Below are 56,455 nucleotides of genomic sequence, written 5' to 3' on the forward strand. Positions count from 1 at the left end.
TGGACCCCCCCCCCCCCCCCCCACAACCCCCCCCCCCCCCCCCCCCCCCCCCCCCCCCCCCCCCCCCCCCCCCCCCCCCCCCCCCCCCACCCTCCCCCCCCCCCCCCCCCCCCCCCCCCCCCCCCCCCCCCCCCGCTCGCCCGCGCGGGGCGTGTTCGATCCTGGGCGGCCCGTGCCCGGCGCTCGGCCTTGCCGGAGCCCCCTGCCGTGGCCCCCTACGGCACGACCGTCACCGGCCAGCGGCCCGCCTTCACCAGGCGGACCGCGACCGAGCCGATGATCCGGTGGCCGGCCTGCTCCGAGGCGCCCACCACCACCGCGTCCGCCTTCAGCTCGTCCGCCGCCTTCACCAGCCCGTTGTAGGGGTCGCCGCGGAAGGTGTGGAACTCCCAGCGCACCTCGAACGCCCCCTTGAGCCGCTCGGCCGCCTCCCGGATCTGCGCGACCAGGTCCTCGGCGATCTCGTCGGTGGTCTCCGCCACCGGCGCCCCGAGCGCAGCCCCGGCCGCGAGCACCGGCTGCACGTACACCACCGCCAGCAGCGCGTGCTGGCGCCGGGCCAGACCCGCCGCGTACGCGGCGGCGCGCATCGAGGAGTCGGAGCCGTCCACGCCGACCAGGATGACCTTCGGCCCGTCCGTGCCCCGTTCGAACCGGTGCGCAGACGAGTGCTGCTCGTGATGCTGTTCCGTCACGGTCGAGAGGCTATCGGAATCGACCGTTCCTGGTGAACGGCGGTTCACGAGGGGCCGCTCGACGGGCGAGGCACGGCGGCCCTTCCTAGAGTCGGAACCATGACCGCCACCGCGGAGCCCGCCGCACGGAGGGCCGCCACGGCGCCGACACGCCCGCCCGCAGGCGGACGCCTCGGCTGGGTCCCGCAAGCCTTCGCGACCCTGTTCGCCGCCCTGGGCCTGCTGTGCGCCCTGCTCGCGATCATCACCCCGCTGCGCCGGCCGCTGCGCCCGCTCGTCCGCATCCTCGACCTGCTCGTGGTCCCCGTCAGCGACAGCCTCGCCTACGCCGTCTTCCTGTTCCTGCTGGCCGGCGCCACCGCCGCCCGCAAGAAGGTCGCCTGGTGGCTGGTCGTCGTCTGTCTCGGCCTGCTCGTCCTCACCGACGCGCTCGGCACCGCCGTCGGCCTGTACGCCGAGTCCCTGCCGTCCCTCGTGCTGTGCGCGCTCCTGCTGCTCCTGCTCGTCCTCGCGCGCGGGGAGTTCTACGCCGCCTCCCGCCGCGGCGCCGTATGGCGGGCCCTCGCCGTGCTGCTGGCCGGGCTGGCCGTGGCGATCCTGCTCGGCTGGGGCCTGCTGCTGCTCCTCCCGGGCACGCTCCCGGCGGGCCAGCACCTGGCCTGGGCCGCCGCCCGGGTATGCGGCGGGCTGGTCCCGGGCAGCGCCTTCGACGGCCGCCCACCGCGCCAGGTGACCTTCGTGCTCGGCCTGCTCGGCGCCCTCGCCCTGCTGAACGCCGCCGCCACGCTGTTCCGCTCCCAGCGCCTGGAAGCCGCCCTGCACGGCGACGAGGAGGCCCGCGTCCGCGCCCTGCTGGCGGCGTACGGCGACCGGGACTCCCTCGGCTACTTCGCCACCCGGCGCGACAAGGCCGTCGTCTTCTCGCCCAGCGGCAAGGCGGCCGTCACCTACCGCGTCGAGGCCGGGGTGTGCCTGGCCTCCGGGGACCCCGTCGGTGACCCGGAGGCCTGGCCGCGCGCCATCCACGCCTGGCTGGACATGGCCCGCCGGCACGCCTGGGCGCCCGCCGTGATGGGCGCCTCCGAGGCCGGCGCCCGCGCCTGTGCTCGCGCCGGCCTCGGCGCCCTCCAGCTCGGCGACGAGGCGATCCTGCACGTCCCGGGCTTCGATCTGGCCGGCCGGGACATGCGCGTCACCCGGCAGGCCGTGCACCGGGTCCGCCGTACCGGAGCCGTCTGCCGCATCCGCCGGCACGCGCACCTCACCGAACGCGAGATGGAGGAGATCGTCCGCAAGGCCGACGCCTGGCGGGACACCGAGACCGAACGCGGCTTCTCCATGGCCCTGGACCGGCTCGGCGACCCCGCCGACGGCGACTGCCTGCTCGTCGAGGCCCTCGGCGAGGGCGGCCGGCTGCTCGCGCTGCTCTCCTTCGTGCCCTGGGGCCGCGACGGCGTCTCCCTGGACCTGATGCGCCGTGACCGGGCCGCCCCCAACGGGGTCATGGAGTTCATGGTCGCGGAACTGTGCGCCGCCGCGCCGAAACTGGGCGTGCGCCGTGTCTCCCTGAACTTCGCCGTCTTCCGCTCCGTCTTCGAGGAGGGCGCCCGCATCGGCGCCGGACCGGTCCTGCGGCTGTGGCGCCGGCTGCTGCTGTTCTTCTCCCGCTGGTGGCAGCTGGAGGCCCTGTACCGCTCCAACGCCAAGTACCGCCCCGAGTGGTACCCGCGGTTCATCTGCTACGGCGACACCGCCTCCCTCGCCCGTATCGGCCTGGCCTCCGCCATCGCCGAAGGCTTCGTCTCCGTCCCTTCGCTGCGCAAACTCTGGGGAAAAGGGCACCCGAACACCGGACGGCGGCCCGCCATCACGGCGGGCCCGCCGTCCGTGCCGGTGTCCGGCCTCGCCGGAGGGGACGAGGCCGGGCCCGCCGCCCGGGACGCGGACCTACCCGACCAGGTCCGTGCCCGGTACCGCACCCTCGACCGGCTGCGCGCCACCGGCACCGACCCCTATCCCGTGGGCGTCCCCGCCCCGACCCACGCCCTCGCCGACGTCACCCCCGGCGCGGACGTCACCGTGGCCGGACGCGTCATGCTGGTCCGCGACTTCGGCGGCATCGTCTTCGCCGTGCTGCGCGACTGGTCCGGCGACCACCAGATCGCCCTCACCCGCGACGGCTCCGGCCCGGCACTCGACCGCTTCACCCGCGACACCGACATCGGCGACCACATCACGGTCACCGGCCACGCCCGGCCGAGCGACCGGGGCGAACCCACCGTCTTCGTCACCTCCTGGCAGCTCACCGGCAAGTGCCTGCACCCCCTGCCCGACAAGCGGCGCGGCCTCACCGACCCCGAGGCCAGGGTCCGCCGCCGCCACCTGGACCTGATCACCAGCCCCGACGCCCGCGCCGTCCTGCGCACCCGCTCCGCCGCCGTCCAGGCCCTGCGCCAGGGACTGCTGGACCGCGGCTACCTGGAGGTCGAGACCCCGATGCTCCAGCAGGTCCACGGCGGCGCCAACGCCCGCCCCTTCACCACCCACATCAACGCCTACGACCTCGACCTGTACCTGCGCATCGCCCCCGAGCTGTACCTGAAGCGGCTGTGCGTCGGCGGCCTGGAGAAGGTCTTCGAACTGGGCCGCACCTTCCGCAACGAGGGCGTCTCCCACAAGCACAACCCCGAGTTCACCATGCTGGAGGCCTACCAGGCCCACGCCGACTACGACGTCATGCTGCATCTCGCCCGCGAACTGATCCAGGGAGCCGCGACCGCCGCCTTCGGCTCCCCGGTGGCCCGCAGGGACGGCGAGGAGCACGACATCTCCGGGACCTGGCCCGTCAAGACCGTGTACGGGGCGCTCTCCGAGACGCTCGGGGAGGAGATCGGCCCCGGCACCGAACTGCTGCGGCTGCACCGGCTGTGCGACCGCACGGGGGTGCCGTACACCGCCGACGACGGGCCCGGTGACGTCGTGCTGGAGATGTACGAGCGGCTGGTCGAGCACCGGACCGGACCGCCCACCTTCTACAAGGACTTCCCGACCGACGTCTCCCCGCTGACCCGGCAGCACCGCACCGACCCGCGGCTCGCCGAACGCTGGGACCTCGTCGCCTTCGGCACCGAACTCGGCACCGCCTACTCCGAGCTGACCGACCCCGTCGAGCAGCGTCGCCGGCTCACCGAGCAGTCGCTGCTGGCCGCCGGCGGCGACCCGGAGGCCATGGAACTGGACGAGGACTTCCTTCAGGCCCTCGCCTACGCCATGCCCCCGACCGGCGGCCTCGGCCTCGGCGTCGACCGGCTCGTCATGTTCCTCACCGGCCTGACGATCCGTGAGACGCTGCCCTTCCCGCTCGTGCGCCGCCGCTGAAACGTCTCCGCCCACTCGGCTGTCCGGGTGCATTCCCGCCGCCCCACCGGTGCCGTTGTGGTGCGCCGGAGCCCGGCCGGGCGACTGATGGGTCATGAAGAAGGATCAGTTGTTCACGCGGCGCCGGATGCTCCTCGCCGGCGTCGCCGCCCTGGGAGCCGCGGGCACCGCCGGAGTCGTCCTGGCGGAAGGCGGCGAGGAGACCGCCCGGACCGCCGTGGCCCCGGTCGCCGGCCCACAGGCCCGCCAGGCCCTCAAGCCCTCCGCCTTCCGGCTCCAGCCGCTCACCGGAGACGGACCGCCGCGCGCCGCGCCCCGCAGACTGAAGGTGCGCAGGGAACCCATCCTGCGGGTCTCCGGAAGCGGCCGGCACATGGTGCTGACCTTCGACGACGGCCCGAACCCGGAGTACACCCCGCACATCCTGGACACCCTCGCCAAGTACGGCGTACGGGCGATGTTCTTCGTGTGCGGCGAGTGTGTCGTGGAGAACAAGGAACTGCTGGCCCGGATGGCCGACGAGGGCCATGTCGTCGGCAACCACACCTGGACGCACCCGCTGCTGACCGAGCTGAACCGCCGTGAGATCCGCTCCGAGATGGAGAGCACCAGCGACGTCATCGAGGACGCCTACGGCGAGCGTCCGCAGTGGTTCCGCGCTCCCTACGGCGCCTGGAACCGCGCCGCCTTCCAACTGGGCGCGGAGATGGGCATGGAGCCGATGGCCTGGACCGTGGACACCACCGACTGGATGGAGCCCGGCGTCGGCACCATCATCGACCAGGTGGAGAGCGGCGCCGCCCCCGGTGTCGTGGTGCTCTCCCACGACGCCGGGGGTGACCGCTCCCAGACCGTCCGAGCGATCCGCGAGTGGCTGCCCTATCTGATCGACTCCGGATACCGCCTCACCGTGCCGCGCCGGCGCGTGTGACGTCTCCCGGTCGTACCGGGCCTCTTCCGCCCGCCTGCCCGCGGTGGTTCAGACGACCGCGGCCAGGCGGGCGAAGACGACGACGTTCCCCTCGTAGCCGTTCTGCTTCGAGAAACCGCCGCCGCAGGTGATGACCCGGAGTTCCGGTGTCCCCTTCGAGCCGTACACCCGGTCGCCCGGGAAATTGTTCTTCTCGAAGACCTCGACCCCGTAGATCTCGAACACGGCGGTCTTTCCGTCCTGGCGCAGGACCTCGACCTGGTTTCCCTTCTTCAGCGCCCCGAGACCGTAGAACACGGCGGGGCCCTGTTTGTTGTCGACATGGCCGACGACGACCGCGGTGCCCTTCTCCCCCGGGGACACGGAGCCGGTGAACCAGCCGGCCAGGCCCGGGTTCTCCGGCGGCGGCGCGGCGACCCAGCCGTCCGCGTCCAGCCCGACCTGCACGACGGGCGCGTCCACCCGGATCGCCGGGATGCGGACCCGCTGCACCGGGGAGAACGGCAGGGAGGCGGGCGCCGGCGCGAACGTGCCCAGCGTGGCGCGGCTGTCCGGGGCCGCCGCGGTGGCGGGCTGCGGCGGGCCGACGTCGAATTCCCCCGAACCGTTGCGAATGAGCGCCAGGCCGGTCAGCAGAACAAGCGCTATCACGCCCCACGGGGCGCGCTTCCTCCGCCGCTCCTCCTCTTCGGCAAGCTGGGCCAGCTTGGACGCAGACATTCGTCACCCCTCTCGACGCGGGCCTCGGCACGTCCCTCGCGCATGGGAAAACGCTAAGTCCCGCGCGTGCGGCGGGCGACGGGTCGAACGGCGAACGGGTGGCCTCGCACCCGGCCGGTGCGCCATCCGAGTTGCCGTTTCCAGGAATTTTCTGACGGTCCGTGACCTGCGGCAATATCCGATTGTGTGGTTGTCCGTCGGCGTGTCGGCTCACCAGGACGGACCATTCTCGACATGCGGGCGTGTTCTGCGCGTCTGAGGGTCTACCCGGGAGGTGTTTTCTCGCCGATCCACCGGGGACGGGACCCGGGGTGCCTCCCGCGGAGGATCACATGCGCAACCAACGCGCCCTGGCAGCGGCGTGCACCGCGGTCGCCGTGCTCGGGCTCGCCGCCCCTGACGCCGTCGCGGACGGCATGGGCAACGGGGGCGGACCGAGCACCACCGACAACAACGCCACGGTCATCGTGCCCGGTACCGGCAACATCGGCACCTTCAGTGGGAACGGCGTCTTCCCCGGGAACGGCGTCTTCCCCGGGAACGGGAACTTCAACGGGAACGGGAACTTCAACGGGAACGGCCATTTCAACGGCAACGGCAACGGCAACGGCAACGGCAACGGGAACTTCAACGGCAACGGGAACGGCCGCGGGAACGGGAACTTCAACGGCAACAACAATGGCAACGGCCGTGGAGGCGAAGGAAACGGTCGTGGCGGCGAGGGCCACGGCAATGGCCGTGGCGGTGAAGGCAACGGCCGAGGGGGCGAGGGCTTCGGCAACGGACGCGGAGACGACTTCGGCCGCGGGAACGGATTCGGCGGAGACGGCTTCGGGGACCGTGGCGACGACTTCGCCAACTCCCGCGACATCTTCGTCACGCCCGACATCGTCTCGGCCGGGGGCCGCCTCACCATCATCGTGAACGGCTGCCGGGGCGGCACGGCCAGTTCCGACGCCTTCGGCACCATCGAGCTGGAACAGTTCCGCGACGACACCGCGCGGGGTGTCGCCACCGTCGACCGCGACGCCCGCCGCGGCCGGTACGACGTCACCGTCCGCTGCGACGGCCGCACCCTGACCCGCCGTGGGGCCTTCAGCGTCATCGGCGGCGTCAACGGCGGCTTCGGCGGAAGCAGGATCAGCGGCGCGACGCCCACCGACACGGCGATCGGCAGCGGCCTGGTGGGCGCGGCCGTGCTCGGCGGTGGTGCCCTCTGGCTGCGCCGCCGGCACGAGAAGCGCGTCTGAGCCCCCGGTGCGCCCCCGAGGCCACCGATTCCCTCCCCGCCCCACCCCCGAGTACACGCACGTCGACAGGCCTTCGCCCCGGTTCCTCGCGGAAGCGGGGGCGAAGGCCTGCCGTGGCCGCCGTGCCGGCCGACCGGAAGACGCCGCTTCCGGCGGCCGGGGTTATCCGGTGATGCCCGGGAACAGGCTCTGGAACGGCTCCGCGGTCACCGCGATGCCCCGGCTGTAGGGCGCGTCGAAGTCCCAGATGAGGAACAGCATGAAGGCGATGGTCGCGGAGAACAGCCCGGCCAGGACCAGTTCGCGTCCGGTGCGCCGGATCTGCAACGCGAACACCATGCCGATGGTGATCAGCGCGCCGGTGAACAGCCCCCACCACACGACCGGCGGCATGGTGGCCCCGGTGGACTCGGCGCGCGCGTTGCGCGCCTGGTCGGCGGTGGCCAGCTGGTCCAGCAGCGGCTGGTAGGCCTGCGCCTCGAAGTCGTTCCTCGGCCGGTAGTCGGTGACGTCCTCCCGGACCTTGTGCAGCAGTTCGGTGCCGCGGTCGGTGACCCGCTCGTCGTCCGCCATCGTCCGCCACTCGGTGTGGACGACGTAACCGACGTAGGCGTCCACGTCCGCGCGGATGCCGTCCCGGACGTCCGGCGGGTAGACCCGGACCCGCTCCGAGATCTCGTGCAGCGCCTGGGCCTCGGTCTGCACGTGGTCCTGGGCGGTGTTGCGCGCCTCCCAGACGCCCGCGATGGCCAGGCCGAGGACGATGGCGTAGATGACGCCGATCCACATCGTCATGTACTCGATGACGTCCGGGGTCTCGTTGGGATCCTCGTCCTCGGCGGCCGCCCGGTGCCGTAGCAGCGTGATGACGACCACCACGGCACAGGCCCCCAGCATCGCGAGGATGAGAACAAGCCAATCCGACAACTGATGCCTCCAGGCAGTGAGGGAGCCGACGCGTCAGCGCGGGCGCAGCGCCGCGACGGCGACGATCGCGGGCACGGTGATGAGCAGGACGTAGGTGACGGGGGAGGTGCGGCCGCGCGGGGTGTGGCTGATGGCGTGGGGGTGGTACGCCGGGTAGCTCACCGGGCTCACGGAGGGCCGCGGGGTGGGCTTGGGCGCCGGCTTCGGTGGGGGTTTCGGCGCGGGCGCCGGTGGCGTGGGGGTGGGCGTCGGCCGGGGTGCCGGGGGAGCCGGGGGTGCCGGAGCGGGCCGGGCGGGCGGCCGTGGCGTGGGGGTCGGCCTCGGCGGCGGTGGCGGCGTCGGCCTGGGAGGCGGTGTCGGCTTCGGCGGAGGCGTCGGCTTGGGCGGAGGCGTTGGTTTCGGCGGCGGTGTCGGAGTGGGGGTGGGCGTCGGCGTGGGCGGGCACGGTGGCGGGGGCGGCTTCGGACAGGGCGGGTCGGGCCAGTGGTGGCCGCCGGCGTGGGCCACCGCCACCGTGCCGTCCGGGCCCGTGGAGGCGTACGCGCAGGCGTCGGCCGACGCGCTGCCGACCGGACAGCCCACCAGGGTCCACGTCAACGTCAACAAGGCCAACACCCGTGTGGTGGGCGCGCGTCGGGTCACTTCGGGTCCAGGCACGACCGAGATCATGAGGCGCGGAAGGTCGCCGTACCCCCTGGTCGGCCGAGATTGCTCCGAAAGAGGGAGATGGTGTGATCGGAGGTTTGACGGGCGGAAGAACCCGCTGTCGCACCGTGCGTCCCCGTGTGCACGCCTGTCCGGCCCCCGCCGCCGCACAGGATCCGGAAAGAAATTCCGGCCGCCGTTGAACACCGGGGCCCCTCCGGTGCGTACCCATGGCCGTGCGGCGGCACAGCAGGCGCTGCAATATCCAGGCGACATATGGGAGTTGACGATGAAGACCTCCTGGCGGACCGCCTCACTGGTGGCGACAGCCGCTTCGGTGCTGGCGCTGACGACGGCGTGCGGTCAGGACAATGCCCCCACTCCCGCGTCGGCGGCCCAGAACGTGGGGGCCACGGCCGCGGCCGGCGACTACGGCAACCCGGGCAGCGGCACCGCGACGGGCGCGGGCAACGGATACGGCGCCGACGGCAACCAGAGTTCCAACTCCCCGGCCCCGGTGACCCCCGCGGGCAAGCTCACCGTGGCCAGCAACCCCGAGCTGGGCAATGTGCTGACCGACGGCTCCGGCCTCACCCTCTACCGGTTCGACAAGGACACCGCCAACCCGCCCAAGTCCAACTGCGCCGGCGACTGCGCCACCACCTGGCCTCCGGTCCCCGCCGACGACGCCACCGCCGGCGCCGGCATCGACAAGGCGCTGCTCGGCGAGGTCACCCGTGCCGACGGCTCCAAGCAGCTCACCATCGGCGGCTGGCCCGCCTACCGTTACGCCAAGGACGTCAACGCCGGTGACGTCAACGGCCAGGGCGTGGGCGGCAAGTGGTTCGCGCTCGCCCCCACCGGAAAGAAGGCCAAGCTGTCCGACCTGCCCGGCCTGTCGGTCCGCAAGGACGCCAAGCTGGGGGACATCGTCGTCGACAAGAACGGCATGACGGTCTACCGCTTCATGAAGGACGAGGCCTGGCCGAAGTCCGTCTCCAACTGCACCGGTGCCTGCCTGGAGAAGTGGCCGGCGGTCGGCCCGGTCAACGCCGACGACACCGACGGCGTCAAGAAGAAGGGCCTGATGCCCTTCACCCGCCCCGACGGGGTGAAGCAGATGACCGTCAACTGCTGGCCGATCTACACCTTCTCCGGGGACAAGGCCCCGGGCGACACCAACGGTCAGGGCGTGGGCGGCACATGGTACGCCGTCTCGCCCGACGGAAAGCCGGTCGGCGCGCCGGGCAACTGATCACCTCCCCAGGGTCGATCGCCCCGCCCGCCCCGGCGCGCGGCCGAAGATCCGCCCCCTCCGCACCGCACGGAGGGGGCGGATCGTTGTGTGCGGAGAGCGCGCGAGGTGCCCGTGCAGCCGTCACACAGTGGGGCCATACGGGCACTTGCCACAGGCAGTGACCGGGAACGGACGGTCAATTTCCGGTTCAGGTCGCTCCTTTGGCGGGCGATCAGTAGCCTCAGCTCGAACACCGGATCGCCTGCAACCGTCCACGCCTTGGAGAGATACATGGAGCGTCCCGCCTGGGCCCCACGGAGCATCGACATCTCGGTGCCCAGCGTCTCGCGGATCTACGACTACTACCTGGGCGGTTCGCACAACTTCGAGGTCGACCGGGAAGCGGCCCGCAAGGCCATGGAGTTCATGCCGGGCCTGCCGAAGATCATGCAGGCCAACCGGGCGTTCATGCGCCGGGCCGTGCGGTTCGCGGCCGGGGAGGGCATCACCCAGTTCCTCGACATCGGCTCCGGCATCCCCACCTTCGGCAATGTGCACGAGGTGGCGCAGGCGGCCGTACCGGGCGCCCGCGTGGTCTACGTCGACCACGACCCGGTGGCCGTCGCCCACAGCCAGGCGGTCCTCGCGGGCAACGACGACGCCGACGTGGTCGCGGCGGACCTGCGCAAGCCCCGGGAGATCCTCTCCAGCCCCCAACTGGACCGCCTGATCGACCTGAATCGGCCAGTGGCCCTCCTCCTCGTTGCCATACTGCACTTCGTGGAAGACGCGGACGACCCGTACGGTGCGGTGGCCGAGCTGCGCGAGGCGCTCGCGCCCGGCAGCCTGCTGATCCTCACCCATGCCTCCTACGAGGGAATCCCGCTGCCCGCCGAGCGGGCCGAGGGCGCGGTGGACGTGTACAAGGACATTCGCAACCCGCTGATCATGCGCTCGCGCGAGGAGATCGCGCGGTTCTTCGAGGGGTACGACATGGTGGAACCCGGACTGGTGCCGATGCCGCGCTGGCGCCCGGACGCGGTGCCGGAGGACGATGATCCGTATGCCTTCTCCGGATTCGCCGGCGTGGGGCGTACGGCGTGAGCGCGGAGCCGGACGGGCCGGAGGACAGACTGCGCCGGCTGACGACGATCTGGAGCAGAGCGCTCTTCCCGGTGACCTCCACGTCGCTGACCCGAGCCGAGTTCGAGGAAGAACTCCTGCCGCTCGCACGCCGGTTGAGCGAACTGCTGCGCGCCCGCAGCTTCGACGCGGACGCGGCGAAGGCCGTCGGCGCCGCCCTGGTCGGGGCGCACTGCACCGACCCCGAGGCACTGGCCCGCACCCTCGACTGCGTCGACGCCTACCTGGTCCTGTACTGCGGCGAGGACGGCCCCCAGGACGAACTGCGCATCCGCTCCTCCCGGTTGCAGCACGCCATGGCCGCCGGCTACGCCCAGGCGCTGCGTGAGCGCACCCTCGCCGAGCAGGAGGCGATCGCCCAGGCCGCGTTGCAGGCCCAGGGCGTGGTGGCCCAGGCGCTGCACGCGAGCGAGGCCCGCTTCCGCGCGGTCTTCGAGGGCGCGGCCATAGGAATCGGCATCGCCGACCTCGACGGCAACGTCCTCCAGGTCAACAAGGCGCTGCTGCGCATGTTCGGGCTCTCCGAGCAGACCCTGCGCGGCCGGCGCGTCCAGGACTGGGTCCATCCCGAGGACGCCCCGCAGACGTGGCGGCTCTACGACGAACTCGTAAGCGGCGAGCGCGAGCACTACCACGTGGAGAAGGCCTTCAACCGCCCCGACGGGACGGTCCTGTGGACCAACCTGACGGTGTCCCTGCTGCGCGACGCCGACGGCGACCCGCAGTACCAGCTCGCCCTCATGGAGGACACCACCGAGCGCCGGCTGCTCAACCTCCGGCTGCGCTACGAGGCCACGCACGACGCCCTCACCGGCCTGCCCAACCGTTCCCTGTTCTTCGAACGGCTGGAGAAGGCCCTGGGCGCGGGCGAGGGCCAGCGCTTCGGCCTGTGCTACCTGGACCTGGACGGCTTCAAGACCATCAACGACAGCCTCGGCCACGCGGCCGGCGACCGGCTGCTGGTGGAGGTCGCCGACCGGCTCCAGTCCTGCGCGACCGCGCCCGGCGAGATGGTCGCCCGGCTCGGCGGCGACGAGTTCGTGGCCCTGACCACCGGCCCCGGCACCGAACGGAAGGTGGACGAGCTCGCCGAGCGCATCATGAACGCGCTGGTCACCCCGATCAGCATCGACGGCCGCGACCTCATGGTGCGCGGCAGCCTCGGCATCGTGGAGGGCCCGGCCGGGGAGCGCACCGCGGCCGAGGTGCTGCGCAGCGCCGACATCACCATGTACCGGGCCAAGTCGGCGGGCGGCAACCGCTCCGAACTCGCCGACCCCGAGGCCGACGCCCGCGCCATCACCCGGCACGGCCTGACCACGGCCCTGCCGACCGCGCTGGAGCGCGGCGAGTTCTTCATCGAGTACCAGCCCCTGGTCCACCTCGGCGACGGCAGCGTGCGCGGCGCCGAGGCCCTGGTGCGCTGGCTGCACCCGCAGCACGGCGTCCTCGGCCCCGACCGCTTCATCCCGCTCGCCGAGCACACCGGCCTGATCGTGCCGCTCGGCCGCTGGGTCCTGGAGGAGTCGATCCGCCAGGCCCGCGCCTGGCGGGAACGCCACGGCGAGCAGAAGGCCGCCGGCCCGCTGCGGATCAACGTCAACCTGTCCCCGTGCCAGCTCAGCCACCCCGGCCTGGTGCAGGACACGGTCGACATCCTCGAACGGTCGGGCGTCACCCCGGACGCCCTGTGCCTGGAGGTCACCGAGTCCGCGCTCATCGGTGCCGACGACGACCTGCTCAAGCCGCTGCGCCGGCTCGCGGAGATGGGCGTCGACATCGCCCTGGACGACTTCGGCACCGGCTACTCCAACCTCGCCAACCTGCGCCGCCTGCCGGTGAGCATCCTCAAGCTGGACCGCTCCTTCACCCGGGGCATGCAGCAGTTCCCCGCCGACCCCGTCGACCTGAAGATCGTGGAGGGCATCGTCTCCCTCGCCCACAGCCTCGACCTGGCGGTCACGGTGGAGGGCGTGGAGACCGGCGCCCAGGCCGAGCAGTTGCGGATACTGGGCTGCGACACGGCCCAGGGCTGGTACTACGCCCGCCCGGGCCCGCCCGAGAGACTCCACGACCTGGCCCTGGTGGACGCGACGGGCTGACCGGCCGGAGCCGTGCCGTCCGCCGCGTCGGCGTCCCCCTCCCGGGCGGTCGCGGCCACGGCGGCGGCCGCCCGGACGAGTGCCGCCGTGGCCGTGGAGCGGGACTGCTGCGGCCAGGCGACCGCCAGCAGTGAGGGCGGCGCGTCCGGGACGACCCGGTAGACGACGCCCGGACGCGGATAGCGGTCGGCGACGGACGCCGGCAGCAGGGCGACCAGCTCGCCCAGGGCGACGCGGGTGAGCAACTGGGCGAGGTCGCGGCCCTCGTGGCGCATCTCCTCCAGGAACCGGTGCACGTCCCCGGGGCGCAGCCCGAGGTCGGCGAGCACGACGTGGTCGCGGGCGGCGAGCGGGTGGGCCGCGCCGAGCACCGCGACCCGCGGCTCGGCGATCAGGGTCTCGCTGTCCAGGCCGGTGCGGTCGAAGGGTTCGTGGATCAGCGCGGCGTCGGCCTCCCCGCGCCGCAGCAGCCGTGGCTGTTCCAGCCACCCGCACAGCCGGACCGTCACCGGCACGGCGGCGGGGTCGGTGGCGAAGCGCTCCAGGACCGGCTCCAGCAGTCCCGCGTCGCCGTCGGCCTTGACCGCCAGGACCAGCTTCCGGTCCGGGCCTGCCGCGCGCCGGGCCCGCCGCCCGGCCGCCTCCAGGGCGTCCAGCGCGAACCGCGCCTCGGCGAGGAGCACCTCGCCCGCCCGGGTCAGGGCGACGCTGTGCGTGGTCCGTTCGAAGAGGGTGACCCCGAGATCCGTCTCCAGCCGGCGGATGGCCCGGGACAGGGGCGGGGCGGAGATGCCCAGCCGTTCGGCCGCGCGGGCGAAGTTGAGTTCCTCGGCGACGGCGACGAAGTAGCGCAGCGGGCGGGACTCCACGGCTTCGCCCTCCCTTCGGTACTGCCCTGAGGCTCGGTATTGCCCTGAGGGTAACAAGCGCGAGCGAAGCGGTCCTTCAGTTACCGGCCCCCGGACGGCAGGCTCGATCACGCCCCCCTCCCCCTCCCTTCAGGAGCTTTCCATGATCCTTGTCACCACCCCGACAGGCCAGATCGGCAGCCAGGTCCTCGACTCCCTCCTCGACGCCGGGGACGAGGCGGGAGAGGTCCGCGTGATCGTGCGCGATCCCGCGCGCCTGTCCCCGCGCGTGCGGGACCGCGTCGAGGCCGTCACCGGCTCGCACGCCGACCCCGACGTCACCGCGAAGGCGTGCGCGGGCGTCGACCGGGTGTTCTGGCTGGTGCCGCCGACGCCCACCGCCGACAGCGTCGAGGGCCACTTCCGCGCCTTCACCCGGCCGCTGGTCGACGCGATCCGCACCCAGGGCGTCGAGCGGGTCGTCGCCGTGTCCACCCTGGGCCGCGGTGTCGCCCGGAACGCCGGGCAGATCTCGGCCTCGCTGGCCATGGACGACGTGGTCCGGGCCACCGGGGTCCACCACCGGGCACTGTGCCCGCCCTACCTCATGGAGAACCTGCTCCACCAGGCCGCGGCGATCCGCGACGGCGGAGTGATCGCCATGGCGACGTACGGCGACCGGGTGCTGCGCACCTGCACCACCCGTGACGTCGGTGCCACAGCGGCACGGCTGCTGCTCGACGGGTCCTGGACCGGCCAGGACGACGTCCCGATGGTCGGTCCCGACGCGCTGACGCCCGAGGACATGGCGCGCGTCGTCTCCGAGGTGCTGGACCGGCCGGTGCGCTTCCGGCGGCTGAGCGGGGCGGAGTACCGGGCCTCGCTGCTGCGGCACGGCGCGAGCGAGGACTGGGCGCGGGCCGTGACCGACCTCGCGACCGCCACCGCCGAGCAGGGCTTCTACGGCAGCGCGGCGCCCACCACCCCCGAAACGGCGCCCACGTCCTTCCGCCGGTGGTGCGAGGAGGTCCTCAAACCGACCGTCCTGACCGCCTGACCGCCCACCGCCTGTCGTTCCGGCGGGGTCGCCTGCGGTGCCGCCGCGCTGCCTGGTCTTTCCGGCGGGGTTGCCTGTGGCTCTGCCGGGGTTGCCTGCGGTTCCGCCACGCTGCCTGCGGTGCCGCCGTGCTGCCTGGCGTACCGCCGTGGTTGCCTGCGGCTGCCATGTCGCCTGGCGTTCCGCCGGGGTCGCCTGCGGCTCCGCCGCGCTGCCTGTCGTCCCCCCGTGGTTGCCTGCGGTTCTGCCGCGCCGCCTGCCTGGGTTGTCTGCGGCTCCGCCGCACCGCCTGTCGTTCCCGCCGGGGTTGCCTGCGATGCCGCCGTGCTGCCTGGCGTACCGCCGGGGTTGCCTGCGCTCTGCCGGGGTTGCCTGCGGTTCCGCCACGCTGCCTGCGGTTCCGCCGCGCTGCCAGTCGTGCCGCCGGGGTTGCCTGGGGCTCTGTCGGCCGCCGGCAATCCCCTGCCGTGCCGCCGGCGTCGGCTGCCGCTCCGCCGCGTCGGCTACCGCTCGAGCAGCATCCGCTGCAACTCCCGGGCCGCCCGTGGCGGAGCCACATCGCTGCGGTGGGCGAGTGCGATGGTGCGGTGCAGGCCGGGGCGGGCCAGCGGGGTGACCCGCAGCCCCCGGCCCGCCCGAGTGGCCACCATCCGGGGTACGACGGCCAGGCCGAGCCCCGCCCGGACGAACCCCAGCACCGCGTCCATCTCGCCGCCCTCCACGGCGAAGTCCGGCTCGAACCCGGCGGAGCGGCACGCGGCGACGGTCAGTTCCCGCAGGTCGTACCCGTGCCGGAACATGACCAGCCGTTCCCCCTCCAGGTCGGCGATCTCCACGACCCGCCGGCCCCGGCCGGGTTCCGGAGCCTCCGGTGAGGACACCACCACCAGATCCTCGCGCAGCAGCTCCACGGTCGTCAGCGCGGGCGCCGGCGTCGGCAGCGGCAGCACGACCAGCGCGAGGTCGAGCGCGCCGCGCGCCAGCTCCCGCACCAGGTCGTGGGAGCCGCCCTCCTCGATCAGCAGCTGAATGCCCGGATACCGGTCGTGGAAGGCCCGCAGCACATCCGGCAACAGTCCCGTGCACAGGCTCGGCGTCGCCCCCAGCCGTACCCGCCCCCGCCGCAGCTGCACCAGTTCCTGCACCTCGTGCCTCGCCGTGTCGGCATCGGCCAGGATGCGCCGGGCCAGCGGCAGCAGCGCCTCGCCGGCGTCGGTGAGCGTGATGTTGCCCCGGGCGCGAAGGAAGAGATCCGCGCCCAGTTCCCGCTCCAGCGCCTTGATCTGCTGGGACAGCGACGGCTGGGCGACATGGACCAGCTCGGCGGCCCGGGTGAAGTGCCGGGTCTCGGCGACGGCCACGAAGTACTGGAGCTGCTGGAACTGCACCCCACCAGAATAGCCCCAGCCTATGGAATCGAGCTGGACCATGTCTTGGACCGATCGGGTGTCTCGCCCTTAGCGTCTGTGCCATGGCTCTGGCAACGCGGACGGACCGACGGCCGTCCATGGCGCGCACGATGTGGGACTCCACCGTCGGCAAGAAGACGGTGATGGCCGTCAGCGGCGTGATCATGCTGCTGTACCTGGTCGCGCACCTGATCGGCAATCTGAAGATCTACTTCGGCGCGGGCGAGTTCAACCACTACGCCCACTGGCTGCGCACCGTCGGCGAGCCCTTCATGCACTACGAGTGGACGCTCTGGCTCGTCCGGATCGTTCTCGTCGTCGCCGTGGTCGCCCACGCCACGTCCGCCTACCAGCTCAGCCGCCGCGACATCAGGGCACGGCCCAGCAAGTACGTGCACAAGAAGCCGCGGGCCAGCTACGCGACCCGCACCATGCGCTGGGGCGGCGTCATCCTCGGCCTCTTCATCGTCTGGCACATCCTCGACCTGACCACCGGCACCGTGCACTCCGGCGGCTTCCAGGAGGGCCACCCGTACCAGAACGTCGTGGACACCTTCTCCACCTGGTACGGCAACGTCATCTACATCGTCGCGATGCTCGCGCTCGGACTGCACATCCGGCACGGCTTCTGGAGCGCCGCCCAGACCCTCGGCGTCGGCAGCCGCAGGCGCGACCGCGCCCTGAAGACCATCGTCGACGTCCTCGCGCTGCTGCTCACGGCCGGCTTCATCGCCATACCCGTGGGCGTCATGACCGGAGTGGTGAGCTGACATGACTACCTACGCCGACTACGCGACCGGCGCGCCGGTCACCGACGCCAAGGCCCCCGCCGGGCCCATCCACGAACGCTGGGACAAGCGCCGCTTCGAGGCGAAGCTGGTCAACCCGGCCAACCGCCGCAAGCACACGATCATCGTCGTCGGCACCGGCCTGGCCGGCGGCTCCGCCGGGGCCACGCTCGCCGAACAGGGCTACCACGTCGTCCAGTTCTGCTACCAGGACTCCCCGCGCCGTGCCCACTCCATCGCCGCGCAGGGCGGGATCAACGCGGCGAAGAACTACCGCAACGACGGCGACTCCATCCACCGGCTGTTCTACGACACCGTCAAGGGCGGCGACTTCCGGGCCCGCGAGTCCAACGTCCACCGCCTGGCACAGATCTCCGTCGAGATCATCGACCAGTGCGTGGCCCAGGGCGTGCCGTTCGCCCGCGAGTACGGCGGACTGCTCGACACCCGCTCCTTCGGCGGCGTCCAGGTCTCGCGCACCTTCTACGCCCGCGGCCAGACCGGCCAGCAGCTGCTGCTGGGCGCCTACCAGGCGCTGTCCCGGCAGATCGCCGCCGGGAACGTGGAGATGCATCCGCGCACCGAGATGCTCGACCTGATCGTGGTCGACGGGCGGGCGCGCGGGATCGTGGCGCGCGATCTCGTCACCGGGAAGATCGACACGTACTTCGCGGACGCCGTGGTCCTCGCGAGCGGCGGCTACGGCAACGTCTTCTACCTGTCGACGAACGCCATGAACTCCAACGCGACCGCCGTCTGGCGGGCGCACCGGCGCGGCGCCTACTTCGCCAACCCCTGCTTCACCCAGATCCACCCGACCTGCATCCCCCGCACCGGCGACCACCAGTCCAAGCTGACGTTGATGAGCGAGTCGCTGCGCAACGACGGCCGCATCTGGGTGCCCAAGGCCCAGGGCGACACCCGCCCGCCGAACGAGATCCCCGAGGACGAGCGCGACTACTACCTGGAGCGCATCTACCCGTCCTTCGGCAACCTCGTGCCCCGGGACATCGCCTCCCGCGCCGCGAAGAACGTCTGCGACGAGGGCAGGGGAGTGGGCCCCGGCGGACAGGGCGTCTACCTGGACTTCGCCGACGCCATCCGGCGCATGGGCCGCAAGGCCGTCGAGGCCAGGTACGGCAACCTCTTCGACATGTACCAGCGGATCACCGACGAGGATCCGTACGAGGTGCCGATGCGGATCTACCCGGCCGTGCACTACACGATGGGCGGCCTGTGGGTCGACTACGACCTCCAGACCACGATCCCCGGCCTGTTCGCGATCGGGGAGGCCAACTTCTCCGACCACGGCGCCAACCGGCTCGGCGCCTCCGCGCTGATGCAGGGCCTGGCCGACGGCTACTTCGTGCTGCCGGCCACCATCAACGACTACCTGGCCCGCAACCCGCACCAGGAACCGGTCACCGACGGACACCCGGTCGTCCAGGAGGTGCTGGCCGAGACCGAGGACCGGATCAACCTGCTGCTGGCCGTGGACGGCGACCGCACCCCGGACTCCTTCCACCGCGAACTAGGCGAGCTGATGTGGGAGTTCTGCGGCATGGCCCGCACGGACGCGGGGCTGCGCAAGGCCCTGGAGCGCATCCCGCAGATCCGCGAGGAGTTCTGGCGCCGCATCAAGGTCCCCGGAACCGGCGAGGAGTTCAACCAGTCGCTGGAGAAGGCCAACCGGGTCGTCGACTACCTGGAGCTGGCCGAGCTGATGTGCCTCGACGCGCTGCACCGCACCGAGTCCTGCGGCGGCCACTTCCGCGAGGAGTCCCAGACCCCGGACGGCGAGGCCGCCCGCAAGGACGACGTGTTCTCGTACGCCGCCGCGTGGGAGTTCACCGGCACCGGCGAGGCGCCCGTCCTGCACAAGGAAGACCTGGTCTTCGAGTACGTCCATCCCACCCAGCGGAGCTACGCATGAAGCTCACCCTGCGCGTCTGGCGGCAGAAGAACGCCGACGCCGAAGGAGCGATGTCCACCTACGAGGTGGACGACATCTCGCCCGACATGTCCTTCCTGGAGATGCTGGACGTCCTCAACGAACAGCTCATCCTCTCCGGGGAGGAGCCGGTCGCCTTCGACCACGACTGCCGCGAGGGCATCTGCGGCGCGTGCTCGCTCGTCATCAACGGCGACGCGCACGGGCCGGAGCGGACCACCACCTGCCAGCTGCACATGCGGTCCTTCCGGGACGGCGACACGATCGACATCGAGCCGTGGCGGGCGGCGGCCTTCCCCGTGATCAAGGACCTGGTGGTGGACCGGTCGGCGTTCGACCGGATCATCCAGGCCGGCGGCTACATCACCGCGCCGACCGGGTCCGCACCGGAGGCCCACGCCACGCCGGTGCCGAAGGCCGACGCCGACTTCGCGTTCGAGCACGCGGAGTGCATCGGGTGCGGGGCGTGTGTGGCCGCGTGTCCCAACGGGGCGGCCATGCTGTTCACCTCCGCCAAGGTCAACCATCTGAACGTACTGCCCCAGGGCGCGCCCGAGCGGGAGACGCGGGTGCTGGACATGGTGGCCCAGATGGACGCGGAGGGGTTCGGCGGGTGCACGCTGACCGGCGAGTGCGCGACCGCCTGCCCCAAGGGGATTCCGCTGGTGTCCATCACCAGCATGAACAAGGAGTGGCTGAGGGCCACCCGGAAGTCGGGCAAGAGGTAGCGCCGTAGAACGTTCGCCGACCGGTGGACGGGCGGGGCCGGGAGTGGTGCTCATCCCCGGCCCCGTCTGGCTTCGACCCCGGCGTTCATCACCCCCACATCCGCTCTCCCGGCACCGGTCACGCGCACGCCAACCGGCATCGGAAGAACAGGAGCGGCGGGCCGTACGCACCAGGTCCGCCACCTCTGTCGCCGACCCGGCCCGTGCCCAGGAGAGAGCCATGACCGGCGTTTCCACGCTCGACCGTCCCCCGCAGCCCGCGGCACCCACCCGCTACACCGTCACCCTCGCCCGCGACGAGGCCGACGTGCGTGCCGCCCAGCGGCTGCGGCACGACGTCTTCGCCGGGGAGATGGGGGCCCTGCTGACCACCGCGGAGCCCGGGCACGACGTCGACCCCTTCGACGCCTACTGCGACCACCTGCTCGTGCGCGAGGAGGTGACCGGGCAGGTCGTCGGCACCTACCGGCTGCTGCCGCCGGAGCGGGCCGCGGTCGCCGGCCGGCTCTACTCCGAGGGCGAGTTCGACCTGACCGCGCTGGACGCGATCCGGCCCGGCCTGGTCGAGGTCGGCCGCTCCTGCGTCCACCCCGACCACCGCGACGGCGCCGTCATCGGCCTGATCTGGGCCGGCATAGCCCGCTACATGACCGACCGGGGCCACGAGTGGCTGGCGGGCTGCTGCTCGGTGCCCCTCGCCGACGGTGGTGCCCTCGCCGCCGGCACCTGGGAGCGGGTCCGGGACAGGCACCTGGCACCCGAGGAGTTCCGGGTCCGGCCGCTGCTGCCGTGGACTCCCGGCACCGCGGCCCCCGCCGCCCGCACCGAACTCCCCGCCCTGCTGCGCGGCTACCTCCGGCTCGGCGCCTGGGTGTGCGGGGAGCCCGCGCACGACCCCGACTTCGGGGTCGCCGACCTGTACGTCCTGCTGTCGATGCGCCGGGTCGACCCGCGCTATCTGCGGCACTTCCTCTCCCTCGTCCCGGCCTGATGAGCGTCTGGCTGCCCACCGCGCCCTGCACACCGGGCGCCTGCCTGGAGCCGGTCCGGGCCGCCGCGGCCGTACCCCGTGCCGTGCTGCGGCTGACCGCGGTCGCGGCCCTGCTGCTGGCCGGGATCGCGCTGTCCCCGCTCGGCGGGAGAATCCCCGCCGAGTGGGTCGGACGGTGGTGCCGGATGATCGTGCGGGCCATCGGGGTCCGGGTCCGGATCACCGGCTCCGCCCCGCCGGCCGGCGGGCTGTTGCTGGTCGCCAACCACGTCTCGTGGCTGGACATCCCGCTGCTCACCGCCGTACGCCCGGCCCGGATGCTCGCCAAGAGCGAGGTCCGGCAGTGGCCCCTGGCGGGTGCGCTGGCCGCGCGCGGCGGGGCCCTGTTCATCGAGCGGGACCGGCTGCGTGCCCTGCCCGGCACGGTCGCCGAGATCGCCGGCGCCCTGCGCGCGGGCGCGGCCGTGACCGCCTTCCCCGAGGGCAGCACCTGGTGCGGGCGCGCCCACGGCCGGTTCCGCCGGGCCGTCTTCCAGGCCGCGCTCGACGCGGGGGTGCCCGTCCAGCCGGTCGGCCTGCGCTACCGGCGGCAGGACGGCGGACCCGGCACCGCGGCGGCCTTCGTCGGCGCGGACACCCTGCTGGCCTCCCTGTGGCGCGTCGCCCGGGCCCGGGGCCTGGTCGCCGAGGTGGAGGTCCGGCCGGTGATCCCGCCGGGCGCCCACCCCGACCGCCGCGCCCTCGCGCACGCGGCCCAGCCGGCCGCACCCGAGCCCGCCTGGAGCCACGCGGCGCTGGTCGCGAGCGCCCTAGAGGGGCCGCACGACCAGCTCGGCCAGCCGCAGACAGGCGTGCACGGTGGCCGGGCGGAGGTCCTTCAGCTCCCAGCGCGATGACTGGAGGGCGGTGTCGAACGGGACCTGCACCACCTGATCGGGCTGGACGTTCAGCTGCCAGGGGAAGTCGTCGGGCAGGTCACGGCGGTAGGAGCCGTCGGTCCGCGTGGCCACGACGATCGCTTCACGCGCCAGCCGATGGCGTCCGGCCTCCCGGATCCGGCCGAGGGTGCGCACCGCGGCGTCGCGGCACCAGTCGGCGGTGCCGCAGCACACGATCAGCCGGTGCGTGTGGTCGAGGATCGCGTCCAGGGGCTGCTCCAGGCGCACCGGCGCCCAGTCGGTCAGCACGAAGGGGTAGTACGGCGCCGTGTGGGCCAGCACCTGCGTGTACTCCTGCGCGTGCGCGGAGTTGGGCCCGAAGTGCCCCGCGCGGTGCGCGATCACTTCCAGGCCCGAGGCGAGGCGGGTGGTGTGGGCGCGGATGCGCTCGTACGACGGGCCGGGCGGCAGGCCTGCCAGATCCCGCGGCACGGCCCGGTTCCGGTCGCGCGGGAGGAAGAAGGCGAGTGCCCCCTCGGTGGCGGCCCCGTCGACGGCGAGGACGGGCTCGGCCCGTACGGCGGCCAGCAGCGAGCCCAGCGCGATCGTCGCGGTGGCCCGGCCGCTGTAGTGGTGCGCACTGATCAGCGTGAGCCGCCTGCTGTGCGGCAGCGGCACGCGCAGCCGGGCCAGGCGTTCCTGGGTCTGTGCGCGGGCCGCCCCGAAGCGGGGCAGGGGCAGCTGCCGCCCGGCCTGCTGTGCCTCCTCGGTCAGGGCCGGCGGGGTGAGCGGCACGGGCGCCGGCGCCCGGCCGCTCGCCGCCGGGACCGGCGACGGCGCGGCGTCGCCGAACCGCCGGGTCATGGCGATGTACTTGGCCAGCGCGTCGGCGACCTCTCCGGCGGTGGGCCGCCGGCCCGGGTCGTCGTCCAGGCAGCGCAGCACCAGGCGCCGCAGCTTCTCCCAGCCGTCGCCCTGCCACAGATGCATGCCCTCCGGCAGGTTCGGCACCTCCACGCCCGCCTTGCTGCTGATGAGCTGGAGCATGGTGCCCAGCGCGCGCATGCTGTCCGCGACGGACGGCGCGGGACCGGACCCCAGGTACCGGCCGTCCACGGCGTAGTCCGACAGGTCGCCGAGCACGATGGTGCGGCGCAGCACGTACACGCTGTCCATGCCGAAGTCCGCGGGCACCAGACCCGCGGCGTGGCACAGGGCGAGCGCGTTCGCCAGGTGCCAGGAAACCAGCAGGCCGCGCACCAGGTCGAACGGCGCGGTGCCGTGCCGCAGGGAGCGGGCGAACACCTCCGACAGCCGGGGCGGCTGCCCGTCCGGGGTGTCCCGGTCGCGGACCGGGGCCATCGCCAGCCACGGCGGGGAGTCGTCCGGTCCCGTGGCCAGCAGCGCGGGCGCGTACTGGCCTTGCAGCCGGCCCAGCACCTCCGCCTCCACGGTGATCAACTGGGCGTTGGCGGCGGGCAGATCGGGCCGGGGCGTGCGCAGCACCGCCTCCGTGCCGTGCGCGTCCACCCCCCGGTACAGCACGGTACGGCGGCCCCGGCGCCGGTCCCGCAGCCGGTACGGGCCGAGCCGCTCCGGGTCGGCGTCGGTCAGCGGCTCCCAGCCGTCGGCGGGCGCGGCGGGACTCTCCGGTTCCGAGCGGGGCAGGCCGGGCACCCGGTCGAAGGACACCCCGAACCGGGCGAGCAGCCGGCGTTCGACGCTGGTGAACGGCTGGTGCGTACCGGGCAGCTGGGCGGAGCCGTCCGGATGGGCCAGCCAGGCCGGGAAGTCCGGCGAGTTGCCCGCGAGTTCCTCCAGATGCCGGCCGATACGACGGCTGGTGCGCAGGAGTTCGGCCTGCGGGACCGAGTCCAGCAGCACTGCCTTGGACTCCTCGGCGAAGTCGAACACCCGGTGCTTGGCGGGCAGCGGGCCGGGCACCGGCGCCGGATGCGGCCGGACCAGGCCGCCCAGGAACACCTCCGCCAGGTGCGAGGTCGTGGCCGGCCACGGCACCGCCGACTGCACCAGCCGCATCACCGGCACCGACAGCGGCGACACCGCCGCCAGGTGCGCCGCCAGCCGGTACGCCTCCGGGGTCGCCGCGTCCCGGAAGTGCTGCGCGCTGGCCAGGTCCCGGGCGGCGGCCACGCTGCCGTACGGGTCGGGGCCGGCCAGCAGCGGCAGCTCCACGGTGGTGCCGGGCGAGGCCAGCAGCCGGGCCCAGTCCCGCAGCGACTCCGGGGTCGGTTCCAGGACCGGCACCGGCACCCCCCGGAACGCGGACAGCTCCGGCGGCAGCAGCGGATCGTCGACCTCCCAGGCCGCGTTGGCGCCGCCGATCCGCCGGGTGGTGACCTGCCAGCGTTCCGCGGCGATGCCGGACGCCTCCCACATGTCCGGCGGCAGCGTCTGGAGCACCGCGACCGGGCCCCGGGAGCCCCACTCCGCCAGCAGCCGGTGCAGGGCCTCGGACCGCCAGGCGGCGCCCATGCCGTCGCTGACGACGAGGACGAGGGTGCGGCCCGAGGGGTCGTTGACCGTGCTCAGCGGCAGTGTGCCGGCGTCCGGCCGGAACGGCCGGGTGCGCAGGCGGGGTTCGCGGGCGGCGCGGGTGTCGAGGCCGAGGACCCGGGTGGTGGCGAAGGCACCCAGCCGCTCCAGCAGCGCGCGCAGTTCGGCGCCGAGCCGGTGCCACAGCAGCATCGACAGACCGTCGTCCACGAGCAGCGCCAGATTCAGCCAGCGCTCCCGCACCGGCCGCTCCACCACGTCGGGCAGGCCCGTCTCGGCGAGCTGCGCGGCGGTGCGCTCCTCGTCGATCTCCGTGCGGTGGCGGCTGTCCAGGCGGCGGCGCAACGGCCTCAGGGCCCGGCCCAGTTCGAGTTCGTCGGCGAGGGCCTTGTCCTCGGGCACCCGCACCGGCAGCGCCCGCCTGGGCTCGGGGGCGGCCGGGGCGAGCCGCACCTCCGGCACCGGGGTCTGCCGTGCCGCCGCGTACAGGGAGGGCGCGGTGAGGTCGGGCAGGTCCGGGTCGTCGGGCTCCGGCGCCGGATGCCGCGGTTCCGTCGGGCCGGGCCCGGGGGCGGGGCCGGGCGCCGGGCGGGCGGGCGCCGGCGACGGCTCGCGCAGCAGCGGCGCGCCGGCGTCCGCGGGCAGCCGACGGGCGAGCCACAGCACGTCCAGGACCTGGTCCGCGTCCAGCTCGTGCCCGCAGGCCGCCAGCACCCGCAGCACCTCGGCCAGCCGCGCGCCCCCGCCCGGCACGGTCACATCGCCCCGGTGAGCTGGTGCAGCACGGCGTCCAGCAGGCCGTCCGCGTCCAGGTCGACGCCCCCGGTGCGCAGGAACACCGCGTTCAGCAGCTGGTCGGTGGCCAGCTCGCCCAGGGCGCGGCGGCGCAGGAAGGCGTCGATCAGGTCGTCGGCCTCCCGCAGCGCCTCCTCGCCCAGGTGGGCGGCGACGATGTCGCGCAGCCGCTCCTCGTCCGGCACCGGCAGTTCCAGCCGCAGGCAGCGGCGCAGGAAAGCGGGCGGGAAGTCCCGCTCCCCGTTGCTGGTGATGATCACGACGGGGAACTCGGCGCACTGCACGAGCCCCTGGTGCACCCGGACGGTGCCCCGGTGGTCGGAGGTCTGCACCTCCACGTCGGCCGTGCCCTCCGGCAGCCGGACCAGCTCCTTGATCTCGAAATAGCCCTCCTCGAACACGGTGAGCAGGTCGTTGGGCAGATCGACGTCGCCCTTGTCCATCTCGTCGATGAGCAGGCAGCGCGGGGCGCCCGACGCCACCAGTGCCGTACCGAGCGGGCCGAGCCGGATGAACTGGCCGATGGACGGCTCGCCCTCGCCGCGGTCCCGGCTGAGCGTGGTCTCCCGCAGCCGGCCGATGGCGTCGTACACGTACAGCGCGTCCGGCACGGTGGAGCGGCTGGTGACCGACCAGCGCAGCAGGTCGCCCAGGCACAGTTCGTGCGCGACGGCCCGGGCGAGGGACGACTTGCCGGTGCCGGCGGGCCCGGTCACCAGCAGCGGGCGGCGCAGGTGCAGGGCCGCGTTGACGATGTCGGCATGCCGCGGGTCGATCACGTACGGCAGTTCGGGGCGCGTCGCGCGGGTGGGGGTGAAGCGCCGCCAGGGCGGGGCGGAGGGGAGGCTGACGGCCCGGGGCACGCCGTCGCCTCGGAACAGGCGCCAGTCGGCGTCGGCGGCGGATGTCATGGGCCCTCCTGGGGTTCGGACAGGTGCAGACGAGGGACGGTACGGTCGGCGTCGGCCCAGGCCAGGACCGGCCGGCCGGGGAACTCGGGTGCGTTGTTCAGGGCGTTGGCCCGGTAGCTGTGGACGCCGTCGGGCAGCTCCCGGGTGGCGACCCGCGCCATGTGCCGGACGCTGTGCGAGGAGCCGTCCTCGCGCCGGTCCCACATCACCACGGGTATGCCCAGCGCCAGGCAGGTCTGCACGATGCGGTCCCGGGGCGGTCCGGGGGGTACGTCCACGGAGACGCGCACGGTGTCGAGTTGGTTGACGAGCCGCGAGTAGAGCGTGTCCCGGTCGGCGGGTTCCGAGACGACGAGCGCCTTGCCCTCGTCCAGCCGGCTCCACCGGCTGCGCCACCGGGAGACGAAACGCCCGTTGCGGCGCAGCAGTTCGGGGCAGTGCACGACCAGCGGGAACTCCACCCCGAGCACACCGGGCACCAGCTCGGCCGGATCCCGGGCCGCCCACTCGTCGACGGGCAGGTTGAGGCCGCCGCGATCCACGAGCACCTCCACCAGGGGCGGGCGCTCGTCCTCGGCCGAGGGCGTCAGCGAGTCCAGCACCCGCAGCACCTCGCGCGCCGCCTCCGAGGCCGTGTACGACTGCACGCTCTCGGCGGACACCTGCCGGGGCCCCGTTCCCTCGTCGCACCAGATCCGCAGCCGGTGCCGGCCGCGCCCGGCCTTGGTCACCTGCACCAGGACCCGCACCCGGATGGCACGTCCGCGCGCCGTACGCGCCCACTCCTGCGCGTCGAAACGGCGTTCGCCCAGCGCCGACCGCTCGATGCCCAGGCGCCGGGCCACCCCGTCCGCCCACAGCCGCAGCCGCGCCCGCTGGGTGTCCGGGCACAGCGCGGCGACGTACTCCGTCACCCGCAGCAGCGCCGGCACCCGGCGCTCCTCGCCGGTCGCGTGGCCGTCACCCGGCAGGCCCTCCAGATGATCGAGGAGCGCGTCCACGGTGTCGCCGCCCGGCCGGGCCGCGAGGTGCGGCAACGCGGCCCGGACCGCCTCCGGGAACCGTGCCAGCACGGCTGGGGCGATGGCGCGCAGAAGTCCGCGCAGCTCCGTGTACTCGGCCGCGGACAGCAGCCGGGGCGTGCGGGACAGGGCGCCCACGGCCAGAATCCGGTCGGCGGCGCGCGGGCTGTCCCGGCGCAGGATTCCGGTCAGCGCCGCCAGGGCGCGCGGATGCGTCAGCACGAAACCGGCGACCTCCTCGGGGGAGGGCGGGACGACGTCGCTGCCCGCCTCGACACCGCACAGCCGGGCCAGCCGGCGGGCGCAGTCACCCCGTCCGCTGGGCGAGGGCAGCGCGTCCTCGATGGCCTCCACCAGCAGCTCGAAGGCCGGGTCGTCCGGGTCGACGGGCGTGGGCAGGACGCCGTCCAGCACGCCGAGGGGCCGCAGTTCGGCCTCGACGGCCTGCCAGGGCACGGCCCAGCTGCGCCGGACCAGGCTCTGCAAGCCGAGCGCGACCGGCGTCGGCGGCCCGTCCACCGGCATGAAGTGCCCCACGACCAGCCCGACCACGGCCTGCTCCTGCCGGCACCACAGCGGGCTGCCGCTGTAGCCGGGGCCGACCGCCATGCCGGTGGGGGCGCCGTCCAGATAGGCCAGGGGGCCGTGCAGCGCGGCGACGGTGAGCCGGGCGACGGTGGCGGCTCGGCCGCCGCCGTGCCAGGCGTCCAGCTTGTGCCCGACCGTCATGGCGGCCTGGCGGGGACCGGGCGGCAGACCCCCGGCCGGGGCGTCGACGCGCAGCACGGCGAGGTCGCCGAGCCATTCGGTGCTGCCCGCGCCGACCGGCCCGCCGCCCCGGGCGCGGGGCGGTATCCAGTGGGCGACACGCGCCGGAAACCGCCGGTCGTCCGTCCGCCCGGCGTCCGGCACCTCGACGGTCACCTCGTCGACACCCGGTGCCCGCGCGTCGAGCAGGTCCCTGCCCAGCGCGGCGTTGACGACGTGCGCGCAGGTCAGCACCGTGTCGGCGCCGAGGACGAAGCCCGCCCCCGCGGCCTTGCCGTCCTCGGCGCGCAGCAAGGACACGACGTACCGGGACGGATCGGCGCAGGTGTCCCAGCGATTCCGGAACCACCCCACACGTCACTCCGCGCCGGATGTCGCGCCGGTGTCCGGGGCGGGTTTCCAGGCGGCGGTGACGGTGAGATGCGCCTGCCCGGCCGCGCCCACGATCCCGAACTTCAGATCCTGGCCGACCTGCACACCGAAGGTCACGGTCAGTTCGGTGGGTGGATCGGGCACCGCCGTGGCGGCGTCGTGGACCTCCTGCAACAGCGGGCCGATCGGCCGCAGCGCGCCGCGCAGCGCCTCGGCGGCGAAGTTCGCGACGGCCCGGCCGCCCGCGCCGACCGGCATGGCCCGCCCCATGCCCTCCGGCAGGTCGTCGTCCGGTGGGGCGGCGGGTGCGGCGCCGGTGCCGGGGGCGAGCAGGAACCGGACCGGAGTGCCGTCGGCGAGCGCGAGATCGGGTGAAGTGGACACGCTCGTATTATCGGCGGGAAGCCCCGGCGAGCCGCTGGACTTGCACAACTCGTTTACCGCATCGATGCCTTGGACGCGGTGGGCCACCCCGGGCTCAGGGCATGACCCGCGCCAGATACGGCGCCGTGGCGCTGCCCTCCGCGCGGGCCACCCGGTCCGGCGGGCCGGCCGCCACGATCCGGCCGCCCCGGTCGCCGCCGCCCGGGCCGAGGTCGACCACCCAGTCCGCGCCCGCGACCACCGTCATGTCGTGCTCGACCACGACGACCGTGTGCCCGGCGTCGACCAGCCCGTGCAGCCGGTCCATCAGCACTTCCACATCGGCCGGGTGCAGTCCGGTCGTCGGCTCGTCCAGCAGGTACAGGGTGTGGCCCCGGCGTCCGCGCTGGAGTTCGCTCGCCAGCTTGATCCGCTGCGCCTCCCCGCCGGACAGCTCGGTCGCCGGCTGGCCGAGCCGCAGATAGCCGAGGCCCACGTCGAGCAGGGTGCCGAGGCTGCGGGCGGCGGCGGGGGAGTCCGCGAAGAACTCCGCGGCGGCCTCCACGGTCAGGTCGAGCACGTCGGCGATGGTCCGTCCCCGGTACGTCACCTGGAGCGTCTCGGGGTTGTAGCGGGCGCCGCCGCAGTCCGGGCAGGGCGCGTAGGTGATCGGCAGGAACAGCAGTTCCACGCTGACGAACCCCTCGCCCTGGCAGGTCTCGCAGCGCCCACCGGCCACGTTGAACGAGAACCGGCCTACGCCGTACCCGCGCGCCCGCGCCTCCTCGGTGCCGGCGAACACCTTCCGCACGACGTCGAACAGGCCCGTGTAGGTGGCCAGGTTGGACCGCGGGGTGCGGCCGATGGGCTTCTGGTCGACGCGGACCAGCCGCTCGACGCGGCCTGGGTCTTCCGTCAACTCGCCGATCAGCGTGGACTTTCCGGAGCCGGAGACACCGGTGACCGCGGTGAACGCGCCGAGCGGGAACTCGGCCGTCACCCCGCGCAGGTTGTGCCGGGTCACCGGTCCGACCGACAACCAGCCGCGTGGTGCCCGGACTTCGCGCGGCGGTCCGGGCGACTCGTCGAAGAGGAACACGGCCGTCGCCGACTCCTCGACCGAGGCCAGCTCGGCCACCGGCCCGCTGTACAGTACCCGCCCGCCGTGCTCGCCCGCGCCGGGGCCCACGTCGACCACCCAGTCGGCGCCGCGCACCACCTCCAGATGGTGTTCCACCACGAACACCGAGTTCCCGGCGGCCTTCAGCCGGTCCAGCACGGTCAGCAGGGCCTCGGTGTCCGCCGGGTGCAGTCCGGCGGACGGCTCGTCCAGCACGTACACCACACCGAACAGCCCGGAGCGCAACTGCGTGGCGAGCCGCAGCCGTTGCAGCTCGCCCACCGAGAGGGTGGGGGTGGCCCGGTCCAGGCTGAGATAGCCGAGCCCTAGCTCGACCACCGGCGCGATCCGGGACGTGAGGTCGGCCCTGAGCACCCGGGCCGTCTCTGTCCCGGTGCCGCCGTCGAGGAGCCCCGCGAGGTCGGTCAGCGGCAGCGCGGCCAGCTCCGCGATGGTCCGCCCGCCGAAGGTCACCGCGAGCGCCTCGGGTCGCAGCCGGCTGCCCCCGCAGGCCGGGCAGGGCGCACTGGTCAGGAAGCGCTCCGCCTTCGCCCGCAGGGTCGGCGACCTGGTGTCCGAGAACGTCTTCAGGACGTACCGGCGGGCGCTCATGTACGTGCCCCGGTACGGCCGTTGGATGCGGTCGGCGTCCCGGACCGGGTGGACGGTGACCACCGGCTGCTCGTCGGTGAACAGGATCCACTCGCGCTCCCGGGCGGGCAGCTCACGCCAGGGCCGGTCCACGTCGTGGCCGAGCGTGTCCAGGATGTCCCGCAGGTTCTTGCCCTGCCAGGCGCCCGGCCAGGCCGCGACGGCACCCTCGCGGATGGTCAGCGAGGGGTCCGGGACCAGCAGGTCCTCGGTGGTCTCGTGCACCTGCCCGAGGCCGTGGCAGGTGGGGCAGGCACCGGCCGCCGTGTTCGGCGAGAACGCGTCCGAGTCCAGCCGCTCGGCGCCGGGCGGATAGACGCCGGCGCGCGAGAACAGCATGCGCAGCGAATTGGAGAGGTTGGTGACCGTGCCCACCGAGGAGCGCGAGCCGGGGGCGGAGCGGCGCTGCTGGAGCGAGACCGCGGGCGGCAGCCCGGTGATCTCACCGACCTTGGGCGCCCCCACCTGGTGGATCAGGCGGCGCGCGTACGGGGCGACCGACTCGAAGTACCGCCGCTGCGCCTCGGCGTAGACCGTGCCGAACGCCAGGGACGACTTGCCCGAGCCGGAGACGCCGGTGAACACGGCCAGCACGTCCCGGGGGATGTCCACGTCGACGCCCTTGAGGTTGTGCTCGCGGGCGCCGCGGACGCGGACGTACGGGTCATGGGGGCTGTGCATCGGGGGGATACCCTAACCGCCCCCGTGCGCTAGACCTGCGGAGGGTTGTCCCGGTCCTGCGGCCGGGTGCCGAACTCGTCCCGCAGCTTGTCCTGACCGGTGTCGACCTGCGACCGGTACTTGTTCCCGGTGCGCTGGTCGACGTAGTCGCCGCCCTTGTCGATGCCCTTGTCGGCCATGCCCTCACGGCCCTTGAGCATGCCCTTGATCTTGTCCTTCAGGGACATGGCAGCCCTCCTCGTCGCTAGAGGTTCGCCCTCCCAGGGTCACCGGCCCGGGCCGGGTTCGCATCTCGGGCGGTTCACCGGCCCGGAGCGAAGAGCGCGGCGAGCCGCCGGTGGGAGTCCAGCAGGGCCGTACGGTCGTAGGTGCTGGTGGTGACGAGCACCTCCTCGGCGCCGGTCTCCTTCAGCACCGTCTCCAGCTCGTGGGCGACCTGGTCCGCGGTGCCCGCGATGTGCCCGGCGAGCCCGGAGACGTACAAGTCCCGTTCCTTCGCGGTCATCGCGCGGGCCTCGACCTCCTCGGCGGGGGCGAGCGGCGGGAAGGAGCCGTGCGTGCGGGAGTACGCCATCGCCCAGGCCTCGGGGATGAGCAGCCGGCGCGCCTCGGCCTCGCTGCCGGCGACCGCGACCGTGCCGGAGATCACCACGTACGGCTCGGACGCCCAGCGGGAGGGGCGGAACAGGGAGCGGTACTGGTCGATGCCGCGCAGCATCTTCTCCCGGCCGCGCAGGTCACCGATGACCATGGGCAGGCCCGCGCGGGCCGCGATGCGCGCGCCCTCGCCCATGGCCAGCACGAACGGCGGCACGGTCAGGCCCTCCGCCGGGCGGGCGTGCACCCCGGTCGGCGAGCCGCCCGTGAACCAGTCCAGCAGCTCGCCGAGCCGCGCGGCGAAGTCCTCGGCGTCGCCCTTGTCCCGGCCGAGCGCCTTGCGCACCCCGTCCGTGAAACCCACGGAGCGGCCGAGCCCCATGTCGACACGGCCCGGGAACAGGGATTCGAGCACCCCGAACTGCTCGGCGACGACCAGGGGTTGGTGGTTGGGCAGCATGACCCCGCCGGTCCCGACCCGGATGGTGCGGGTGGCCGCGGCGACGGCGGCGGCGAGCACGGTCGGCGCGGAGCCGGCGACGCCCGGCACGCCGTGGTGCTCGGACACCCAGAACCGGTGGTAGCCCAGCGCCTCCGCCTCGCGGGCCAGCGCGACGGTCTCCCGCAGCGCCTCCGCGGGCGGGTGGCCCTCGCGGGTGCGGGAGCGGTCGAGGACGGAGAACCAGGTCCGGCTGATCACTGTGCTGCTCACGCAGGGTTCAACACCGTGGCGGGCCCTGGATTCCCGTGGCCACGCCCGGTGGGTGCGCGGGTACGCACCGTACGGCCGGCCCGTCCTGCCGCCGTCGGTCGCGCGCAGCCGGCCGGGGCCCGGGGCCGGTTAGGGTGGTCGGTGTGACCGACAGCAGCAAGCGCCCGCTGGCCGTGTTCGACCTCGACAACACGCTTGCCGACACCGCCCACCGCCAGCACTTCCTGGAGAGCCGGCCGCGTGACTGGGACGCGTTCTTCGCCGCCGCGCCCCAGGACCCGCCGATCGCCGAGGGCGTGGCGCTGGCCGTGGAGAGCGCCGGGGCGTGCGAGGTCGTCTACCTCACCGGCCGCCCCGAGCGGTGCCGCCGGGACACGCTGGAGTGGCTGGCCGCCCACGGGCTGCCGGAGGGGCGCGTGCACATGCGGGGCAACGCCGACCGCAGGCCGGCGCGGTTCACCAAGCTGGAGATCCTGCGCCGGCTCGCCCGGGACCGGGAGGTCCGGGTGGTCGTGGACGACGACGAGCTGGTGTGCGACGACGCCGAGCGGGCCGGCTTCACCGTCGTACGGGCCCGCTGGGCGGCGAAGCCGGCCGCGCTGGAAGAAGCGCAGGAGCGCGAAGGGCGTACCTGAGGAGGGCCCGCGCGGGCGCGCTCAGTCGGCGTCCTCCAGACGGAAGCCGACCTTCAGGCCCACCTGGTAGTGCTCGATCCGGCCGTTCTCGATCTGGCCGCGGATCTGGGTCACCTCGAACCAGTCCAGTTTGCGCAGGGTCTGGTCGGCGCGGGCGATGCCGTTGCGGATCGCCTGGTCGACGCCCTCGTGCGAGGTGCCGACGATCTCGGTGACCCGGTAGGTGTGGTTCGTCATGCGGGTGCTCCTCTCGTGTCACGCCGTACTCCACCGTGCCGTATCCGCGCTCCGCCCGCACGGCGTCGCGGGCCTGCCGTGGGGCCGGCCCTTGACCCCGGCATTGGTCCATACCAAAATCCAGCACACCCGTACGAGCCGCGCGCTCGTCCCCCCACGTCGGGCCCCCACCCCTGTCCCAGCACTCCCGCCAGACAGAACAGGACCCCTCGTGAGACGTCGTCTGCTCGCCCTCGTCTGTGTCACCGGCTCCCTCGTCAGCGGCTGCGGGATGCTCCCCGGCGGCCACGAGCGCAAGACCGTGACCGTGTGGCTGATGAAGGACAGCGCCTCCAAGGAGTTCCTGCGGCGGTTCACCGAGGACTTCGAACGCACCCACAAGGACCTGCGACTCGACATCCGCATCCAGTCGTGGACCGGCATCGTCGAGAAGGTCCGCGGCGCGCTCAAGGCGGACTCCGGCGACGGCCCGGACGTCATCGAGGTCGGCAACACCCAGGTGCCGCTGTACGCGGACGGCGGCCGGCTCGTGGACCTGACCCTGGAGTCGATGCGGGACTGGGACAAGGAGAAGTGGCTGCCCGGCCTCGCCCAGCCCGGCAAGGACGGCAACAAGCAGTTCGGCATCCCCTGGTACGCCGCCAACCGGGTCGTCATCTACCGCAAGGACCTCTTCGAGCAGGCCGGCATCACCAGCCCGCCGAAGACCCGCGACGCGTGGCTCGCCGCCACCGAGAAGCTCGACTCCGGCGGCAACCAGGGCATCTACCTCGCCGGACAGGACTGGTACACGCTCTCCGGCTTCATCTGGGACGAGGGCGGCGACCTCGCCAGGGAGAAGGACCACGAGTGGCAGGGCACCCTGGACACCCCGGCCGCGCTGCGCGGCATGGACTTCTACCGCCGGCTCCAGGCGCTCGGCGAGGGCCCGACGGACGCCGACGAGGAACACCCGCCCCAGGCCGGGGTGTTCGCCGGTGGCAAGGTCGCGCAGATCGTCGCCGTACCCGGGCTCGCCCAGGCGGTCGTCCGGCAGAACCCGGGCCTGAAGGACAGGCTCGGCTTCTTTCCCGTGCCCGGCCGGACCGCCGGGCGGCCCGGCACCGTCTTCACCGGCGGCTCGGACCTCGTCGTCCCGGACAACACCGACGACCAGTTCGCAGCGACCGCCGTCGTCGGGGCGCTCACCGGCGCCAAGTGGGACACCGAACTCGCCCGCACCATGAACTACGTGCCCAACAGGACCACGCTGGCCGGTGCGGTCGCGAGCGAGGAGGGGGTCGCCGCCATGGCCGCGGGCGCGGCACACGGCCGGGCGACCCCGAACACTCCTCAGTGGGCCGACGTGGAGGCCGACAACCCGATCAAGGAGTACATGACCCGGGTGCTGGGCGGCGCGGACCCGGCGACCGAGGCCCGCCGCGCCTCACGCGAGATCACCGAGGCGCTCGCCCCGAACGTGGGCTGACCGAGCGCACCCGGCTCACCGCGCCACGCTCAACGACAGCGCGAAGCGGCCCTGCGCGTCCGTCCACCAGTGGGTCAACTCCAGACCGGCGGCGGCCAGTTCTCCGGTCACGCCCTCCTTCCGGAACTTGGCCGACACCTCGGTGCGCAGTTCCTCGCCCGCCGCGAAGTCCACGGCGAGATCCAGCGCGGGCACCTTCACGGTCTGCGCGGTACGGGAGCGCAGCCGCATCTCGATCCACTCCCGTTCGGCGTCCCAGAGGGCCACATGGTCGAACGCGTCCGGATCGAAGTCGGCGCCCAGTTCGCGGTCGACCACGGCCAGCACGTTCTTGTTGAACGCGGCCGTCACCCCGGCCGCGTCGTCGTACGCCCGGACCAGCACCCGCTCGTCCTTGACCAGGTCCGTGCCGAGCAGCAGCCCGTCGCCCGGGGCGAGCAGCGCGCGCACGGACGCCAGGAACCGGGCGCGTTCGGCGGGCAGCAGGTTGCCGATCGTCCCGCCGAGGAAGGCCACCAGCCGGGGCCCCGGCGTGGCGGGCAGGGTCAGCGGGGCGGTGAAGTCGGCGATCAGCGCGTGGACTTCGAGGTCCGGTCGGTCCTCGATCAGGGCCTGCCCGGCCTGGGTGAGGGCGCTCTCGCTGACGTCGACCGGGACGTACGCCGAGAGGGGGAGCGCGTCGATCAGATAGCGGGTCTTCTCCGAGGAGCCCGAGCCCAGTTCGACCAGGGTGCGGGCACCGCTCGCCGCGGCGATCTCACCGGACCGGTCGGCGAGGATCTCCCGTTCGGCGCGCGTCGGGTAGTACTCGGGCAGTTCGGTGATCTGCTCGAACAGCTCGCTGCCGCGGGCGTCGTAGAACCACTTGGGCGGCAGCCACTTGGGGGTGACGGTGAGGCCGTGCAGGACGTCGGCGCGCAGCGCGGCGTCCGTCGCGTCCTCGGGGAGCGTGCGGGTGACGTGCAGGGGGCTCAACGGCAGGGCTCCTTCGTTGCGGCCGCCGGTTCCTCCAGCGGGGCGAGCAGCACGCCGGCGTGGCTCGCGGTCAGCACGGTGCGGTCGGGGACCTCCTGCCAGAGCGGGTCGTCGTCGTACGGCTCGGAGGCGACGACCGTGCTCCGGCCGGGCTCCGTTCGGTACCACAGCGAGTCGCCCCAGGCGGTGGCCGTGATCGTGGCTCCGTCGGTCAGCAGCAGGTTGAGGCGGGAGGCGGGGGCCGCCCGCGCCAGCTGGCGAACCGTTTCGCCCACGGCCTGGTCCGGTTCGTCGCCGGTCCGCAGCCGGTGCAGGACGAGCGCCCAGACGAACGCCGAGTCGTTACGGGCCTGGAGCGAGAGCAGATCGACCGGCGGCAGCGCGGACACCAGGGGCGCCGCCGCGTCCGGCCAGCCCGCGACCGCGCCGTTGTGGCTGAACAGCCACCGCCCGGAAGCGAACGGCGCCGCCGCGGCCTCGGCGTCCGCCCCCGCGAAGGTCGCGTCCCGGACGGCCGCCAGCACGGCACCCGAGCGCACCACCCGCGCCAGGTCGGCGAAGGACAGGTCGGCCCAGATCGGCCCGGCCCGCCGGTAGCGCGCCGGGACCGGGTCCTGCGAGGCGTACCAGCCCACCCCGAAACCGTCGGCGTTGACCGTGCCGTGCCGCTGCCGGCGCGGCGCCCACGACTGGCGGAACAGACTGTGCGGGGGCTCCATGAGGAACCGGCCGAGCGGCTCCTCGGGGCCCAGATAGGCGAGATGGCGGCACATCAGACGGCCTCCGAGCGGGCGGTGCGGAACCCGGAGAAGATCTGCCGGCGGATCGGATAGTCCCAGTTGCGGAACGTGCCCCGGCAGGCCACCGGGTCGACGGCGAACGAACCGCCGCGCAGCACCTTGTGCTCGGGGCCGAAGAACACCTCCGAGTACTCCTTGTACGGGAAGGCCTGGAAGCCCGGGTACGGCAGGAAGTCGCTCGCCGTCCACTCCCACACGTCACCGATCAACTGCCGCACACCGAGCGGCGATTCACCGGCCGGATAACTGCCGGCGGGAGCGGGCCTCAGATGCCGCTGGCCCAGGTTGGCGTGTTCCGGTGCCGGGTCGGCGTCCCCCCACGGGTAGCGTCGCGAGCGGCCGGTGGCCGGGTCGAAGCGGGCCGCCTTCTCCCACTCCGTCTCGGTGGGCAGCCGCCGCCCGGCCCAGCGGGCGTAGGCGTCCGCCTCGTACCAGCACACGTGCAGCACCGGCTCGTCGGGCGGGACCGGCTCCGTGATCCCGAACCGGCGCCGCAGCCACTGGCCGCCGTCCCGCCGCCAGAACAGCGGGGCCGAGATGGAGTGCTGCCTGATGTGCGCCCAGCCCTGCGGCGACCACCAGCGCTCGGTGTCGTAGCCGCCGTCCTCGATGAACGCCTGGTACGCCGCGTTCGTGACCGGGGTCGTGTCGATCCAGAACGGCGCCACCTCCCGCGGGTGCGCCGGGCGCTCGTTGTCCAGCGCCCAGGGCTCGCTGGAGGTGCCCATGGTGAACGGGCCTCCGGGGACCAGGACTTCGGCCGGCCCCGTGAACAGCGGGGCCGGCTCCGGGTCCGGGGCGGTGAGCGCCTGCGGCCCCTTCCGGAGCTGATGGGTTATCAGCATGGTCTCGTCGTGCTGCTGTTCGTGCTGCGCGATCATGCCGAAGGCGAAACCGGCCTCGGTCAGCCGGGTGCCGTGGAAGTCCGCCGCCTGGAGCAGGTCCAGCGCCCGGCCGCGCACCTCCGCCGCGTACCGGCGCGCCTCGTCGGGCGGCAGCAGCGGCAGGGTGGGGCGCTCGGCCCGAGGGTGCTCGAACGCGTCGTACAGGCTGTCGATCTCGGGCCGCATCGCCTCCCGGCCGCCGACTGCCCGCAGCAGCCACAGCTCCTCCTGGTTGCCGATGTGTGCCAGGTCCCAGACCAGCGGGGACATCAGCGGGGAGTGCTGGGCGGTGAGATCCGGTTCGTCGACGCAGGAGGTCAGCAGTGTGGTGCGGTCACGGGCAGTGGTCAGGGAGGCCACCGCGCGCTCCCGCAGCGCCTCGGTGTCCGTCTCGGCCGTCTGGGTCTCGATGTCGGTCTCGGGGGCGGTCATGTACGGATGTCCTTCCTCCCGTGGGCGGTGCGGGTGCCTCCGTCCGGGCCGGGCCCGGAAGGAGGCGGAGCGGTCACGGGCAGCCGGTCCAGCAGGTCGTCGGCCGGGCAACGGCCCCGGGCCACATAGCGGTCCCGGTACGCCGCCACGGCGTCGGTGACCCGGGCGGTGGCGCCGAGCCGGGGAAGCGCGTCCAGGGCCGCCGCGAAACAGGCGTCGGCGGTCTCGCGCAACTCCGGGTCGGCGAGCCCGAACCGGGCCGCGTCGACCCACAGGGGGTTGTGCGGGGCGGGCAGGTTCAGAGCCCGTTCGCGCAGCGGTTTCACGGTCCGGTAGGCGGTCTCGGCCGCCTCCGGGTCGTCGAACAGCGCCGCCGTCACCGCGAGCGGTACGATCCAGCCGTCCTCGCCGGGCTGCGCGTCGATCATCCGCAACTCCAGATGGCCGCGCGGCCGGACCGGTGGGAACAGGGTCGTCAGGTGGTAGTCGAGGTCCGCCCGGGTGGGCGGCCGGGGTGAGCCGGAGCGGGTCCACTCCCGGAAGGTCAGCCCCTCGGGCACCTCCCAGGGCCCGCTGTCCCGGCGCACGCACATCACCGGCGCGTCCAGCACATGCCGGGCCCAGGCGGCCCGTGGCTCGCCGTTCAGCGGTGGAGCGCCGGCCCGGCCGGCACCGATCTCCATCCACATCAGCTGCCGGGTGGACTGCCAGCCCGTGGGGCGGCGGCCGAGCAGCGGCGAGTTGGCGAACGCGGCCACCAGGACCGCGCCCAGCTGGTGCGCCAGCCACCAGCGCCGGGTGTGCCCCAGCGGGCCGGGCTCCTCATGGCCGGCGTCCACACAGACCTGGACGGACGCCGAGGCGCACATCATGTGGCGGCCCGCCGGACCGGTGCGGTCCAGGCAGGTCTCCATGGCGTCGTAGCGGGGCTCGTGCAGGAATCTGCGGGGCGCGTGCCAGGGATCGTGGCCGATGCCCGCGAGGCCGAGACCGTCCTTCGCCAGCACGGCCCGGACGGTGTCCAGGTCGGCGGAGACGGTGTCGACGCACTCCATCAGGGAGGCGGCGGGCGGCGAACTCAGCTCCAGCTGGCCGCCGGGTTCGACGGTGAGCGCCGATCCCAGGGGTGCGGCCCGCACGGTGGCGTAGGCCGCTTCGAGTCGTTCGGGTGTGACCGGGAGCTGCGGCAGCTCCAGCGAGTGGACCAGCCACTCCAGCTCGACACCGAGGGTGCGAGGCGGTCCGGTCTTGAAGCAGATGCCCCGGACCAGGGCCTCCACCTCGGCCTCGGTGACGGCGGTGCGGTGCTCCGTACAGTCACCGCCGTCGCTCTGCGTATGAGACATGTCGGGATCCTCCTGAGATTCCACCATGCCACCTGCCCGGGGTTGGGGCCGGGCAGGCACTCGTCCCACCCAAGACCCTCGCACCGATTCGCACAAGGGTGCCAGCCCGGACGTTCCGGATTCGTCACTTCCGTTTCCTGGCCCGTTTCCGGGCCGTTGCGGGAGCGGGAAACTCCGTTGCACCGCATCACCAGCATCACCCAGGATGCGTCCATGAGCACGACGGGGGAGACCGCGCGGGCCGCGGTCGTGGCGCCCACGGGGGTGGCGCCGTGAGCGCGCGCCTGCGCGGGATCGCCGAGGAAACGGAACGTATCGTGGCCGCGGGCCGGTACCGCGCGCCGGACGGCCGGGAGGTGTCGGTCGCCGAAGCGGTCGAGGCCGCTCGGGCGGGCACCCGGATGTTCGGGCCCGCGCCGGTGCCGGTGACACCGGCAAGCGGAACCGACACGGTGGTCGAGGTCAGCGGCGAGAGCAGCCTGGAGGCGGCCCGCCGGCTCGCCGACGCCCCGGTCGCCGTCCTGAACTTCGCCTCCGCCCGGAACCCGGGCGGCGGTTACCTCAACGGCGCCCAGGCCCAGGAGGAGGCCCTGTGCCGCGCCTCGGCGCTGCACACCTGCCTGCTGACGGCCCGCGCCTTCTACGACCATCACCGCGCCGACCGCGACCCGTTCTACTCGGACCGCGTGATCCACTCCCCGGCCGTCCCCGTCTTCCGCGACGACCGGGGCCGGCTGCTCGCCGAGCCGTACCTCGCGGGCTTCCTGACGGCCGCCGCCCCCAACGCGGGCGTGATCCGGCGTACGGCCCCGGAGCGGGCCGCCGCGCTCCCGGAAGCCCTCGCGGTACGGGCCGAACGCGTCCTGGAGACGGCCGCGGCCCACGGCTACCGCCGGCTGGTGCTCGGCGCCTGGGGCTGCGGCGTCTTCCAGAACGACCCGGCGCAGGTCGCGGGGGCCTTCCGGACGCTACTGGGGCCTGGCGGCCGGTTCGCGCGGACGTTCGAACAGGTGGTGTTCGGGGTGCTGGACCGGACGGCGGGGGCGGCGGTGCGGGGGGCGTTCGAGCGGGCGTTCCCGGAGTCGGTGGGGGTGTTGCCGGGGTTGGGGGGTGCGGGGGCGGGTGCCGGTGCCGGTGCTGGTGCGGCTGCCGGCCCTGCCGAGACGAGCGGGTCGGTCAGGGCCGGTCGTAGCGTTCGAGTGATGGTCCGGGTCGGTCAGGGCCAGTCGTAGCGTTCGTGCGATGGTCCGGGTCGGTCAGGTCCAGCCGTAGCGTTCGTGCAGGCGTTGCCGGACCAGGTTGAAGCGCATCCGGTCCAGCGCGCACGCCTCCCGGCGCATGCCCTCCTCGTGCAGCCGCAGCACCCGGTCCACGTCCACCCACGAGTCGCGGCCCGACCGGTCCCACGGTCCGCTTCCGATCGCCACCCACTCGCGGTCGCCGTCGTGCCGCTTGCTGGAGAGCTGTACGGCGAGGAAGGTGCCGGCCGCCTCCCGGGCCACCACCAGCACCGGGCGGTCCTTGCCCCGGCCGTCGTTCTCCTCGAACGGCACCCAGGTCCACACGACCTCCCCGGGGTCCGGGTCGCCATCATGGGCCGGGGAGTACTCGGTGCGCACCCGGCCGACCTCGCGCGGGTCGGCCTCGGTGGTGGCGTGCGGGCCGTGGCGGCCGGGGGCGTTCTCTTCGGTAGACGTGCTCACGGAGGCACCCTAGTGGTCCGCGTAACTCGGCTCCGCTGCCGGTGCGTTACTCCGGGGCGGAGCCGGGGTGCTGGACCGGTGCGCCGCCGGGGTGCTGGACCGGTGCCGTGCCCGTCGGGCGCGCGCCGATCCGCATGCCGGGGCGCCGACCGTGCACGGTCAGATACGTCAGCCCCGACTCGCCGGCGGTGATGCTGCGCGCGGTGCCGTGCGGCAGCCAGGCCAGGGCGCCCTCGGTGAGCGGCTCCACCGTGTCCGAGGAGCCGTCGCCGAGCGTGCCGTCCCCGGCGACGACCAGGACCAGCACGTCCAGGTGCGCCTCGGTGTGGGCCGTGATCCGTCCGCCCGGAGCCAGCCGGACCACGTTCGCGTCGAGCTGCCGTCCGCTCTCCGCGAGCTTCCACAGCACCCCGGACGGCGCCGGGGGTGCCTCGGCCAGTGCGCGGGTGTCGCACAGCACGCGCGGGCCCGCCGCCGGGTGGCCGGCTGCTGTGCTGTCGATCGCGGACGGCGACGTCATCTGGTGTTCCCCTCGGCTCTTGCGTTCCCTGCCCACAGTGTGCGGCCACTTTACAATTAATACATGTAGGATTCGTGAAAACAGGCGCAGGCGGGAGAGGGGTGTCCGGACGTGACCACGCGGGAGAGCCCGCGCCGCCGGGAGGTGCTGGACGTGCTGCGCACCGCGCCCTCGCCGCTCGGGGTCGCGGAGGCCGCCGAGCGGATGGGGCTCCATCCCAACACCGTGCGGTTCCATCTGGACGCCCTCGTGGCCGACGGCCTGGTGGAGCGCCGGACCGAGGCGCCCACGGGACCGGGCCGGCCCCGCACCGTCTACACCGCCCTCCCCGGTATGGACCGTGGCGGCCACCGCGACTACCGGTTGCTCGCCCGCATGCTGCTCAGCCGGTGGGCCGCCGCCGACCCGGCCGAGGCGCGGGCGGAGGCGACGGAGACGGGCCGCGCCTGGGGCCGCTTCCTGGTGGACCCCCTCCCGCCGTACGAGCCGGCGACGCCCGAGCGGTCGGTGACCGCGTTGCTCGCCCTGCTGGACGGCCTGGGCTTCGCGCCGCAGCCGGAAGGGGAAGGCGCAGAGAACGGTGAGTGCGGCCGGACACCGGAGCGGATCCGGCTGCGGCACTGCCCCTTCCTCGAACTCGCCGAGGATCAGGGCGGGTTGGTGTGCCCGCTCCATCTGGGCCTGATGCAGGGTGCGTTGGCGGAACTGGGCGCGCCGCTGACAGCCACCACGCTGGAGCCGTTCGCCGAACCCGACGCCTGCGTGGCCCACTTGGCGCAGAGCGCGCCCGGCTGAACCGTCTTTCGCGGTTCCCGGCGCCCCACCGGCCGAGCCCTGCCGACCGACCCCCGCCGCTCCCGGCGCCCCACCGGCCGAGCCCGCCGCTCCCGGCGAGCCGCCGTGCCGCTCGCTGCATTTGCGGCCGTGGCTCTGGGCCGGTCGTCGCGCCGACCAGCGGAGCCACATCCGCCGTACCACCCCGCTCAACCCGGCAGCAACACACCCCCGCTCAACCCCGCCGTGCCACCCCCGCACCACCCGGCCGCACCACCACCCCCACAAACCCGCCGCCCCGGACACCACGCCCCAACCACCCCCGCCACCCCCGGCGGAGAAAGGTCGACCCCCATGAACACCGCCCCCGCCGCCACCGCCGGTGCGGTCACCTTCGTCTGGCTCGGGATGGTGCTGGCGATCTCCTTCCTGGAGGCCCCGCTGAAGTTCCGCGCCCCGGGTGTGACGATCCCCGTCGGTCTCGGTATCGGACGGCTGGTGTTCCGCGCGCTGAACGCCGTCGAGGCCGTCCTCGCGGTCGTCGTGGTCCTCGCGGTCGCCCTGGGCGACGCCCCGGCCGCCGTCCTGTCGCTGACCGCGGCGGTGGCGGCGCTCCTGCTCGCCCAGCTGGCCGTCGTCCGCCCCCTCCTCAACCGCAGGTCCGACCGGGTCCTCGCGGGAGAGGATCTGCCCCGCTCGCGCAGCCACCTGTGGTACGTGGCCCTGGAGGTCCTGAAGGCAGGCAGCCTGATCGCCCTGGGCGTCGCCCTGCTCACGGCGTGATCCCGTAGGGTCGGTCGGCGGGGGGCCGCGAGGCCGGGACACTCACGGGGGGACACGGACGCATGCCGACACCCGCACAGATCTGGGCGGAAGCCGACCTGCCGGCCCGCCGCCTGGCCGGACTCGCGCTCAACCCGTCCGTGCCGGAGGACATCCTGCTCCGGCTGCTCGCCGACGCTCCGCTCGCCGTCCGCATGGTGCTGTGCCGCGACCGCGAGTTGCCGGACGCCCTCGTGGACGCGATCACCGCGCACCCCGACCCGCGCACCCGCGGCTTCCTCGCCGTCAATCCGCACGCCGACCCCGCCCAGCGCGCCCGGCTGGTCGACGACCCCGACCGGACCGTCCGCGCCCACCTCACCGAGGGCCCCCGGACGCCCCTCCCGCACCGGCCGAGGCCGCTGCCCGACGACACCGTCGTACGCATGATCACCACCTACGACGGTGAGGAGCCGCTGGGTTCGCTCGGCTTCTGGCAGCAGATGTCGTGGGAGCTGATCGACTCCCTGCCCACCCACCCGGTCGCCAAGGTCCGCTGGTGGGGCGTCGGTCAATGGGAGTCGCTGTCCGCCGAGCGACGGGCCGCGCTGCTCGCGGACCCGGACGACAGCGTGCGCGAGCGGGCTCAGGAGCGGGTGCGGTGGGAGGACCCGGCGTGGGTGGAGAGCGAGCTGCCCGCGCGGTCCTGCCATGCCCGCACCGGCATCCTGCTCAACCGGCCCCTCACCCCGGCCGTCGTCGCAGGCGTCCTCACCGCACCGGCCCGCGAGGACGAGCGGGCGACGCTCGCCCTCAACCCCACACTGCCGGCCGACGTGGTGGCTCTCCTGGCCGCCGACCCGGACCCGGAGGTGCGGGAGGGGATCGCCGGTCGCGCCGACCTGCGGCCCGCCGAGCGCCGCGCCCTCGTCCGCGACCCCCACCCGGACGTGCGCCGGGCGGTGGCCCGCCATCCGGACCTCGGCCCTCAGGAGCGCCGTACGCTCGCCGAGGACCCGGATCCGGAGGTCCGGCTGGCGGTGTCCGCGCACCCCGCGTTCAGCGAGGAGGAACGCGCCCGCATCGACTACCGGGTGCCGCTGGACCGCGCGTTCGGCTTCCACCCGGCGCCCCGGGTGCCCCGCGATCCGGCCGACGTCCGCCGGGACGCCCTCTCCGGACACCCGATGCTGCGCAGAAGGGCCGCACGGGAGCACACGCTGCCGGCCGATCTGGCGGCCCGCCTCACGGAGGACGACGACCTCGGCGTCCGTGTCCTGCTCGCCCAGAACCACCCGGACGCCCCGGCGGCCCTCCTGCTGCGCGGTTTCCTGGAGTACTCCGGCCCGGAACGCGACCGACTGCCCACCCTGCCGAACTTCCCGCGCACCGGGCTAGCCCGCCTCGCCGGGCACGCCGACCCCCACGTCCGCGCCCTGGTCGCACGGGACCCGGACACCGAGCCGGCCGTCGCCGAACGGCTCACCCGTGACCCCGATCCCGAGGTCCGGGCGGCCCTGGCCCTTCACCCGAACCTCCCGGCGCCCCGGCTCGCGGAGCTCCTCGCCGACCCGGAACTCGCCCACGCCGCCGCGGCCAACCCGGCCCTGCACCCGGAGACGGTCGACCGGCTCGCGCACACGCACGGCCGGGGCCCCTGGTGAGGGACCCCGGCCGCACGGAACACCCTTTTCTCAGCCCTCCTGCTCCACGGGCACCTTCTGCGGCGCAGGCGTCACCACGCCGTTGAGCGAGGGTGAACCCCCGTTCACCGCCTGCCCGTTGTCACCCATCGTGGCGAGCAGCTTGCGGGCGAGGCCGAGCCCGGTGCCGCCCATGGTGAGCGCCTTGGCGAACAACTCGCCCATGCCGTCGGCGCCGTTGAGCAGCACCATGTTGTCGACGTTGCCGAACGCCGACGCCCCCGCCTGGACGATCTCCGGCCACCTCTCGGCGAGTTGCTGGGCGACGACCGCCTCCTGGTTCTCGGCGAGGGCCGCGGCCCGCGCCTTGATGGCCTCCGCCTCCGCGAGACCCTGGGCCCGGGTCGCCTCGGCCTCCGCCAGGCCCTTCGCCTGCTGGGCGGCGGCCTCCGCCTCACCGGTGGCCCGGGTGGCTGCGGCGGTCGCCGCGCCCCGGGTCTTGGTCGACTCGGCCTCGGCCGCGGCGGCGGCCTTCACCCGGGTCGCCTCGGCCGCCGCCGCCAGCTCCGTCTCCTTCGCCTTGGCCTGGGCCGCCGAGATCCGCGCGTCGCGCTCGGCCTCGGCCAGCGTCCGCTTCTCGTACGCCTTCGCGTCCGCCGGCTTGCGGACGTCCGCCTGGAGCTGCTGCTCCCGCCGGTGCGCCTCCAGTTCGGCGACCCTTGTCTCCTGCACGACGACCTCCTGCCGGGCCGCGGCCGCGGCGAGCGGGCCGGCCTGCTGGGCCTTCGCCGCCGCCTTGTCCCGCTCGGCCTGGTAGCCGGCCTGGAGGATCTCGCTGTCCCGGGTGGCCTCCGCCATCCGCGCGAACGACTGCTGCTCGGCCTCGGTGGCCAGCCGGTTCGCCTCGGCCTGCGCGATACGCGCGTCCCGCTGGACGGCCGCGGCGTGCGGCATCGCCAGGTTCTGGATGTACCCGGTCGGGTCCTCGATCTCGTGGATCTGCAACGAGTCCACGATCAGACCGAGCTTCTCCATCTCCGTACCGCAGGCCGCCCGGGTCTGCCCGGTCAGCTTCTCCCGGTCGCGGATCATGTCCTCGACCGTCAACCCGCCCACGATCGACCGCAGATGACCGGCGAAGACGTTGTGCACCCGCTCCGACATCAGCTTCTGCTGGTCCAGGAAACGCCGGGCCGCGTTCGCGATCGACACGAAGTCGTCGCCGACCTTGAAGATGACCACGCCCCGCACCTTCAGCGGAATGCCCTGGTGCGTCACGCAGTCCACGTGCAGCTCGGTCTCGTTCAGGTCCAGCGACAGCTTGCGCACCGCCTGCACACCGGGCAGCACCAGCGTGCCGCGCCCGGTGACGATGCGGAAGCCCATGCCCTCCTCAATGCCCTCGGTGCGGTGCTTGGACCCGGAGATGATGAGCGCCTCGTTCGGTTCGGCGACCCGCCACATCATCTTGAACAGACCGATCAATACGAGGACGGCAACGACGACCGCCCCCGCAACGACGCCGACAACCATCGGCATACGCCCCCTTTGCATGGTGCCCGTTCGGCACCGAACGAAGGGAGTGTGCGCCTGCCGGGAGCCCGGGAGAAGACGCGGGCGAATCCTTGTTGCAATCTTGACGCACGCCGCCCTCACCAGGGGCGAAACATGCTCAACTGTCGTACGCGGCCGTCACGTAGACGGTCCTCGGCGGCAGGTGCTCCACCACCATCACCACCGTCCCGGTCGGGATCCGGCCCGTGCCGTCGGCCGGATAGGCGAGGAAGTGCTCCGCGCCGCCGCGCACCCGCACGATCACCTCTCCGACCAGACCGGGCCCCACCGTCCCCGTCACCCGCCCCATCAGCCCGACCATCGACGCGTCGTCCATGGCTCCAGCGTACGGGCGGAACGCCGTCACGCCGCCGGAGTGCCGGCGTCCGCGTCCGCCCGATCCGGCGGCCACAGCTCGTGCCAGCGCAGCTCCGCCTCCAACTGCGCGGCCAGGGACACCAGGAGAGGCTCACTGTGGGCCGGGCCGAGCAGCTGCGCGCCCACCGGGAGTCCGGAGCCGGCGAACCCGGCGGGCACGTTCACGCCCGGCCAGCCGAGCACGTTCCACGGCCAGGCGTACGGGCAGGCGGCGATGATCGCCCGGTCCGTGGCCAGCCCGCCGAGCCGGGACAGGGCACCGATCCGGGGCGGAGGCATGGCGGTGGTCGGGGCGAGGATCACGTCGTACGACTCGAAGAACGCGCCGATCCGCCGGTGCAGCACCGCCTCGGCACGCCGGGCCGCCCGGAGCGGGGCACCGGCGAGCAGCCGGCCGAGCCGGGCCGCTTCCCGGGTGCGCGGATCGAGCAGCGCGGGGTCCGGTGCCTCGCGGACCCGCTCGGCGATCCCGGCGGTGGCCCGGGGCACGAACGTCAGCCCGATCTGCCCGTACGGCGGATCGGCCTGCTCCACGACATGCCCCAGCCGCACCAGCCGCTCGGCGAGTTCGACCACCCGGGCGCGGATCTCCGGGTCCAGCCGGGCGCGTACGGCGGTGAACGGCGGCTTCAGCGACAGGGCGATGCGCAGCCTGCCCGGGTCGCGGCCGACCGCGTCCGCCACCGTCAGCGCGGGCGGCCGGTGCGGGTCCAGGTCGTGGTTGCCGCTCGCCGCGTCGAGCAGCACGGCCGCGTCGGCGACCGTACGGGCGAGGGTGCCGTTGACCGTGATGCCATAGAAGGACTCGCCGCGCGGCCAGGTCGAGATACGGCCGCGCTGCGGCTTGATGCCGATCAGATGCGTCCACGAGGCCGGGATGCGCACCGAACCGGCGCCGTCGGAGCCGAGCGCGGCCGGTACGAGCCCGGCGGCGACGGCGGCGGCCGAACCGCCGGACGACCCGCCGGGCGTGTGCTCGGTGTTCCACGGGTTGCGGGTCTCCCCGAACGCCGGCCCCTCGGTGAACGGCCACTGACCCAGCTCGCAGGTGTTCGTCTTGCCGACGATCACCGCGCCGGCCGCGCGCAGCCGCCGTACCGCCTCCCCGTCCGCGGCCACCGGAGGGAACTCACCCCGGCAGCCGAACGCGGTCGGCTCACCGGCCACGTCCATGTCGTCCTTCACCGCCACCGGCACCCCGAGCAGCGGGCGCCGCACACCGGCGGCCAACTCCCGGTCCGCGGCGTCCGCTTCGGCGAGCGCCGCCTCGGCGCGCACGATCCGGAAGGCGTTCAGCGTCGCCTGCGTGGCCTTGATCCGCGCCAGCGCCCGCTCCACCAGCGCCCGTGAGGTCACCTCCCCCTCGGCGAGCGCACGCCGGCTCTCCACGAGTCCTGCGACACGGTCGGGCGTCATGAACGAGCACCTCCGGGAGACTCCGGGGACGATGTCTACCGAACGGTAACGTCGGATGGGAGCGGGAGCGCGGTTTTCACGCGGGTGTCCTCCAGGGGATGGAGCGGTGTTCCCCCGCCGAACGGGGGGAGGGACGTGTTTCGGCCATGGGGCGTGGCGGTGATGCCTGAAGGCTACAGTTTTCCCCTGTGGGTCACATCACAATGAGTTGTGTGATGGGCCCGGAAGGCGTGTGCGTATGGGGAAGACGCAGCAATCTGGGGGGATTGTCGGTGCTGGAGATGGTGAAGGGTTCGAATGCAACGCTTTCGGCTCTGAGTGACAACGTCGGTTCGGTGATCGTGAGCCTGCGCTGGGCCAGCCCGAGCGGCGAGGGCGACGCTGACGTGTCGGTCCTTTTGCTGGGGCCGGACGGCAAGGTGCGCAGCGACGCCGACTTCTACTTCTACAACAACCCGGTTGCCTCCGACGGCAGCGTGCAGCTGCTCGGCAAGGCCCCCGTGGAGCAGGGCGACGAGGACCGGATCGGGTTCGATCTGACGGCCGTACCGGACGATGTCGACAGGATGGTCATCGCCGCGAGCCGGTACGGCGGTGCCCACTTCGGTGAGCTGGAGGACCTCACGGTCACCCTCTCCGACGGAACCGGCGAGGGAATCCTCCGGTTCGCGATCGACGGCGCCCGATCGGTGAGCGCGGTCATCTTCGGCGAGCTGTACCGCCGCGACGGCGCATGGAAGTTCCGCGCCGTCGGGCAGGGATACGCCGACGGCCTGGCCGGCCTGGCGACGGATTTCGGTGTCGACATCGACGACGACGCGGCAGCGGAGTCCGCTCTGGACGACGGCACGGCCGAGGAGGAGGGCACGACGGCCGACGCCGCCACGGCCGAGCCTGCCCCTGAGGCGGCACTGCCCGCCGTTCCCTCACCTCGGCGGTCCGAGGAAGCGGACCGGGCGTCCGGTCCGACGTCACGCCCCCGCACGGCCAAGAGGAAGATCACCGTTCCGAAGGCGGCGAAGAAGTCTCTCGCCGAGAACGAGTCCTGGAGGGAGGCGAGGCTGTTCCCGGTCTCGGCGCTCAAGAGCGACCGGGACCGAGAGGCCCGCGCGACCTCGGTCCTGCTGTCGGTCATGGCCCAGGTGCCGGAGTTCGGCAGAAGGCTCATGGCCGGTTTCGGCGCGCCGGCGGGCCGCATGGAGACGTTCGTCGAAGTGTCCCTGCCGCACGGCGACACACCGCGACGCCCGGACGGCGTCGTCCGCGTGGAGCGGGCGGGCAAGTTGTGGACCGCGCTGGTCGAGACGAAGACCAACGGCAACGCGCTCAGGAGCGACCAGGTGCAGGCGTACATGGACATCGCCGCACGCCGGGGCTATGAGGCCGTGATCACGCTGTCCAACGACGTCGCCCTGGAAGGCAGCCCCCTGGTGGACGTCAAGGTCGACGGCCGGCGCAAGCACAAGGTGGCCCTGTGGCACCTGTCCTGGGCGGAGGTCGCCTACCAGGCGCAGGTGCTGATCCGGCACGAAGGCGTCGGGAACGCGGCGCACGCCTGGCTGCTCCAGGAACTGTTGTACTACCTCCAGCATGAGAATTCCGGCTGTCACGGATTCCAGAACATGGGCCCCGCCTGGGTACCGGTGCGCAACGGCATCGACGAGGAGACGCTCTGCCAGGGCGACCCGAGGGCACTCGACGTCGTGGAGAGCTGGGAACGGCTCATCCGCCAGGTGTGCCTCGGGCTCGGAGGCGAACTCGGTCGCAAGGTGCTGCCCGTTCAGCGGGGCAAGCGGGGCAGGGACCCCCGTGAACTGCGCCAGGCCCAGGCCGACCGGCTCTGCCTTGAGGGCCGGCTCCAGGCCGAACTCCGCTTCGACGGCGCGTCCGGTGTGCTGTCGATCGGCGCGGACCTGCGCACCGGCAAGCTCCGGGTCTCCACGGACATCCCCGCCCCGGCCCAGGGCTACCCCCTGACCTGGGTGAAAAGACTCGTCCGACGGCTGGCGGAGGCGCCGGCCGATCTGCACATCGAGACGCTGGTCGACGGTGAGACAGGCGGCCCGCGCGGGACGCTGGAGCGGTTGCGTCCGGAGCCGGCGGACCTTCTGCCCAAGGCGGACGGTGCCCGGATCACCGGTTTCCGTCTCTCCTTGTTCAAGTCCATGGGCCATGGCCGTGGCAACGCCGAGACGGGATTCATCCGCAGCGTCGACGATGCCGTCCAGCGTTTCTACGGCAACGTGGTGGTGCCTTTCGACCGTCCGACGGCGCGACGCACGTCCGTCAGGGAGCCGGTGACATCACCATGAGGCCATCGCCCCCGCTGAGCGGCGCGCGGGGGCGGCCAGGCCCTGTCCGGTGGATCAGACGCGGACCGGGAGGCGGCGGGTCGGCCCGTCGACGGGGATGACGCCGCTCGTCACCAGCGCCTCCTCCGTGTCGGCGAACTCCCAGCGGGCCGCGTACCCCCCTCCCTCGGCCGGCCACTCGGCGCGAACGACAGGGCGGCTCAACAGACGCTCGAACCAGTCGGCGCACCGCTCCGCGAGTTCGTCGACCGTGCCGGAGGCACGGAAGAAACCGCGCTCGGGCGACTCGTGGAGGTTGAACAGCTGGTCGCGGACCTTCCCCGCCCGCACGTGGGTGCCGTAGAAGTGCACGGCCCACTCGCCGAGCGCCACCGAGCGCGCCTCGTCGAGGAGGCACACATGGACGAGCAGCGAGGACTCGTCCTCGGGCCGTCCGACCTGGCTGGGAGCCCACGGCACCCGCCAGGCGGCGGCCCGGCCGCGAAGGGCGGCCAGGAAGGCGCGTTCCGTCTCGTCGAAGTCCCAGGGCTCGTCGCCGTACTGCTCCGGGTGCTCGGCCTCGAACCAGCTGTCGATGTCCACCAGGAGACTGTAGAGCCGAGGTGTCGCGCCTCGGTGGTCAAGGTGTCGCGCGTGAGGATCAACCCAGCAGCCGCCGCAGCCACCCCTCCCGGGCCGCTCGGGCCGTGCGGGACAGGGTTGCCTCCGGGGCCAGGGCGTCGAAGCCGTGGCAGCCGCCCGGCCAGACGTGGAGTTCTGCCTCGCCACCGGCCTGCCAGATGCGGGACGCGTAGCCGACCACCTCGTCGCGGAAGGTCTCCGCGGAGCCCACGTCCAGGAACGCCGGGGGCAGGCCGGACAGGTCCGTGGCGCGGGCCGGGGCCGCGTACGGGGAGACCCCGGGGCCGCCGCGGCGGTCGCCGAGCAGGGCCGTCCAGGCGGTCTCGTTGGCGGTACGGTCCCACACGCCCAGGCCCGCCATCTGGCGGCTGGAGACGCTGTCGTTGCGGTCGTCCAGCATCGGGCACATCAGCAGCTGGCCGAGCGGACGCGGACCCCGCCGGTCCCGGGCGAGCAGGGCCAGCGCCGCCGTGAGGCCGCCGCCCGCGCTGGCGCCCGCGACGACGATCCGGTCCGGGTCGCCGCCGAGCTCCCGCGCGTGCTCCGCGGTCCACAGCAGCCCGGCGTACACGTCCTCGATCGGCGCCGGATGCGGATGCTCGGGCGCGAGCCGGTACTCCACCGACACCACGACCGCGCCCAGCTCACGGGCCCAGGCCAGCGGTTCCGTCACGCCGGCCCGGTTGGTGCCGGCCACCAGGCCGCCGCCGTGCACGTGGTACAGCACCGGCAGCGGGGGCGGCGCGGGCGCGGCCGTCGGCCGGCACAGGAGGAGGGAGACATCGGGGGCACCCTCCGGACCGGGCACCGTACGGTCCTCCGCCTCGAACGCGCCGTCCATCGTCACGTCGACCAGTTCGACAGCCGCGCTGCGCCGGGCGGCCTCGACATCGGCCGGCGTCAACCCGGGCGCGATCACCCCCCGGAACGACTCCAGCACGGCGGCGAGTTCCGTGTCGAACGGCGGCGGGACCAGGGACATGGCTCCTCCTCCTTCCGTGACGTCCGAGGGCCGGTCACGAGGTACGCGGTCATGGGCCGTCTACCCCTTGGCGCCCGGAGCACGACCTGCCGGGGCCGGCTCGGTCGTGGTGTCGGGGTCGACGGCAGGCGTGCGGCGGGCCGGTCGTCCCGTCACGTGCCGGCTCAGCTTGTCTGGACACCGTGATCCTTTCACCGCGCCGTGGCGAGACGTCCCGGTGGACGGAACGGTTCGCGGCTCCGGCGATGGAGCGGCTGGCGGGGCTGGAGTAGGGCGGGGTGCGGCGCGGGGCCGGGGCCAGGGCTGAGGCACGGAAAAGGGCCGGAGCCGCGACGGCTCCGGCCCTCACCGGGAACGTACGGCACCGGCCCCTACGGGGTACGGCGGTACGGCTCAGGCGGCGGCAGCGCCCACGTTGCCGTGCAGGCGGGCGACGACCTCGGTCAGCTGGGCGGCGACCTCGGCGTCGTCGACCGGGTGGGTCTCGGCGAAGCGGGTCACGGAGCCCGGGATGGACAGCTTGATGTCCTCGAGCACCTTGCCGCCGGCGATGCCCACGGCCTTGCGGGCCTCGTCCTGCGCCCACACGCCGCCGTACTGGCCGAAGGCGGTGCCGATCACGGCGACGGGCTTGCCACCGAAGGCGCCGGCGCCGTACGGGCGGGACAGCCAGTCGATGGCGTTCTTCAGCACGGCCGGGATGGTGCCGTTGTACTCGGGGGAGAAGAGCAGGAAGGCGTCCGCGGCCTGGGCGGCCTCGCGCAGCTTGGCGGCGGCGGCCGGGACGTTGCCCTCCACGTCGATGTCCTCGTTGTAGAACGGGACGTCGGCCAGGCCCTCGTACAGCTCGACCTCGGCGCCCTCGGGCGCGAGCTTCACGGCCGCCTCGGCGAGCTGGCGGTTGTGCGAACCGGCGCGAAGGCTGCCGACGAGCGCGAGGATGCGAACAGACATGGGAACTCCAAGGGGGGCTGAAACATCGCTGTCACGATCCGGACCGAGGTCCGTTTAAGTTTGTATCACCCTAAGCGGACCGCGGTCCAGTTTTCTTCCCGATGCTTTACGCTGGCTTCATGTCCAGCGCTCTGCCGCCCTTCCCGAAGCCCCAGGAGCCCGTCGACACGCCCCAGTTGCTGGAGGTCGGGCCGGCTTCCGAGGAGCCGTGCCTGCGTGCCGACGCGGCCCGCAACCGAGCCCGGCTGCTGGAGGCCGCCGCCCGGCTGATCGCGGAGCACGGGGTGGCCGGGGTGACGATGGAGGCGGTGGCGGCCGCGGCCAACGTGGGCAAGGGCACCGTCTTCCGCCGCTTCGGCGACCGCACCGGGCTGCTGATGGCACTGCTCGACCACTCGGCCAGGCAGCTCCAGTCCGACTTCCTGAGCGGGCCCCCGCCGCTGGGCCCCGGCTCGCCGCCCCTGGAGCGGCTGCGGGCGTTCGGTGTCGCGGTGCTGTACCGCACGGCGGAGCAGCTGGATCTCCAACTGGCCGCCCAGCCGGAGCCGACCCGCCGGTTCGAGCACCCCGCCGCCGGGTCGCTGCGCATGCACGTCACGATGCTGCTCCGTCAGATCGTGCCCGACGCCGACTGCGACCTGCTGGCCCACACCCTGCTGGCCTCACTGGACCCCGCACTGATCCACCACCTGACCCGCCAGTGCGACATGCCCATGGAACGCCTGGAATCCGCCTGGCTCGACCTGGTCGACCGGGTGACCGGCACGGGGCCGCGACGCTAGGGAGGGGTGAGCGGGGCGCGCGGGCCGACCGCGGTGGGGCGGGGTCGAGCGGACCGCGCCGGTCCGTCCCGGCGGGACACGCACGTACAGCCCCGGCGGGGCACGCGCGTACAGCCCCGACCAAGTCGCCTCGGCCCGCCTGGCCGTCCTCGCCCTGCCGGCTCGAACTCGCCTGGCCCGCCTCGCGCAGCCGGCTCGGCCCCGCCCGCCCGTCGTCGCCCTGCCGGCTCGGACCCGCCTGGCCCGCCTCGCGCAGCCGGCTCGGCCCCGCCCGCCCGTCGTCGCCCTGCCGACTCGAACTTCCCCGATCCGCCTCGCCCTGCCGACTCGAACTTCCCCGATCCGCCTCGCCCTGCCGACTCGGACCCGCCCGATCCGCCTCGCCCAGCCGACTCGAACCCGCCCGATCCGCCTCGCCCAGCCGACTCGAACCCGCCCGATCCGCCTCGCCCAGCCCGCTCGAACCCGCCCGCCCGGTCAGACCTCCTGGCCGGTGAACATGTTCACCAACCCCTGGGGGGCGTCCGTGCGGAACAGCAGGGACTGGCTGTGGGCGGAGTCGGTCGCGGAGGCCTCGGCGCGGGGGAACATCCGGGACTCGTAGGCGGCCAGCGCGGCCTCCGTGTCCCCGGGGTGCGCGGCCAGGGCGAGGGCGAGATCGGCGCCGTCGATCAGGGCCAGGTTGGCGCCCTCGCCCGCGAACGGCGACATCAGGTGGGCCGCGTCGCCGAGCAGCGTCACCCCGGGCACCCGCTCCCAGCGATGGCCGGCCGGCAGGGCGTGGATGCGACGGGGGACCAGTACGCCGTCCGCGTCCGCGACCAGCGCCCGCAGGCTCTCGTCCCAGCCGTCGAACTCCTTCAGCACGGCCGTCTTCGCCGCCTCCGTGTCGCTGAAGTCGATGCCGTCGAGCCAGTCCTCCGGCGCCACCACGGCGGCGTACACATGCAGGCTCCCGTCGGTCTCGCGGTGCGCGAGGAAGCCGCGGCCGGGACCGAGGGCGAAGAGCATGCCGCCGCCGACCACCTCCGCGCTCACCGGGTGCCGCACATCCGCCTCCCACAGGTCCGCCTCCACGAACGACACGCCGGTGTACGCGGGCCGGGCCGCGGAGACCAGCGAGCGCACGCGCGACCAGGCGCCGTCCGCGCCGACCAGCACATCGGTGGTGAACCCGGTGCCGTCCGCGAGCGTCACCCGGTGCCGGCCGCCGTCCAGCGGGCGCGCGCCGGTGACCTTGGCGCCCCAGCGGACCGTGCCCGCGGGCAGGGAGCCGAGCAGCAGGTCGCGCAGGTCGCCCCGGTCCGTCTCCGGGCGCCCGCCGGTGCCGTCGTCGGGCTCCGCCAGCCGGACCGCGCCGGACCGGTCGAGGACCCGCAGGGCCTGGCCGCCGGAGTGCACCCGGGTCAGGAACTCCTCGTGCAGGCCGGCGGCCCGCAGCGCCTCCTGGCCGGTGTCGTCGTGGATGTCGAGCATGCCGCCCTGGACCCGGGCGTCCGCCGACGCCTCCAGGTCGAACACCGCGGCCTCGATGCCATGCACGTGCAGCACGCGGGCGAGCGTGAGCCCGCCGAGCCCGGCACCGACGACGGCGACGGGGTGATGGGGCAGGGAACCGGTGGTGGTCATGTGGCCTCCTGGCCTTCAGTCGGTACGGCGGTTCGCTCGATGCCGTTGATCAGTGCCTGGAAGGCCCACGACAGGCGGGCCTCGGGCGTGCCGGACAGCAGCGCGTCGGCGCCGGCGGCGATGTGCGGATGGGAGGCGGCGGGTGCCTCGCGCAGGGCCCGGGCCGCCGCCTGCCAGTCGCCCTGGGGCTCCTCCCCGGCGTGCTCGGCGGCGGTGGCCGTGGCGTGCTGGAGCAGCAGGTCCACGCCCCAGGCCGCCTGCGCGAGCGGCACCCCGCCCGCCTGGAGCAGCTCCAGCAGGGTCTCGACCAGGCGCAGATAGTGCGGGCCGCTCGGCCGGGCGGTCAGCGCGGAACGGGCCAGGGACGGGTGCTCCAGGAGCATCGCGGTGTAGTCGGTGAGCACCCGCTCCAGCCGCTCGCGCCAGTTGCCCTCGGCCGGTGCCGGGCCGACCGTGCCGAGCAGCTCGTCCAGGACGGCCGCGTGCAGTTCGTCGGTGTTGCGGACGTACACGTAGAGCGAGGCCGGGCCGGTGTCGAGTTCCTGGGCGAGCCGTCGCATGGTCACCTTGCGGAGCCCTTCCGTCCGCAGGATCGCGACGGCGGCGGCGATGATGCCCTCGCGGGTCAGGGCGGGCTTGGCGGGACGCTCCCGGCGGGAGCGGGGGGCAGCGTTCATTCCCTCACTGTAACGAACGCGTTCGTTACGAACAAGTTTGGAACGAACTTGTTCGGCGCAAGGCGTGCCGACACCGTCCTCTTTGTCGAACGATGAACCACCTTGCCCCGCCCGCTCCCGGCCCCCACCCCTCTGCCAAGATGCGGTCTGTCATGGTGCAGATACCGAACACGCCCACGAGTGCGGATGTGGCCCGCCTGGCCGGCGTCTCGCGCGCGACCGTCTCCTACGTCCTCAACAACACCAGCGCCGTGCGGATCAGCGACGCGACCCGCCGACGTGTGCACGAGGCGGCCCGCGAACTGGGGTACGTCCCCCACGCCGCCGCCCGCAGCCTGCGCGCCGGGCACAGCCGTATGGTCCTCATGCCCGCCCCGGCGATCCCGGTGGGCCCCCTGTACAGCCGGTTCCTGAACGAACTCCAGTGGGCGCTCGGCCGTCTCGACTACACCGTCGTCCAGTACGGCAGTGTCGGTCTGGAGGGTGACGAGGCCGCCCGCGCCTGGGCCGAGCTGCGGCCGGTCGCCGTCCTGGTGCCCGGTGCCGGGCTCGGCCCGCAGGGCGTCGCCGTCCTCAAACGGTCCGGCGCCCGGGCCGTGGTCACCCTCGGCCCCGGCCGCGTCGAGGGAGCGCACGCCCTGCTGATGGACCACGACGCCGTCGGCCACTGCGCGGGCGCCCACCTGTACGCCCGGGGCCGGCGCCGGATCGGTGTCGTGCTGCCCGAGGAACCCGGGCTGAAGGCCTACTCACGGCCCCGGCTCGCCGGCGTGCGCGAGGCGCT

48 protein-coding genes and 1 pseudogene (1 of these 49 cut by a window edge) are annotated in these 56,455 nt (G+C 73.6%); 21 read left to right on the top strand and 28 right to left on the bottom strand.

What is annotated here, in order from left to right:
- Positions 1-215: 215 nt before the first annotated feature.
- Complete coding sequence (locus ACZ4WH_RS19785) at positions 216-695, bottom strand: universal stress protein (RefSeq protein ID WP_468182079.1); 480 nt, start codon at positions 693-695, stop codon at positions 216-218.
- A 99-nt stretch (positions 696-794) separates the two neighbouring features.
- Here ACZ4WH_RS19785 and lysX point away from each other — a divergent pair, with 99 nt between their 5' ends.
- A complete protein-coding gene (gene lysX / locus ACZ4WH_RS19790) occupies positions 795-4,073 on the top strand; it encodes a bifunctional lysylphosphatidylglycerol synthetase/lysine--tRNA ligase LysX (protein WP_468182081.1) in 3,279 nt (1,092 codons plus the stop codon).
- A gap of 94 nt (positions 4,074-4,167) precedes the next feature.
- Positions 4,168-5,004, top strand: a complete 837-nt coding sequence (locus ACZ4WH_RS19795) for a polysaccharide deacetylase family protein (RefSeq protein WP_468182083.1) — start codon at positions 4,168-4,170, stop codon at positions 5,002-5,004.
- A gap of 48 nt (positions 5,005-5,052) precedes the next feature.
- On the opposite strand, the gene ACZ4WH_RS19800 is transcribed toward ACZ4WH_RS19795, so the two are convergent.
- Positions 5,053-5,724 (bottom strand): class F sortase, encoded by a 672-nt coding sequence (locus ACZ4WH_RS19800; protein WP_468182085.1) that lies wholly within the window; start codon positions 5,722-5,724, stop codon positions 5,053-5,055.
- A 332-nt stretch (positions 5,725-6,056) separates the two neighbouring features.
- Between ACZ4WH_RS19800 and ACZ4WH_RS19805 the strand changes: the two genes are divergently transcribed.
- Positions 6,057-6,974 carry a hypothetical protein gene (locus ACZ4WH_RS19805; protein ID WP_468182087.1) on the top strand — a complete coding sequence of 306 codons (918 nt, stop codon included), beginning with the start codon at positions 6,057-6,059 and terminating at the stop codon, positions 6,972-6,974.
- Positions 6,975-7,136: 162 nt separating this feature from the next.
- On the opposite strand, the gene ACZ4WH_RS19810 is transcribed toward ACZ4WH_RS19805, so the two are convergent.
- Both ACZ4WH_RS19810 and ACZ4WH_RS19815 read right to left on the bottom strand, forming a co-directional pair.
- Positions 7,137-7,901 (bottom strand): bestrophin-like domain, encoded by a 765-nt coding sequence (locus ACZ4WH_RS19810; protein ID WP_468182089.1) that lies wholly within the window; start codon positions 7,899-7,901, stop codon positions 7,137-7,139.
- 33 nt (positions 7,902-7,934) lie between these two features.
- Complete coding sequence (locus tag ACZ4WH_RS19815; RefSeq protein ID WP_468182091.1) at positions 7,935-8,063, bottom strand: hypothetical protein; 129 nt, start codon at positions 8,061-8,063, stop codon at positions 7,935-7,937.
- Between the two features lie 772 nt (positions 8,064-8,835).
- Between ACZ4WH_RS19815 and ACZ4WH_RS19820 the strand changes: the two genes are divergently transcribed.
- From ACZ4WH_RS19820 to ACZ4WH_RS19830, 3 genes are all read left to right on the top strand, one after another.
- On the top strand, positions 8,836-9,801 hold the full coding sequence (locus tag ACZ4WH_RS19820; RefSeq protein ID WP_468182094.1) for an SCO0930 family lipoprotein: 966 nt from the start codon (positions 8,836-8,838) through the stop codon (positions 9,799-9,801).
- Positions 9,802-10,074: 273 nt separating this feature from the next.
- A complete protein-coding gene (locus tag ACZ4WH_RS19825) occupies positions 10,075-10,887 on the top strand; it encodes an SAM-dependent methyltransferase (RefSeq protein WP_468182096.1) in 813 nt (270 codons plus the stop codon).
- Positions 10,884-13,028 carry a putative bifunctional diguanylate cyclase/phosphodiesterase gene (locus ACZ4WH_RS19830; RefSeq protein ID WP_468182098.1) on the top strand — a complete coding sequence of 715 codons (2,145 nt, stop codon included), beginning with the start codon at positions 10,884-10,886 and terminating at the stop codon, positions 13,026-13,028. Before ACZ4WH_RS19825 ends, ACZ4WH_RS19830 begins: the two co-directional genes overlap by 4 nt.
- On the opposite strand, the gene ACZ4WH_RS19835 is transcribed toward ACZ4WH_RS19830, so the two are convergent.
- Positions 12,965-13,897, bottom strand: a complete 933-nt coding sequence (locus tag ACZ4WH_RS19835) for a LysR family transcriptional regulator (protein WP_468182100.1) — start codon at positions 13,895-13,897, stop codon at positions 12,965-12,967. The two genes, ACZ4WH_RS19830 and ACZ4WH_RS19835, sit on opposite strands and share 64 nt — an antisense overlap.
- A 142-nt stretch (positions 13,898-14,039) precedes the next feature.
- Here ACZ4WH_RS19835 and ACZ4WH_RS19840 point away from each other — a divergent pair, with 142 nt between their 5' ends.
- Positions 14,040-14,933, top strand: coding sequence for an NAD(P)H-binding protein (locus ACZ4WH_RS19840; protein ID WP_468182102.1), 894 nt, complete (start codon positions 14,040-14,042; stop codon positions 14,931-14,933).
- 503 nt (positions 14,934-15,436) lie between these two features.
- On the opposite strand, the gene ACZ4WH_RS19845 is transcribed toward ACZ4WH_RS19840, so the two are convergent.
- The gene (locus tag ACZ4WH_RS19845; RefSeq protein ID WP_468182104.1) at positions 15,437-16,321 is read right to left on the bottom strand and encodes a LysR family transcriptional regulator; all 885 of its coding nucleotides are present in this window, start codon (positions 16,319-16,321) and stop codon (positions 15,437-15,439) included.
- 119 nt (positions 16,322-16,440) lie between these two features.
- On the opposite strand from ACZ4WH_RS19845, the gene ACZ4WH_RS19850 reads away from it, so the two are divergent.
- From ACZ4WH_RS19850 to ACZ4WH_RS19870, 5 genes are all read left to right on the top strand, one after another.
- Positions 16,441-17,112: a succinate dehydrogenase gene (locus ACZ4WH_RS19850; RefSeq protein ID WP_468182251.1), complete on the top strand. Its 672-nt coding sequence runs from the start codon at positions 16,441-16,443 to the stop codon at positions 17,110-17,112.
- A 1-nt stretch (position 17,113) separates the two neighbouring features.
- A complete protein-coding gene (locus tag ACZ4WH_RS19855) occupies positions 17,114-19,063 on the top strand; it encodes a fumarate reductase/succinate dehydrogenase flavoprotein subunit (RefSeq protein WP_468182106.1) in 1,950 nt (649 codons plus the stop codon).
- On the top strand, positions 19,060-19,809 hold the full coding sequence (locus ACZ4WH_RS19860) for a succinate dehydrogenase/fumarate reductase iron-sulfur subunit (protein WP_468182108.1): 750 nt from the start codon (positions 19,060-19,062) through the stop codon (positions 19,807-19,809). Before ACZ4WH_RS19855 ends, ACZ4WH_RS19860 begins: the two co-directional genes overlap by 4 nt.
- A 220-nt stretch (positions 19,810-20,029) precedes the next feature.
- Complete coding sequence (locus ACZ4WH_RS19865) at positions 20,030-20,800, top strand: GNAT family N-acetyltransferase (protein ID WP_468182110.1); 771 nt, start codon at positions 20,030-20,032, stop codon at positions 20,798-20,800.
- Entirely contained in the window at positions 20,800-21,696 is an 897-nt protein-coding gene (locus ACZ4WH_RS19870) for a lysophospholipid acyltransferase family protein (RefSeq protein ID WP_468182112.1), read from the top strand. Before ACZ4WH_RS19865 ends, ACZ4WH_RS19870 begins: the two co-directional genes overlap by 1 nt.
- Here ACZ4WH_RS19870 and ACZ4WH_RS19875 read toward each other — a convergent pair.
- The 7 genes from ACZ4WH_RS19875 to ACZ4WH_RS19905 all read right to left on the bottom strand — a co-directional run bounded on the left by ACZ4WH_RS19875 (position 21,610) and on the right by ACZ4WH_RS19905 (position 32,187).
- Positions 21,610-24,954 (bottom strand): SAV_2336 N-terminal domain-related protein, encoded by a 3,345-nt coding sequence (locus ACZ4WH_RS19875; RefSeq protein ID WP_468182114.1) that lies wholly within the window; start codon positions 24,952-24,954, stop codon positions 21,610-21,612. The genes ACZ4WH_RS19870 and ACZ4WH_RS19875 overlap by 87 nt on opposite strands.
- Positions 24,951-25,901: an AAA family ATPase gene (locus ACZ4WH_RS19880; protein ID WP_468182116.1), complete on the bottom strand. Its 951-nt coding sequence runs from the start codon at positions 25,899-25,901 to the stop codon at positions 24,951-24,953. Before ACZ4WH_RS19880 ends, ACZ4WH_RS19875 begins: the two co-directional genes overlap by 4 nt.
- The gene (locus ACZ4WH_RS19885; RefSeq protein ID WP_468182118.1) at positions 25,898-28,045 is read right to left on the bottom strand and encodes a VMAP-C domain-containing protein; all 2,148 of its coding nucleotides are present in this window, start codon (positions 28,043-28,045) and stop codon (positions 25,898-25,900) included. Before ACZ4WH_RS19885 ends, ACZ4WH_RS19880 begins: the two co-directional genes overlap by 4 nt.
- Positions 28,046-28,048: 3 nt before the next feature.
- A complete protein-coding gene (locus ACZ4WH_RS19890) occupies positions 28,049-28,447 on the bottom strand; it encodes a CU044_2847 family protein (RefSeq protein ID WP_468182120.1) in 399 nt (132 codons plus the stop codon).
- Between the two features lie 94 nt (positions 28,448-28,541).
- On the bottom strand, positions 28,542-30,878 hold the full coding sequence (locus tag ACZ4WH_RS19895) for an ATP-binding cassette domain-containing protein (protein WP_468182122.1): 2,337 nt from the start codon (positions 30,876-30,878) through the stop codon (positions 28,542-28,544).
- A gap of 29 nt (positions 30,879-30,907) precedes the next feature.
- Entirely contained in the window at positions 30,908-31,105 is a 198-nt protein-coding gene (locus ACZ4WH_RS19900) for an antitoxin (RefSeq protein ID WP_171150605.1), read from the bottom strand.
- Between the two features lie 74 nt (positions 31,106-31,179).
- Entirely contained in the window at positions 31,180-32,187 is a 1,008-nt protein-coding gene (locus tag ACZ4WH_RS19905) for an LLM class flavin-dependent oxidoreductase (protein WP_468182125.1), read from the bottom strand.
- 143 nt (positions 32,188-32,330) lie between these two features.
- Here ACZ4WH_RS19905 and ACZ4WH_RS19910 point away from each other — a divergent pair, with 143 nt between their 5' ends.
- Entirely contained in the window at positions 32,331-32,822 is a 492-nt protein-coding gene (locus ACZ4WH_RS19910; RefSeq protein ID WP_468182127.1) for a phosphatase domain-containing protein, read from the top strand.
- A gap of 21 nt (positions 32,823-32,843) precedes the next feature.
- On the opposite strand, the gene ACZ4WH_RS19915 is transcribed toward ACZ4WH_RS19910, so the two are convergent.
- On the bottom strand, positions 32,844-33,059 hold the full coding sequence (locus ACZ4WH_RS19915; RefSeq protein WP_468182129.1) for a dodecin: 216 nt from the start codon (positions 33,057-33,059) through the stop codon (positions 32,844-32,846).
- 211 nt (positions 33,060-33,270) lie between these two features.
- Between ACZ4WH_RS19915 and ACZ4WH_RS19920 the strand changes: the two genes are divergently transcribed.
- A complete protein-coding gene (locus tag ACZ4WH_RS19920) occupies positions 33,271-34,527 on the top strand; it encodes an extracellular solute-binding protein (protein WP_468182131.1) in 1,257 nt (418 codons plus the stop codon).
- Between the two features lie 15 nt (positions 34,528-34,542).
- Here ACZ4WH_RS19920 and egtD read toward each other — a convergent pair whose 3' ends face one another.
- From egtD to egtA, 4 genes are read right to left on the bottom strand one after another with little or no spacing between them, the layout of a single operon-like run.
- Positions 34,543-35,502, bottom strand: a complete 960-nt coding sequence (egtD, locus tag ACZ4WH_RS19925; RefSeq protein WP_468182133.1) for an L-histidine N(alpha)-methyltransferase — start codon at positions 35,500-35,502, stop codon at positions 34,543-34,545.
- Positions 35,499-36,275, bottom strand: a complete 777-nt coding sequence (egtC, locus tag ACZ4WH_RS19930) for an ergothioneine biosynthesis protein EgtC (RefSeq protein WP_468182135.1) — start codon at positions 36,273-36,275, stop codon at positions 35,499-35,501. Before egtC ends, egtD begins: the two co-directional genes overlap by 4 nt.
- Positions 36,275-37,618 carry an ergothioneine biosynthesis protein EgtB gene (gene egtB / locus ACZ4WH_RS19935; RefSeq protein ID WP_468182137.1) on the bottom strand — a complete coding sequence of 448 codons (1,344 nt, stop codon included), beginning with the start codon at positions 37,616-37,618 and terminating at the stop codon, positions 36,275-36,277. Before egtB ends, egtC begins: the two co-directional genes overlap by 1 nt.
- The gene (gene egtA, locus ACZ4WH_RS19940; RefSeq protein ID WP_468182139.1) at positions 37,615-38,964 is read right to left on the bottom strand and encodes an ergothioneine biosynthesis glutamate--cysteine ligase EgtA; all 1,350 of its coding nucleotides are present in this window, start codon (positions 38,962-38,964) and stop codon (positions 37,615-37,617) included. The genes egtB and egtA overlap by 4 nt, the downstream gene beginning before the upstream one ends.
- A gap of 272 nt (positions 38,965-39,236) precedes the next feature.
- Here egtA and ACZ4WH_RS19945 point away from each other — a divergent pair.
- A pseudogene (locus tag ACZ4WH_RS19945) lies at positions 39,237-40,052 on the top strand (TIGR02452 family protein); the annotation flags it as partial.
- Between the two features lie 168 nt (positions 40,053-40,220).
- Here ACZ4WH_RS19945 and ACZ4WH_RS19950 read toward each other — a convergent pair.
- Together ACZ4WH_RS19950 and ACZ4WH_RS19955 are read right to left on the bottom strand one after the other, a co-directional pair.
- Positions 40,221-40,667: a type II toxin-antitoxin system PemK/MazF family toxin gene (locus ACZ4WH_RS19950; protein WP_468182141.1), complete on the bottom strand. Its 447-nt coding sequence runs from the start codon at positions 40,665-40,667 to the stop codon at positions 40,221-40,223.
- A 46-nt stretch (positions 40,668-40,713) separates the two neighbouring features.
- Positions 40,714-41,187, bottom strand: coding sequence for a cupin domain-containing protein (locus ACZ4WH_RS19955; RefSeq protein WP_468182143.1), 474 nt, complete (start codon positions 41,185-41,187; stop codon positions 40,714-40,716).
- 111 nt (positions 41,188-41,298) lie between these two features.
- Between ACZ4WH_RS19955 and ACZ4WH_RS19960 the strand changes: the two genes are divergently transcribed.
- The 3 genes from ACZ4WH_RS19960 (at position 41,299) to ACZ4WH_RS19970 (ending at position 44,387) form a co-directional block, all read left to right on the top strand.
- The gene (locus ACZ4WH_RS19960; protein WP_468182145.1) at positions 41,299-41,982 is read left to right on the top strand and encodes a helix-turn-helix transcriptional regulator; all 684 of its coding nucleotides are present in this window, start codon (positions 41,299-41,301) and stop codon (positions 41,980-41,982) included.
- A 333-nt stretch (positions 41,983-42,315) separates the two neighbouring features.
- Complete coding sequence (locus tag ACZ4WH_RS19965) at positions 42,316-42,744, top strand: hypothetical protein (protein WP_468182147.1); 429 nt, start codon at positions 42,316-42,318, stop codon at positions 42,742-42,744.
- 62 nt (positions 42,745-42,806) lie between these two features.
- Positions 42,807-44,387: a hypothetical protein gene (locus tag ACZ4WH_RS19970; protein ID WP_468182149.1), complete on the top strand. Its 1,581-nt coding sequence runs from the start codon at positions 42,807-42,809 to the stop codon at positions 44,385-44,387.
- Between the two features lie 30 nt (positions 44,388-44,417).
- On the opposite strand, the gene ACZ4WH_RS19975 is transcribed toward ACZ4WH_RS19970, so the two are convergent.
- From ACZ4WH_RS19975 to ACZ4WH_RS19985, 3 genes are all read right to left on the bottom strand, one after another.
- Positions 44,418-45,905: an SPFH domain-containing protein gene (locus ACZ4WH_RS19975; RefSeq protein WP_468182151.1), complete on the bottom strand. Its 1,488-nt coding sequence runs from the start codon at positions 45,903-45,905 to the stop codon at positions 44,418-44,420.
- A 133-nt stretch (positions 45,906-46,038) separates the two neighbouring features.
- Positions 46,039-46,257, bottom strand: coding sequence for a hypothetical protein (locus ACZ4WH_RS19980; RefSeq protein WP_468182153.1), 219 nt, complete (start codon positions 46,255-46,257; stop codon positions 46,039-46,041).
- Positions 46,258-46,283: 26 nt separating this feature from the next.
- A complete protein-coding gene (locus ACZ4WH_RS19985) occupies positions 46,284-47,714 on the bottom strand; it encodes an amidase (RefSeq protein WP_468182155.1) in 1,431 nt (476 codons plus the stop codon).
- Between the two features lie 281 nt (positions 47,715-47,995).
- On the opposite strand from ACZ4WH_RS19985, the gene ACZ4WH_RS19990 reads away from it, so the two are divergent.
- On the top strand, positions 47,996-50,026 hold the full coding sequence (locus ACZ4WH_RS19990; RefSeq protein ID WP_468182253.1) for a TerD family protein: 2,031 nt from the start codon (positions 47,996-47,998) through the stop codon (positions 50,024-50,026).
- Positions 50,027-50,080: 54 nt separating this feature from the next.
- Here the strand turns inward: ACZ4WH_RS19990 and ACZ4WH_RS19995 are convergent, their stop codons facing one another.
- From ACZ4WH_RS19995 to ACZ4WH_RS20005, 3 genes are all read right to left on the bottom strand, one after another.
- Entirely contained in the window at positions 50,081-50,608 is a 528-nt protein-coding gene (locus ACZ4WH_RS19995) for a hypothetical protein (RefSeq protein ID WP_468182157.1), read from the bottom strand.
- A 58-nt stretch (positions 50,609-50,666) separates the two neighbouring features.
- The gene (locus tag ACZ4WH_RS20000) at positions 50,667-51,629 is read right to left on the bottom strand and encodes an alpha/beta hydrolase (RefSeq protein WP_468182158.1); all 963 of its coding nucleotides are present in this window, start codon (positions 51,627-51,629) and stop codon (positions 50,667-50,669) included.
- Positions 51,630-52,022: 393 nt separating this feature from the next.
- A complete protein-coding gene (locus ACZ4WH_RS20005; RefSeq protein ID WP_468182160.1) occupies positions 52,023-52,583 on the bottom strand; it encodes an NADPH-dependent FMN reductase in 561 nt (186 codons plus the stop codon).
- A 101-nt stretch (positions 52,584-52,684) separates the two neighbouring features.
- On the opposite strand from ACZ4WH_RS20005, the gene ACZ4WH_RS20010 reads away from it, so the two are divergent.
- A complete protein-coding gene (locus ACZ4WH_RS20010) occupies positions 52,685-53,365 on the top strand; it encodes a TetR/AcrR family transcriptional regulator (protein ID WP_468182162.1) in 681 nt (226 codons plus the stop codon).
- Positions 53,366-53,842: 477 nt separating this feature from the next.
- Here the strand turns inward: ACZ4WH_RS20010 and ACZ4WH_RS20015 are convergent, their stop codons facing one another.
- Positions 53,843-54,994, bottom strand: a complete 1,152-nt coding sequence (locus tag ACZ4WH_RS20015; protein WP_468182164.1) for an FAD-dependent oxidoreductase — start codon at positions 54,992-54,994, stop codon at positions 53,843-53,845.
- On the bottom strand, positions 54,991-55,671 hold the full coding sequence (locus ACZ4WH_RS20020) for a TetR/AcrR family transcriptional regulator (RefSeq protein ID WP_468182166.1): 681 nt from the start codon (positions 55,669-55,671) through the stop codon (positions 54,991-54,993). The genes ACZ4WH_RS20015 and ACZ4WH_RS20020 overlap by 4 nt, the downstream gene beginning before the upstream one ends.
- A 140-nt stretch (positions 55,672-55,811) precedes the next feature.
- On the opposite strand from ACZ4WH_RS20020, the gene ACZ4WH_RS20025 reads away from it, so the two are divergent.
- Positions 55,812-56,455, top strand: the 5' portion of a protein-coding gene (locus tag ACZ4WH_RS20025) for a LacI family DNA-binding transcriptional regulator (protein ID WP_468182168.1). Its footprint extends 370 nt past the window's final position; the window shows 644 of its 1,014 coding nt (coding positions 1-644); the start codon lies at positions 55,812-55,814; its stop codon lies off the right edge, out of view.

The organism is Streptomyces sp. NPDC029138, from assembly GCF_055564375.1.

Excerpts from the sequence above, each read along its gene's own strand:
- lysX (WP_468182081.1), top strand. The coding sequence starts at position 795 with ATGACCGCCACCGCGGAGCCCGCCGCACGGAGGGCCGCCACGGCGCCG.
- ACZ4WH_RS19795 (WP_468182083.1), top strand. The coding sequence starts at position 4,168 with ATGAAGAAGGATCAGTTGTTCACGCGGCGCCGGATGCTCCTCGCCGGC.
- ACZ4WH_RS19800 (WP_468182085.1), bottom strand. The coding sequence starts at position 5,724 with ATGTCTGCGTCCAAGCTGGCCCAGCTTGCCGAAGAGGAGGAGCGGCGG.
- ACZ4WH_RS19805 (WP_468182087.1), top strand. The coding sequence starts at position 6,057 with ATGCGCAACCAACGCGCCCTGGCAGCGGCGTGCACCGCGGTCGCCGTG.
- ACZ4WH_RS19820 (WP_468182094.1), top strand. The coding sequence starts at position 8,836 with ATGAAGACCTCCTGGCGGACCGCCTCACTGGTGGCGACAGCCGCTTCG.
- ACZ4WH_RS19825 (WP_468182096.1), top strand. The coding sequence starts at position 10,075 with ATGGAGCGTCCCGCCTGGGCCCCACGGAGCATCGACATCTCGGTGCCC.
- ACZ4WH_RS19840 (WP_468182102.1), top strand. The coding sequence starts at position 14,040 with ATGATCCTTGTCACCACCCCGACAGGCCAGATCGGCAGCCAGGTCCTC.
- ACZ4WH_RS19850 (WP_468182251.1), top strand. The coding sequence starts at position 16,441 with ATGGCGCGCACGATGTGGGACTCCACCGTCGGCAAGAAGACGGTGATG.
- ACZ4WH_RS19855 (WP_468182106.1), top strand. The coding sequence starts at position 17,114 with ATGACTACCTACGCCGACTACGCGACCGGCGCGCCGGTCACCGACGCC.
- ACZ4WH_RS19860 (WP_468182108.1), top strand. The coding sequence starts at position 19,060 with ATGAAGCTCACCCTGCGCGTCTGGCGGCAGAAGAACGCCGACGCCGAA.
- ACZ4WH_RS19865 (WP_468182110.1), top strand. The coding sequence starts at position 20,030 with ATGACCGGCGTTTCCACGCTCGACCGTCCCCCGCAGCCCGCGGCACCC.
- ACZ4WH_RS19870 (WP_468182112.1), top strand. The coding sequence starts at position 20,800 with ATGAGCGTCTGGCTGCCCACCGCGCCCTGCACACCGGGCGCCTGCCTG.
- ACZ4WH_RS19880 (WP_468182116.1), bottom strand. The coding sequence starts at position 25,901 with ATGACATCCGCCGCCGACGCCGACTGGCGCCTGTTCCGAGGCGACGGC.
- ACZ4WH_RS19895 (WP_468182122.1), bottom strand. The coding sequence starts at position 30,878 with ATGCACAGCCCCCATGACCCGTACGTCCGCGTCCGCGGCGCCCGCGAG.
- ACZ4WH_RS19900 (WP_171150605.1), bottom strand. The coding sequence starts at position 31,105 with ATGTCCCTGAAGGACAAGATCAAGGGCATGCTCAAGGGCCGTGAGGGC.
- ACZ4WH_RS19915 (WP_468182129.1), bottom strand. The coding sequence starts at position 33,059 with ATGACGAACCACACCTACCGGGTCACCGAGATCGTCGGCACCTCGCAC.
- egtC (WP_468182135.1), bottom strand. The coding sequence starts at position 36,275 with ATGTGCCGCCATCTCGCCTATCTGGGCCCCGAGGAGCCGCTCGGCCGG.
- egtB (WP_468182137.1), bottom strand. The coding sequence starts at position 37,618 with ATGACCGCCCCCGAGACCGACATCGAGACCCAGACGGCCGAGACGGAC.
- egtA (WP_468182139.1), bottom strand. The coding sequence starts at position 38,964 with ATGTCTCATACGCAGAGCGACGGCGGTGACTGTACGGAGCACCGCACC.
- ACZ4WH_RS19955 (WP_468182143.1), bottom strand. The coding sequence starts at position 41,187 with ATGACGTCGCCGTCCGCGATCGACAGCACAGCAGCCGGCCACCCGGCG.
- ACZ4WH_RS19965 (WP_468182147.1), top strand. The coding sequence starts at position 42,316 with ATGAACACCGCCCCCGCCGCCACCGCCGGTGCGGTCACCTTCGTCTGG.
- ACZ4WH_RS19970 (WP_468182149.1), top strand. The coding sequence starts at position 42,807 with ATGCCGACACCCGCACAGATCTGGGCGGAAGCCGACCTGCCGGCCCGC.
- ACZ4WH_RS19975 (WP_468182151.1), bottom strand. The coding sequence starts at position 45,905 with ATGCCGATGGTTGTCGGCGTCGTTGCGGGGGCGGTCGTCGTTGCCGTC.
- ACZ4WH_RS19980 (WP_468182153.1), bottom strand. The coding sequence starts at position 46,257 with ATGGACGACGCGTCGATGGTCGGGCTGATGGGGCGGGTGACGGGGACG.
- ACZ4WH_RS19985 (WP_468182155.1), bottom strand. The coding sequence starts at position 47,714 with ATGACGCCCGACCGTGTCGCAGGACTCGTGGAGAGCCGGCGTGCGCTC.
- ACZ4WH_RS19990 (WP_468182253.1), top strand. The coding sequence starts at position 47,996 with ATGGTGAAGGGTTCGAATGCAACGCTTTCGGCTCTGAGTGACAACGTC.
- ACZ4WH_RS20000 (WP_468182158.1), bottom strand. The coding sequence starts at position 51,629 with ATGTCCCTGGTCCCGCCGCCGTTCGACACGGAACTCGCCGCCGTGCTG.
- ACZ4WH_RS20005 (WP_468182160.1), bottom strand. The coding sequence starts at position 52,583 with ATGTCTGTTCGCATCCTCGCGCTCGTCGGCAGCCTTCGCGCCGGTTCG.
- ACZ4WH_RS20010 (WP_468182162.1), top strand. The coding sequence starts at position 52,685 with ATGCTTTACGCTGGCTTCATGTCCAGCGCTCTGCCGCCCTTCCCGAAG.
- ACZ4WH_RS20015 (WP_468182164.1), bottom strand. The coding sequence starts at position 54,994 with ATGACCACCACCGGTTCCCTGCCCCATCACCCCGTCGCCGTCGTCGGT.
- ACZ4WH_RS20020 (WP_468182166.1), bottom strand. The coding sequence starts at position 55,671 with ATGAACGCTGCCCCCCGCTCCCGCCGGGAGCGTCCCGCCAAGCCCGCC.